71 protein-coding genes (1 of these 71 running past the window's edge) are annotated in these 57671 nt (G+C 27.4%); 19 read left to right on the top strand and 52 right to left on the bottom strand.

Features of this window, described 5'->3' with window-relative positions; translation table 11 throughout:
- The 4 genes from QOZ84_RS01770 to QOZ84_RS01785 form a co-directional block, all read right to left on the bottom strand.
- Positions 1 to 1876, bottom strand: partial view of a polysaccharide biosynthesis protein gene (locus tag QOZ84_RS01770; protein ID WP_284131241.1) — the 5' portion only. Its footprint begins 23 nt before the window's first position; only the first 1876 of its 1899 coding nucleotides appear in the window; its start codon is at positions 1874 to 1876; the stop codon falls past the left edge of the window.
- A gap of 35 nt (positions 1877 to 1911) precedes the next feature.
- On the bottom strand, positions 1912 to 2607 hold the full coding sequence (locus tag QOZ84_RS01775; RefSeq protein ID WP_284131242.1) for a CpsD/CapB family tyrosine-protein kinase: 696 nt from the start codon (positions 2605 to 2607) through the stop codon (positions 1912 to 1914).
- Positions 2576 to 3268 (bottom strand): YveK family protein, encoded by a 693-nt coding sequence (locus tag QOZ84_RS01780; RefSeq protein ID WP_284131243.1) that lies wholly within the window; start codon positions 3266 to 3268, stop codon positions 2576 to 2578. The genes QOZ84_RS01775 and QOZ84_RS01780 overlap by 32 nt, the downstream gene beginning before the upstream one ends.
- 283 nt (positions 3269 to 3551) lie before the next feature.
- Positions 3552 to 6950 (bottom strand): efflux RND transporter permease subunit, encoded by a 3399-nt coding sequence (locus QOZ84_RS01785; protein ID WP_284131244.1) that lies wholly within the window; start codon positions 6948 to 6950, stop codon positions 3552 to 3554.
- Positions 6951 to 7120: 170 nt separating this feature from the next.
- Here QOZ84_RS01785 and QOZ84_RS01790 point away from each other — a divergent pair, with 170 nt between their 5' ends.
- Entirely contained in the window at positions 7121 to 7741 is a 621-nt protein-coding gene (locus QOZ84_RS01790; protein ID WP_284131245.1) for a GyrI-like domain-containing protein, read from the top strand.
- Positions 7742 to 7752: 11 nt separating this feature from the next.
- Here QOZ84_RS01790 and QOZ84_RS01795 read toward each other — a convergent pair whose 3' ends face one another.
- From QOZ84_RS01795 to QOZ84_RS01850, 12 genes are all read right to left on the bottom strand, one after another.
- Positions 7753 to 8940 carry a hypothetical protein gene (locus QOZ84_RS01795; protein WP_284131246.1) on the bottom strand — a complete coding sequence of 396 codons (1188 nt, stop codon included), beginning with the start codon at positions 8938 to 8940 and terminating at the stop codon, positions 7753 to 7755.
- Between the two features lie 282 nt (positions 8941 to 9222).
- On the bottom strand, positions 9223 to 10362 hold the full coding sequence (locus QOZ84_RS01800) for an ABC transporter permease (protein WP_284131247.1): 1140 nt from the start codon (positions 10360 to 10362) through the stop codon (positions 9223 to 9225).
- Between the two features lie 2 nt (positions 10363 to 10364).
- Entirely contained in the window at positions 10365 to 11492 is a 1128-nt protein-coding gene (locus tag QOZ84_RS01805) for a SagG family ABC transporter permease subunit (protein WP_284131248.1), read from the bottom strand.
- 10 nt (positions 11493 to 11502) lie between these two features.
- Entirely contained in the window at positions 11503 to 12441 is a 939-nt protein-coding gene (locus QOZ84_RS01810; protein WP_284131249.1) for an ABC transporter ATP-binding protein, read from the bottom strand.
- 10 nt (positions 12442 to 12451) lie between these two features.
- Positions 12452 to 13177, bottom strand: a complete 726-nt coding sequence (locus tag QOZ84_RS01815; protein WP_284131250.1) for a SagF family protein — start codon at positions 13175 to 13177, stop codon at positions 12452 to 12454.
- Complete coding sequence (locus QOZ84_RS01820) at positions 13170 to 13820, bottom strand: CPBP family intramembrane glutamic endopeptidase (RefSeq protein ID WP_284131251.1); 651 nt, start codon at positions 13818 to 13820, stop codon at positions 13170 to 13172. Before QOZ84_RS01820 ends, QOZ84_RS01815 begins: the two co-directional genes overlap by 8 nt.
- On the bottom strand, positions 13795 to 15156 hold the full coding sequence (locus QOZ84_RS01825) for a YcaO-like family protein (protein ID WP_284131252.1): 1362 nt from the start codon (positions 15154 to 15156) through the stop codon (positions 13795 to 13797). Before QOZ84_RS01825 ends, QOZ84_RS01820 begins: the two co-directional genes overlap by 26 nt.
- A gap of 1 nt (position 15157) precedes the next feature.
- The gene (locus tag QOZ84_RS01830; protein WP_284131253.1) at positions 15158 to 16243 is read right to left on the bottom strand and encodes a streptolysin associated protein SagC; all 1086 of its coding nucleotides are present in this window, start codon (positions 16241 to 16243) and stop codon (positions 15158 to 15160) included.
- A complete protein-coding gene (locus tag QOZ84_RS01835) occupies positions 16244 to 17188 on the bottom strand; it encodes a SagB family peptide dehydrogenase (protein ID WP_284131254.1) in 945 nt (314 codons plus the stop codon).
- 94 nt (positions 17189 to 17282) lie between these two features.
- Positions 17283 to 17399 carry a streptolysin S family TOMM toxin gene (locus QOZ84_RS01840; RefSeq protein ID WP_284131255.1) on the bottom strand — a complete coding sequence of 39 codons (117 nt, stop codon included), beginning with the start codon at positions 17397 to 17399 and terminating at the stop codon, positions 17283 to 17285.
- 578 nt (positions 17400 to 17977) lie between these two features.
- Entirely contained in the window at positions 17978 to 19606 is a 1629-nt protein-coding gene (locus QOZ84_RS01845) for an ABC transporter ATP-binding protein (RefSeq protein ID WP_284131256.1), read from the bottom strand.
- Between the two features lie 152 nt (positions 19607 to 19758).
- Positions 19759 to 20013 carry a Mor transcription activator family protein gene (locus tag QOZ84_RS01850; protein WP_284131257.1) on the bottom strand — a complete coding sequence of 85 codons (255 nt, stop codon included), beginning with the start codon at positions 20011 to 20013 and terminating at the stop codon, positions 19759 to 19761.
- 197 nt (positions 20014 to 20210) lie between these two features.
- Here QOZ84_RS01850 and QOZ84_RS01855 point away from each other — a divergent pair, with 197 nt between their 5' ends.
- Genes QOZ84_RS01855 through QOZ84_RS01865 form a run of 3 tightly spaced genes read left to right on the top strand, consistent with a single transcriptional unit; the run spans position 20211 to position 20846 of the window.
- Complete coding sequence (locus QOZ84_RS01855) at positions 20211 to 20432, top strand: DUF1659 domain-containing protein (RefSeq protein ID WP_284131258.1); 222 nt, start codon at positions 20211 to 20213, stop codon at positions 20430 to 20432.
- Positions 20433 to 20465: 33 nt separating this feature from the next.
- Positions 20466 to 20693 carry a DUF2922 domain-containing protein gene (locus QOZ84_RS01860; protein ID WP_284131259.1) on the top strand — a complete coding sequence of 76 codons (228 nt, stop codon included), beginning with the start codon at positions 20466 to 20468 and terminating at the stop codon, positions 20691 to 20693.
- Positions 20694 to 20705: 12 nt separating this feature from the next.
- A complete protein-coding gene (locus QOZ84_RS01865; RefSeq protein ID WP_284131260.1) occupies positions 20706 to 20846 on the top strand; it encodes a YvrJ family protein in 141 nt (46 codons plus the stop codon).
- 21 nt (positions 20847 to 20867) lie between these two features.
- On the opposite strand, the gene QOZ84_RS01870 is transcribed toward QOZ84_RS01865, so the two are convergent.
- The 7 genes from QOZ84_RS01870 to QOZ84_RS01900 form a co-directional block, all read right to left on the bottom strand.
- A complete protein-coding gene (locus QOZ84_RS01870; RefSeq protein ID WP_284131261.1) occupies positions 20868 to 21134 on the bottom strand; it encodes a Mor transcription activator family protein in 267 nt (88 codons plus the stop codon).
- Between the two features lie 11 nt (positions 21135 to 21145).
- The gene (locus QOZ84_RS01875) at positions 21146 to 22447 is read right to left on the bottom strand and encodes a replicative DNA helicase (RefSeq protein WP_284131262.1); all 1302 of its coding nucleotides are present in this window, start codon (positions 22445 to 22447) and stop codon (positions 21146 to 21148) included.
- A 19-nt stretch (positions 22448 to 22466) separates the two neighbouring features.
- The gene (locus QOZ84_RS01880; protein ID WP_284131263.1) at positions 22467 to 23246 is read right to left on the bottom strand and encodes a conserved phage C-terminal domain-containing protein; all 780 of its coding nucleotides are present in this window, start codon (positions 23244 to 23246) and stop codon (positions 22467 to 22469) included.
- A gap of 240 nt (positions 23247 to 23486) precedes the next feature.
- Complete coding sequence (locus QOZ84_RS01885; RefSeq protein ID WP_284131264.1) at positions 23487 to 23795, bottom strand: hypothetical protein; 309 nt, start codon at positions 23793 to 23795, stop codon at positions 23487 to 23489.
- A 150-nt stretch (positions 23796 to 23945) separates the two neighbouring features.
- The gene (locus tag QOZ84_RS01890) at positions 23946 to 24455 is read right to left on the bottom strand and encodes a GNAT family N-acetyltransferase (protein ID WP_284131265.1); all 510 of its coding nucleotides are present in this window, start codon (positions 24453 to 24455) and stop codon (positions 23946 to 23948) included.
- On the bottom strand, positions 24456 to 24893 hold the full coding sequence (locus QOZ84_RS01895) for a MarR family winged helix-turn-helix transcriptional regulator (protein WP_334305570.1): 438 nt from the start codon (positions 24891 to 24893) through the stop codon (positions 24456 to 24458).
- A 182-nt stretch (positions 24894 to 25075) separates the two neighbouring features.
- Positions 25076 to 25537, bottom strand: coding sequence for a hypothetical protein (locus QOZ84_RS01900; protein WP_284131267.1), 462 nt, complete (start codon positions 25535 to 25537; stop codon positions 25076 to 25078).
- Positions 25538 to 25852: 315 nt separating this feature from the next.
- Between QOZ84_RS01900 and msrA the strand changes: the two genes are divergently transcribed.
- Positions 25853 to 26779 carry a peptide-methionine (S)-S-oxide reductase MsrA gene (gene msrA, locus QOZ84_RS01905; protein WP_284131268.1) on the top strand — a complete coding sequence of 309 codons (927 nt, stop codon included), beginning with the start codon at positions 25853 to 25855 and terminating at the stop codon, positions 26777 to 26779.
- 78 nt (positions 26780 to 26857) lie between these two features.
- Here the strand turns inward: msrA and QOZ84_RS01910 are convergent, their stop codons facing one another.
- The gene (locus QOZ84_RS01910; RefSeq protein ID WP_284131269.1) at positions 26858 to 28219 is read right to left on the bottom strand and encodes a short-chain fatty acid transporter; all 1362 of its coding nucleotides are present in this window, start codon (positions 28217 to 28219) and stop codon (positions 26858 to 26860) included.
- Positions 28220 to 28923: 704 nt separating this feature from the next.
- Here QOZ84_RS01910 and QOZ84_RS01915 point away from each other — a divergent pair.
- A complete protein-coding gene (locus tag QOZ84_RS01915; RefSeq protein WP_284131270.1) occupies positions 28924 to 29112 on the top strand; it encodes a hypothetical protein in 189 nt (62 codons plus the stop codon).
- 306 nt (positions 29113 to 29418) lie between these two features.
- Here the strand turns inward: QOZ84_RS01915 and QOZ84_RS01920 are convergent, their stop codons facing one another.
- Entirely contained in the window at positions 29419 to 29745 is a 327-nt protein-coding gene (locus tag QOZ84_RS01920) for a hypothetical protein (RefSeq protein WP_284131271.1), read from the bottom strand.
- Positions 29746 to 30038: 293 nt separating this feature from the next.
- Here QOZ84_RS01920 and QOZ84_RS01925 point away from each other — a divergent pair, with 293 nt between their 5' ends.
- The 6 genes from QOZ84_RS01925 to QOZ84_RS01950 all read left to right on the top strand — a co-directional run bounded on the left by QOZ84_RS01925 (position 30039) and on the right by QOZ84_RS01950 (position 32892).
- On the top strand, positions 30039 to 30242 hold the full coding sequence (locus QOZ84_RS01925) for a hypothetical protein (protein ID WP_284131272.1): 204 nt from the start codon (positions 30039 to 30041) through the stop codon (positions 30240 to 30242).
- A gap of 44 nt (positions 30243 to 30286) precedes the next feature.
- Positions 30287 to 30514 (top strand): hypothetical protein, encoded by a 228-nt coding sequence (locus tag QOZ84_RS01930; RefSeq protein ID WP_284131273.1) that lies wholly within the window; start codon positions 30287 to 30289, stop codon positions 30512 to 30514.
- A 725-nt stretch (positions 30515 to 31239) separates the two neighbouring features.
- Positions 31240 to 31554, top strand: coding sequence for a hypothetical protein (locus tag QOZ84_RS01935; RefSeq protein ID WP_284131274.1), 315 nt, complete (start codon positions 31240 to 31242; stop codon positions 31552 to 31554).
- Between the two features lie 84 nt (positions 31555 to 31638).
- A complete protein-coding gene (locus tag QOZ84_RS01940; RefSeq protein WP_284131275.1) occupies positions 31639 to 31929 on the top strand; it encodes a hypothetical protein in 291 nt (96 codons plus the stop codon).
- A 241-nt stretch (positions 31930 to 32170) separates the two neighbouring features.
- Complete coding sequence (locus tag QOZ84_RS01945) at positions 32171 to 32338, top strand: hypothetical protein (RefSeq protein ID WP_284131276.1); 168 nt, start codon at positions 32171 to 32173, stop codon at positions 32336 to 32338.
- A 275-nt stretch (positions 32339 to 32613) separates the two neighbouring features.
- Positions 32614 to 32892, top strand: a complete 279-nt coding sequence (locus QOZ84_RS01950) for a hypothetical protein (protein ID WP_284131277.1) — start codon at positions 32614 to 32616, stop codon at positions 32890 to 32892.
- 404 nt (positions 32893 to 33296) lie between these two features.
- Here the strand turns inward: QOZ84_RS01950 and QOZ84_RS01955 are convergent, their stop codons facing one another.
- From QOZ84_RS01955 to QOZ84_RS02015, 13 genes are all read right to left on the bottom strand, one after another.
- Positions 33297 to 33914 (bottom strand): hypothetical protein, encoded by a 618-nt coding sequence (locus QOZ84_RS01955; RefSeq protein ID WP_284131278.1) that lies wholly within the window; start codon positions 33912 to 33914, stop codon positions 33297 to 33299.
- Positions 33889 to 35106 carry an ABC transporter permease gene (locus tag QOZ84_RS01960; protein WP_284131279.1) on the bottom strand — a complete coding sequence of 406 codons (1218 nt, stop codon included), beginning with the start codon at positions 35104 to 35106 and terminating at the stop codon, positions 33889 to 33891. Before QOZ84_RS01960 ends, QOZ84_RS01955 begins: the two co-directional genes overlap by 26 nt.
- Positions 35106 to 35990, bottom strand: coding sequence for an ABC transporter ATP-binding protein (locus QOZ84_RS01965; RefSeq protein WP_284131280.1), 885 nt, complete (start codon positions 35988 to 35990; stop codon positions 35106 to 35108). Before QOZ84_RS01965 ends, QOZ84_RS01960 begins: the two co-directional genes overlap by 1 nt.
- Before the next feature lie 54 nt (positions 35991 to 36044).
- Positions 36045 to 37223, bottom strand: a complete 1179-nt coding sequence (locus QOZ84_RS01970; protein ID WP_284131281.1) for a HAMP domain-containing sensor histidine kinase — start codon at positions 37221 to 37223, stop codon at positions 36045 to 36047.
- Positions 37211 to 37885, bottom strand: a complete 675-nt coding sequence (locus QOZ84_RS01975; RefSeq protein ID WP_284131282.1) for a response regulator transcription factor — start codon at positions 37883 to 37885, stop codon at positions 37211 to 37213. The genes QOZ84_RS01970 and QOZ84_RS01975 overlap by 13 nt, the downstream gene beginning before the upstream one ends.
- A 194-nt stretch (positions 37886 to 38079) precedes the next feature.
- Positions 38080 to 38754, bottom strand: coding sequence for a copper homeostasis protein CutC (locus QOZ84_RS01980; protein WP_284131283.1), 675 nt, complete (start codon positions 38752 to 38754; stop codon positions 38080 to 38082).
- A 53-nt stretch (positions 38755 to 38807) separates the two neighbouring features.
- A complete protein-coding gene (locus QOZ84_RS01985; RefSeq protein ID WP_284131284.1) occupies positions 38808 to 39158 on the bottom strand; it encodes an SdpI family protein in 351 nt (116 codons plus the stop codon).
- 257 nt (positions 39159 to 39415) lie between these two features.
- Positions 39416 to 40171 carry a permease prefix domain 1-containing protein gene (locus tag QOZ84_RS01990; RefSeq protein ID WP_284131285.1) on the bottom strand — a complete coding sequence of 252 codons (756 nt, stop codon included), beginning with the start codon at positions 40169 to 40171 and terminating at the stop codon, positions 39416 to 39418.
- Positions 40172 to 40174: 3 nt separating this feature from the next.
- Positions 40175 to 40504 carry a PadR family transcriptional regulator gene (locus tag QOZ84_RS01995; protein ID WP_284131286.1) on the bottom strand — a complete coding sequence of 110 codons (330 nt, stop codon included), beginning with the start codon at positions 40502 to 40504 and terminating at the stop codon, positions 40175 to 40177.
- A gap of 269 nt (positions 40505 to 40773) precedes the next feature.
- Positions 40774 to 41697: an aminoglycoside phosphotransferase family protein gene (locus tag QOZ84_RS02000; RefSeq protein WP_284131287.1), complete on the bottom strand. Its 924-nt coding sequence runs from the start codon at positions 41695 to 41697 to the stop codon at positions 40774 to 40776.
- A 168-nt stretch (positions 41698 to 41865) separates the two neighbouring features.
- Entirely contained in the window at positions 41866 to 42501 is a 636-nt protein-coding gene (locus tag QOZ84_RS02005; protein WP_284131288.1) for a class I SAM-dependent methyltransferase, read from the bottom strand.
- An 819-nt stretch (positions 42502 to 43320) separates the two neighbouring features.
- Complete coding sequence (locus QOZ84_RS02010; protein WP_284131289.1) at positions 43321 to 44115, bottom strand: DUF3169 family protein; 795 nt, start codon at positions 44113 to 44115, stop codon at positions 43321 to 43323.
- Positions 44108 to 44323, bottom strand: coding sequence for a helix-turn-helix transcriptional regulator (locus QOZ84_RS02015; protein ID WP_026901476.1), 216 nt, complete (start codon positions 44321 to 44323; stop codon positions 44108 to 44110). The genes QOZ84_RS02010 and QOZ84_RS02015 overlap by 8 nt, the downstream gene beginning before the upstream one ends.
- A 240-nt stretch (positions 44324 to 44563) precedes the next feature.
- Here QOZ84_RS02015 and QOZ84_RS02020 point away from each other — a divergent pair, with 240 nt between their 5' ends.
- Entirely contained in the window at positions 44564 to 44890 is a 327-nt protein-coding gene (locus tag QOZ84_RS02020; RefSeq protein WP_284131290.1) for a hypothetical protein, read from the top strand.
- A gap of 349 nt (positions 44891 to 45239) precedes the next feature.
- Entirely contained in the window at positions 45240 to 46139 is a 900-nt protein-coding gene (locus QOZ84_RS02025; protein WP_284131291.1) for a hypothetical protein, read from the top strand.
- Between the two features lie 60 nt (positions 46140 to 46199).
- On the opposite strand, the gene QOZ84_RS02030 is transcribed toward QOZ84_RS02025, so the two are convergent.
- Positions 46200 to 46400: a hypothetical protein gene (locus QOZ84_RS02030; protein WP_284131292.1), complete on the bottom strand. Its 201-nt coding sequence runs from the start codon at positions 46398 to 46400 to the stop codon at positions 46200 to 46202.
- 132 nt (positions 46401 to 46532) lie between these two features.
- On the opposite strand from QOZ84_RS02030, the gene QOZ84_RS02035 reads away from it, so the two are divergent.
- Complete coding sequence (locus QOZ84_RS02035) at positions 46533 to 46946, top strand: hypothetical protein (RefSeq protein ID WP_284131293.1); 414 nt, start codon at positions 46533 to 46535, stop codon at positions 46944 to 46946.
- A 24-nt stretch (positions 46947 to 46970) separates the two neighbouring features.
- On the opposite strand, the gene QOZ84_RS02040 is transcribed toward QOZ84_RS02035, so the two are convergent.
- Positions 46971 to 47345 (bottom strand): hypothetical protein, encoded by a 375-nt coding sequence (locus QOZ84_RS02040; protein ID WP_284131294.1) that lies wholly within the window; start codon positions 47343 to 47345, stop codon positions 46971 to 46973.
- 627 nt (positions 47346 to 47972) lie between these two features.
- On the opposite strand from QOZ84_RS02040, the gene QOZ84_RS02045 reads away from it, so the two are divergent.
- The gene (locus QOZ84_RS02045; RefSeq protein WP_284131295.1) at positions 47973 to 48491 is read left to right on the top strand and encodes a hypothetical protein; all 519 of its coding nucleotides are present in this window, start codon (positions 47973 to 47975) and stop codon (positions 48489 to 48491) included.
- Positions 48492 to 48659: 168 nt separating this feature from the next.
- On the opposite strand, the gene QOZ84_RS02050 is transcribed toward QOZ84_RS02045, so the two are convergent.
- The 6 genes from QOZ84_RS02050 to QOZ84_RS02075 form a co-directional block, all read right to left on the bottom strand.
- The gene (locus tag QOZ84_RS02050) at positions 48660 to 49220 is read right to left on the bottom strand and encodes a hypothetical protein (RefSeq protein WP_284131296.1); all 561 of its coding nucleotides are present in this window, start codon (positions 49218 to 49220) and stop codon (positions 48660 to 48662) included.
- A gap of 88 nt (positions 49221 to 49308) precedes the next feature.
- Entirely contained in the window at positions 49309 to 49518 is a 210-nt protein-coding gene (locus tag QOZ84_RS02055) for a recombinase family protein (protein WP_284131297.1), read from the bottom strand.
- A 319-nt stretch (positions 49519 to 49837) separates the two neighbouring features.
- A complete protein-coding gene (locus QOZ84_RS02060) occupies positions 49838 to 50254 on the bottom strand; it encodes a hypothetical protein (RefSeq protein WP_284131298.1) in 417 nt (138 codons plus the stop codon).
- A 128-nt stretch (positions 50255 to 50382) separates the two neighbouring features.
- On the bottom strand, positions 50383 to 51324 hold the full coding sequence (locus QOZ84_RS02065) for a DUF4179 domain-containing protein (RefSeq protein ID WP_284131299.1): 942 nt from the start codon (positions 51322 to 51324) through the stop codon (positions 50383 to 50385).
- A gap of 31 nt (positions 51325 to 51355) precedes the next feature.
- Positions 51356 to 51910, bottom strand: coding sequence for an RNA polymerase sigma factor (locus tag QOZ84_RS02070; RefSeq protein WP_284131300.1), 555 nt, complete (start codon positions 51908 to 51910; stop codon positions 51356 to 51358).
- 53 nt (positions 51911 to 51963) lie between these two features.
- Positions 51964 to 52266 carry a hypothetical protein gene (locus QOZ84_RS02075; protein ID WP_284131301.1) on the bottom strand — a complete coding sequence of 101 codons (303 nt, stop codon included), beginning with the start codon at positions 52264 to 52266 and terminating at the stop codon, positions 51964 to 51966.
- A 334-nt stretch (positions 52267 to 52600) separates the two neighbouring features.
- On the opposite strand from QOZ84_RS02075, the gene QOZ84_RS02080 reads away from it, so the two are divergent.
- A complete protein-coding gene (locus QOZ84_RS02080) occupies positions 52601 to 52906 on the top strand; it encodes a hypothetical protein (protein WP_284131302.1) in 306 nt (101 codons plus the stop codon).
- A 174-nt stretch (positions 52907 to 53080) separates the two neighbouring features.
- On the top strand, positions 53081 to 53545 hold the full coding sequence (locus QOZ84_RS02085) for a hypothetical protein (RefSeq protein ID WP_284131303.1): 465 nt from the start codon (positions 53081 to 53083) through the stop codon (positions 53543 to 53545).
- A 260-nt stretch (positions 53546 to 53805) separates the two neighbouring features.
- On the opposite strand, the gene QOZ84_RS02090 is transcribed toward QOZ84_RS02085, so the two are convergent.
- The 3 genes from QOZ84_RS02090 to QOZ84_RS02100 form a co-directional block, all read right to left on the bottom strand.
- Positions 53806 to 54681: a PhzF family phenazine biosynthesis protein gene (locus tag QOZ84_RS02090; protein WP_284131304.1), complete on the bottom strand. Its 876-nt coding sequence runs from the start codon at positions 54679 to 54681 to the stop codon at positions 53806 to 53808.
- A gap of 141 nt (positions 54682 to 54822) precedes the next feature.
- Positions 54823 to 55032, bottom strand: coding sequence for a hypothetical protein (locus tag QOZ84_RS02095; protein ID WP_284131305.1), 210 nt, complete (start codon positions 55030 to 55032; stop codon positions 54823 to 54825).
- 19 nt (positions 55033 to 55051) lie between these two features.
- The gene (locus tag QOZ84_RS02100) at positions 55052 to 55204 is read right to left on the bottom strand and encodes a hypothetical protein (protein ID WP_284131306.1); all 153 of its coding nucleotides are present in this window, start codon (positions 55202 to 55204) and stop codon (positions 55052 to 55054) included.
- A 308-nt stretch (positions 55205 to 55512) separates the two neighbouring features.
- Here QOZ84_RS02100 and QOZ84_RS02105 point away from each other — a divergent pair, with 308 nt between their 5' ends.
- Complete coding sequence (locus QOZ84_RS02105) at positions 55513 to 55686, top strand: hypothetical protein (RefSeq protein WP_284131307.1); 174 nt, start codon at positions 55513 to 55515, stop codon at positions 55684 to 55686.
- Between the two features lie 257 nt (positions 55687 to 55943).
- Here QOZ84_RS02105 and QOZ84_RS02110 read toward each other — a convergent pair whose 3' ends face one another.
- The 3 genes from QOZ84_RS02110 to QOZ84_RS02120 all read right to left on the bottom strand — a co-directional run bounded on the left by QOZ84_RS02110 (position 55944) and on the right by QOZ84_RS02120 (position 57530).
- Entirely contained in the window at positions 55944 to 56408 is a 465-nt protein-coding gene (locus tag QOZ84_RS02110) for a DUF1648 domain-containing protein (protein WP_284131308.1), read from the bottom strand.
- A gap of 92 nt (positions 56409 to 56500) precedes the next feature.
- Complete coding sequence (locus QOZ84_RS02115) at positions 56501 to 57043, bottom strand: GNAT family N-acetyltransferase (protein ID WP_284131309.1); 543 nt, start codon at positions 57041 to 57043, stop codon at positions 56501 to 56503.
- Between the two features lie 193 nt (positions 57044 to 57236).
- Complete coding sequence (locus QOZ84_RS02120; protein ID WP_284131310.1) at positions 57237 to 57530, bottom strand: TIGR04104 family putative zinc finger protein; 294 nt, start codon at positions 57528 to 57530, stop codon at positions 57237 to 57239.
- Positions 57531 to 57671: the final 141 nt, after the last annotated feature.

Here is a 57671-nt window from a genome sequence, read left to right on the forward strand (position 1 = left end):
CTTCTTCAGGTCTAATATAAGTGGTAACCAATTCTCTCATAATACTATCAATTAACTCTACTTCTTCTTTATCTACAATAGCTCTTAAAACTTCTAGATGTTTCTTATACCTTTCTATATTAAAATCTACTGGTTTTCCAATAAATATCTTCTTATGTCCAGTATCAGTTAATCCTTCTTCACTCATAAGTAACTCCTCATATAATTTTTCTCCTGGTCTAAGCCCAGTAAATTTGATATCGATATCAACATTAGGTTCAAACCCACTAAGTCGAATTAAATTATCTGCTAAATCAACTATCTTAATTGGATCTCCCATATCAAGTACAAATATCTCTCCTTCTTTTGCCATAGACCCTGCTTGTATAACAAGTTGTACAGCTTCTGGAATTGTCATAAAATATCGTATAATCTCTGGATGAGTTATAGTTACTGGTCCGCCTTCTTCAATTTGCTTTTTAATTAATGGAATAAGACTCCCGTTGCTTCCAAGAACATTTCCAAATCTAACTGCTACAAACTCGGTTTCACTTTTTTCGTTTAAAGCTTGTATTATCATTTCTGCTACTCTTTTTGTAGCTCCCATTATACTAGTTGGATTAACAGCTTTATCCGTAGATATAAGTACAAACCTTTTAACTTTGTATTTGTCTGCCAAAGTTGCTATATTTTTAGTACCAAATATATTGTTTTTTATAGCTTCACTTGGATTTTTTTCCATAAGTGGAACATGTTTATGAGCTGCTGCATGAAACACTACATCTGGTTTATACTTATTAAATATCTTATTCATACGCTTTTCTTCTCTAATTGATGCTATTATTGTTCTTAAATTCAACTCATTTCCATATTTTCTTATTAATTCTTGTTGAATTGAATATGCATTATTTTCATAATTATCAAGTATTATAAGTTGTTTTGGATTGAAAGCTGCTATTTGTCTACATAATTCGCTTCCTATGCTTCCTCCACCACCTGTTACTAATACTACGTTATTTTTTAAATACTCACTTACTTCATTTAAATTTACTTTTATTGCCTCTCTACCTAGTAAATCTTCAATTTGAAAATCCCTAATTTTTTTTATATCTACTTTTCCATCTATAATTTCATATACACCTGGAATAATTCTTAATTTACATTTTGTTTCCTTGCATATTTTTATAATATTTTTTTTGTCTTTTTTACTTATATTAGCAATTGCTATTATAATTTCATCAATATCACATTTATCTACTAGGATGTCTACATCTTTTACCATACCTAAAATAGGTATGTTGTGTATTCTCCTACCTTTTTTATTTATGTCATCATCTATTATTCCTACAGGCTTTTTTAAAAGTTTAGGGTTGTTTTTAAGTTCTTGTATTACCATATCCCCTGCACTTCCTGCTCCCACAATAAGCACCTTAGATGACTTTTCTTTTAATCCACTTCTTATCAAAAATCGCCTTCCTGTTCTGTAAACAAGTCTTGTTCCACCTATTAACAAGGTTGTTAGTATTAAATTTAACATATAAAAAGTTATTGAAAATTTAATTCCAATCAGTAGATGTATTAAAGAAGTTATAATTATTGATAATGTACACGCAACTACTATTGCTATTAACTCTTCTTCGCCTGCATATCTCCATAAACTGCTATAACATCTACCTAAATATAAAGTTACTATGCTTATAGCAATATAAATTAAAATTGCACTTATATCTATATGTTGCAACTTATATTGTGAATATATTATCCAATTAGAAGTCATAAACGCTAATATTATGGATGCTATATCTGTTCCAATTAATATTAATTGTCTCATCTTGTACTTGCTTAATATATTTTCTAATACACTTGCTTTTTTTGGGGTAATATTTCTAAATCTCATTCAAACTAATCCCTCTTTTTTGCGTATTTTTGATTCTAATAATAACTGTAGTAACCATATGAATCTCTTTTTTCTACATACTTATTAAATACAGCACCAATTACATTAGCTTTCACTTTTTCTAATCTTTCTTTGGATAATTTAACTCTTTCTTTTTCCACTTCATTATATGCAATTACCAATATAGTTCCATCTGCATAGTTAGCTAAAACTCCTGCATCCATTATTATTCCTATAGGTGATGTATCTATAAATATATAATCGTAATCTTGCTTTAAATCATCTATAAGTTCTATAATCTTTTTAGATTCTAACATTTCGCCTGGATTATGAGGTATTGCTCCGGTAGTTAAGATTTGTAAATTTTCTAATTCAGTATTTTGAATATATTTTTTTAATTCTTTTTTATTTGTTAATACATCAGTTAATCCAAATGAATTAGTTTTATTAAACATTTTATGAATACTTGGATTTCTAAGATCTGCATCTATTATTAATACTTTTTTTTCTTCTAATGTTGCAAAACTTACAGCTAAATTAGATGCGACAGTAGTTTTTCCTTCATCTTGTTTAGAACTTGTTATTAGTATAGTTTTCATATCATTATCAATTTTTGAAAATTGTATATTGGTTCTAATAGTTCTATATGCTTCTGATATTGGAGACTTAGGATCATTAAATGTTGTTATATTTATCATCTTATTTACCACCTTTCTTCCCTTTATTCTCATTAGGTACTACTCCTAGTAGTGGTAATTCTAAGTGTTTTTCTATATCTTGAGGTAACTTTACTTTGTTATCTAAGTACTCAAGCAAGAATACAACAAATAATGATATCATTATTCCAAGCATTGCTGATATTGCCACATTCATTACTTTATTTGGTTTAATAGGTTGTGTTGGTAATATAGCTTTGTCTATTACTTGAACACTATTAGCCTTTGTTATTCTTTTAACTTCTTTCGTGAATACTTTTGGGATAGCGTTAGCTATCTTGGTTGCTCTTTGTGGATTTGTATCTTGAACTGATATTAAAATTATTTGAGTTTCTTTAACTGACAAGACATTTATCTTCTGTGCTACTTCTTTATATCCGCCTTTTAGTCCTAATGTGTTTGCTACTTCTTCTAGTACTGACTTTGATTTTATTATTTCTCCATAAGTTATGGCTAATTTTTCAGAAACGTTTATTTGGTCTGTTGTTATTATATCTATTCCAGGTGGTTTGTCACTGTTTACTAAAAGTGTTGTGTTTGTTTCATACACTGGACTTAGTACAAAAAAGCTTATAACTGTACTTGTAATTATTGCTATAGATGTTATTAAAAATATTATCCATAATCTTTTTTTAATAATCTGAAAGTACTCTTTTATATCGATATTCTCGTCCATTTTCCCCCTCCATTTTGTTTAGTATCCACTTAACTTATTGTTTCAAATAATACTATGACTGTTGTTAATGCTAATATTTTTTATTTTACATAACCTACTGCACTGTCTATCCTATTCTACTAATTCATTTTGTGTGACTAGTTTATAATGATAAAATGAATGCAATATATTGCCCAAGATGTATAGTAGAAGTTGGAAAATACAAGAATAATATGAAAACGGTGCGTCTTAAAATATATTAGTTTATATTTTAAGACGCACCGCTTTTATACATTATTTTACACTATTCATCCTCTATTATTGTATTTTTAATTTCCCTTCTATGAAACAAATCATATAATACAGGTATTAAAACTAAAGTAAGTATTGTCCCGTATATAAGACCTCCAATAGTTACAACTGCCAATCCTTGAGTCATCTCAGAGCCCATCCCTACCCCTAGCGCCATAGTAGACATTGCCAAAATTGTAGTAAGTGCTGTCATAAGTATAGGTCTTATACGAGTACGACCAGTTTCTATTATTGCGTCTCTTTTATTTTTTCCTTCTAATCTTAATTGATTTATATAATCAACAAACACTATACCATTGTTTACAATAACTCCACAAAGAACTAAAAATCCTAACATTGAAATTACACTTATCTCTCCATTTGTAATTATCAAAGCTAACAATCCTCCTGTAAATGCCAATGGAATTGTAAACATTACTATAAATGGTGATAGCAATGATTGAAATTGTGCAACCATAATAAGATAAACAAATATAATTGCCAAAATTCCCATAAATACTAAATCTTTTAAAGACTTGTTTATAGTTTCATTCTCGCCTTTTACTTCTATGCTATATCCAGGAGGAACTTTATAATCTTTTAGTGCATATTCTACATCACGGCTTACTAGTCCTACGTTGTGTTTAGAATCTACACTTGCCCTTGCTGTTATGTATCTAGATTGATTGTCACGAGTAATAGACGATAGACCTTGTACAAATTCTAGCTTTGCAATACTTTTAAGCTTAACTTCTATTTGTTCATTGTCTTTGTTAGCTTTTATAGTTTGTTCTAATAAATTATCCTTAGAAACTTCAGTTTCATTTTCAACTATAAGTGGGTATTCATTCTCATCTATCCTAACACTACTTAATGTTTTATCTCTTTGAATAGATTCTAAAACACTTTGATATACTTGAGCTACTGTTAATCCGTACTCCATAGCTTTGTTTTTATCTACTATAATACGTGTTTCACCTTGTGAATCTTTAATCCCATCTGATACGTCCGTAGTACCTTCAATTTTTTTTAATATCTGTGCTATTTCTTTAGATATTTCTTGTAATTTATCAAATTCATTTCCTTTTATTACTACTTCTATTCCAGACCCTCCAATAGCATTCATATCCATAGTTGATGCGCTAACCTTAATCTCACAGTTCATTCCTTTTGTTTTTTTGTAAATCAAATCCTCTACTTGATTGTTTGTAAGCTCCTTATCTTCTTTTAATATTATATAAAATGACGTACCATCTTTTTCACCCATCATATTTCCTTGTATCGCACCTACTGTTTCTACTTCTTTTATTGTTAGAACTTTATCTACAAACTCATCACTAGTAGCTGTAATTTGTGATTTTTCAGAGTTTTTAGGCATTTTCATACTAGCTGTCATTTGTGTAGAATCCATACTTGGCATAAATTTAGTTCCCATGCCTAATGCTTTGTATCCAGTAAATAAAAGTAAAACTATTGAAAATGTAATAACAATGTATTTGTAATCTAAACTTTTTCTAAGAATAAACTCATAGCTATCTACAAATTTATCAAATAATCTATGTGGCTTATCATAAACTGATGTAAGCAAACTAGATGACATAGCAGGTACTACTGTAAGTGCTACTACCAAACTTGCAATAAGTGAATACGCTATAGTAAGTCCCATATCTACAAATAGTTGCTTTGTAACACCTTTAGTAAACACTATAGGTAAAAATACACATATAGTGGTTAGTGTTGATGCAAATATAGCACCTGATACTTGTCTTGCTCCATAAACTGCAGCCTTTTTAATACTCATTCCTTGGTTTCTAAGCCTATAAATATTTTCTATAACAACTATACTGTTATCAACTAGCATACCTACTCCAAGTGCTAATCCAGAAAGTGAAATAATATTTAATGTAATGTTACTAAAATACATAAGTACTACTGCAAACAACACGCTTATCGGTATACTAAATGCTACAACAAGTGTAGTTTTAAAGCTTCTTAAAAAAACTAATAATACAATAATAGCTAAGATACCACCGTATATTAAGTTATCCAAAACACTAGCTATAATCATATCTATATATACGCCTTGGTCCATAAGAGTCGTGATATGTATGTTTTTATTTTCACCCGATAGAGATTTTATTGTTTTATTAATGGACTTTGTTACATTTGATGTTGAGAAGTTACTTGATTTTTGAAATGTAAGCATAACTCCTTCATTTCCATTTATATTGGTGTAAGTTTTATCGGAGTTATCCGTAAATTCTACCTTAGCAACATCCTTTAATTTTATACTTCCAATAGTTTTATCATCTTTAAATAAAAGCAAATCTTCTAATTCTTTAGCGCTTTTGAATTTATCTCCTACTTTAACTGTATACTGTGTTTCTCCTTCTTTTACATATCCTGCTGGCATAGAAAAGTTTTCAGCTACAAGTATTTTACCTATCATATCTGCATTTATTTTATCTTTAATGTCTGCACTTTTGTATGCTTTAGCTTTTGCATCGTCCATCTTTACTTGAGCTTTGTTTAATTCTTCTTCTCCTTGTTTTAACTTAGCCGATGCATTTGATAGTTCTTTTTCTTTATTTTTTAGAGTTTCAAGTCCATCAATAGCTTCTAATCCTTTTTTTGCTAAACTAGTTCCTTCGCTTCTTGACATACCTATTTTGTCTACAGCGCTTTGTAGTTGTTCTTTGCCTTTTTGTAATTCTTTACTTCCTTTTTCTATGGCAGATTTTGAATTTTTTATATCATCCCTAGATTTATCTAAGACCTTTTGTTGTTTGTTAAATTCAGATTCTACACTTGATAATACTCTTTGATTAATTTTATCTATCTTTTCTTTATCTAAAGTAACTTTAAGTTGATCCTCAACTAATCCCATTGCAGTTACTGATGCTACCCCTTCAATACGCTCAAATTGAGGTAATATTTTTTCATTTACATACTTAGTAACTTCTTTTATATTCATATTCTCTATATCAATACTTAGCATCATTATAGGCATCATATCTGGATTCATCTTCATAATTATAGGGGATGCAACGCTGTCTTCAAATTGACCTTTTACCATGTCAATCTTTCCACTCATATCAATCATTGCTGAATCCATATTTATATTTTTATTAAATTTAAGCATTACAGTACTTGAGTTTTCACTTGATGTGGAACTTATATTTTCTAGACCACTAGTGGTTGCTAGTGCTTGTTCTAATGGTTTTGTAACTGAATACTCTACCTTCTCAGGATTTGCTCCTGGGTATACTGTGGTGACCATTGCATAAGGTAAGTCTACACTTGGTAGTAAATCTGTATTCATGTTTTTAAATGATACAAACCCTAATATTAGTACCAATATAACTCCCACTGCTACTGTAAATGGTCTTTTTACACTAAATTTTGGAATCACAATATTTTCCCCTCTCTATTTTTCAAAGCTAGGTTAAGCCTTTTATGTATTTATTTTATCCAAAAATTAACTTTTTATATAATTTATATAATGCATTTTTATAAATTTAGCATTTACATTTTTATAAGTTAATATTAAAATGCTACTATACACACTTTAAGGAGAATCAAATGAAAAAATACGAATGGAGAAAAGAAGATAAAGCTTTATATCTTCCAAAAAACCAACCAACTAAAATAGATATTCAAAAGATAAAATACTTTACAGTAATAGGACATGGACATCCAGAGAATGAAAACTTTGCTAAGGCTGTAGAATCTCTATACTCGACGTCTTATTTTATAAGAATGATGCATAAAAAAGGAATAGCTCCAGATGGTTATTATGAATATACAGTGTTTCCACTTGAAGGAATTTGGGATTTAGATGAAGAGGGTAGAAAGCTTGATTATTTAGATAAAAATCATTTTGTTTATAAGCTTATGATAAGACAACCAGATTTTGTTACTAAAGAACTCTTTGAAAAAGCTGTACAAAGTGTAAAAGAAAAGAAAGATAATAGCTTCTTAGACAAAGTAGAATTTGAGGAGATAGAAGAAGGTATGTGTGTTCAGATGATGCATCTTGGAAGTTATGATGATGAGCCAAAGTCGTTTGAATTGATGGAGAATTATTGCGCGGAAAATAATTTAACTAGGATAGAGAAAACACATAAAGAGATTTATATCTCAGATCCTAGAAAAACTACTGAACAAAATAGAAAAACTGTTTTAAGATTTAAAGTTAAATAATATATTTAACTTTAAATCTTATTGTTTTCTAAATCAACTATTGCTTGTCCCTTTTGTAATAATGCATTGTAGTTATTTTGTTCTTTTATTTGCTTTATATTGTCTTCTATAATATCCTCATTTGAGATATTAAAGTATTTCTTTAAAATTTCATATTGTGTCTCTCCTCTTTCGCTCTTACTATCTTCTATGTCTTTTTTCCATTTAATATTTACATTATCCATTATTAATCCTAGAGCTGAGCCTGTCTCATACTTCATAGTTCTTTTTAAATATGATGTTTCAGGTCCTTTTCCACTTGCAATACAATCAAAAGCATATGTAAAAGTTACATGATATGGTTTATCCTTTGTTGCAAGGACAGTTAAATTTTCGCCCATTAATTTGCTATATTTATATTCAATGTATCTAGCTGTACCTTCTATTGCTTCTGTTTTCGTTTCTGCTATTAGTTGTGGCCATTTTTCATATCTATAGGCACGTATCATAGTCCATTGTTTTAAATATCTTTTAATTTCTGATTTGTTATTTTCTTGCATACACTTATCTAAAAGTTCAAATTCCACACCCATTAATGCATAATTTTCTTTGTTCGTTGGATAATTTTCTATATACTCTCCATTTCCTAACTTATCATACATCCAATTTTCTTGATTGTATACATGAAACGATTCATGCAATAAAAATGAAGAAAAATCAAAATACAAATCTGGATTTCCTATCATTTTAGGATGATATTTGAAATAAAAAGCTTGTTTTCCTTCAATGTTTATAGTCCCAAAATTTGATGGAAACCAAGTTGAAATCATATTTGTATCAAACTTACTTAACCTATAAACTTTGGGTAAATTTAAACCTTTAGGCATAGTCATTTTTTTCGCAAAAATGCTTTTATCAATGTCTCCTACATTAATTGCATAGGCATATTTTCTAACAATCCCTTTATCTTTATTAGTTCTTATTAAAATCATTGGCATTTCATTTAATTTGTAATTTTCACTCCATAATTCATCACTATTTTCATTAAATTCACCATATATATTCGATAATTTTTCAAACATTTCTTTATCTGTTGAGTTGAATTTTTCATACTTTGTGTGTAAAGTCTTATTTAATATAATATCTACGACTAAGCATATTACCATGATAATAAAAATGGTAGTAATTATTAAAATTGTTTTGTTGTATTTTTTTTTCATTATGTTTTTACTTCTCCTTCATAATTGTTTATATCTTAACTTCAATCATTTTATCATTAAAATAAAATAGTGAATAGATAAAATGAATGCTACAAAATCCCAAGTTCTTTTGAACCGAGGCATATTGTCTCCATTCACTTGTACCATCTTTTCATTAGGTACAAATAATCTATCTTTTTTTGATATATGTATTTTATAATTAATATAACCCCCTCATGATACTCACATAAGCTAAATGAGAGTGTCACAAGGGGGTCTTGTCTAAAAATATAAAATTTTATTTTATACGTAATTCTTTGTTTTCTCGCCTCTTTTAATATTAACTATTGAAAGTCCTAATAACAAGATAGCAAAGCAAATAACTATCAATATATTACCAGAAACACTCAAAATGCTATTTCCAGATTGTAGAGTATCTATACTTTTTATTACCCATGTTTGTGGCAATAATAAAGCTATGTCTCGCATTATCTTTGGCATATATTCAATCGGCCAAAAACATCCTGATAACATACAAGTTGGAACTATTATAGCATTTGATAAATATCCTACCTGTGCACTTGAATTACTAACTGATGCTAAAAACATTCCAAGTCCTACAGATACAAGTGAGAACGATGATAATAATATAAACACATATCCCATTGGCATATGGTAATTTAAATTTAATAATTTAGCAAATATCAAAATCGTTACTACTTGAACTGTATTTAATAAAAAGTTTGCTATAAAGTTTCCTAGTATATAGCTAGATATCTTAATAGGTGACGATAACAATCTATTAAATATCTTATTTGATTTATCTTTAGCTATAGTCTGACTAGATACAGTTGCACCTGATAACATAAATACTAATAATAATGATATACTTTGCTTAGAAACTCCAATACTATTAGTTTCATCTTTTATCTTCTCTTTTGTTATGTTATTTTCTTTAGTTTTAAAATCATCATATACTTTAAAGAAAGTTTCTTTATCTTGAGATGAACTCTTGCTTATATCTAGTAAATTTCCTATGTAATAATTCAAATAGTTTTCCTGCCAAATTGTCACATCAGCACCCTTTACAGTTATCATATCTAAATTTTTAAATTTAGAATCTATTATATCATTTTCAAATCCCTTATCTAAAACTATGACAGTATCTAGAGATTTGTTTAATATTTTTTTATCTATCTTATCTTTTGTTACGGGAACTACTTTAGTATTATCCTTACCTATCAAATAATCAGTTAAGTCCTTAGAAAGTTTACTTTTATCTTCATCACATATACCCACCTTTACACTTGGCTGTGTAGTAGGGTTTAAGTATTGACTTATAAATATACTCATTATAGGAAGAAGCATAAAAACTAATATACTAGTCTTTTTTCTAAAAGTTACTTTTAAAACATTTTTAGCTATAGTCATTATATCTCTCATTTTTACACTTCTCCTTTCTTAGAAAATATGCTTGGAACAATCATTAAAATTGCTGCTAAAGATAGGTTTATCACTACGGCAGTCATCACTAATGAATAATCATTTCCATATATTATGTTAAATATTGATTCATTTGTCCATTTTATAGGAGATATCTTAGCTATAACAGTTAAGATATTATTTTTACCAAACATATCTAGTGGCACATACCCTCCACCTAAGAAGTTCATTAGCACTATAAGCATATGAATAATAGTACTCATTACATTTGGATTTTTAAACATCCTAGCAAATCCCATACCTAGTGAAACTGTAAATATTATTAAACTAACTAATACAAGCATTATCGAAGTTATATCAGATCCCCAATTTGCATCAAACATATACTTTGTAAATAAGAATAATAAACTTACTTGTATACCTACAACAATACAACAAGCTATCATTTTACCTGTGTATACACTAAATTTGCTAACAGGTGAACAAGATATTCTGTTCATTGTACCTCTAACTCTCTCTCCAGTAACTGCCATTGCACCTGTAAGAGTTGAATATAGAATTGTCATTGTAAGCATAGTTACTGAATAATAATCAAGTGAAGTTGGTTGTTTTGCGCTTTCTAGTGATTTAGTTTTTACAAATTTCACACTAGAATCTGCATCTACAAATCTAAGTCCAATAGGATTTTTATCCTTTATACTTTCAATAGCATTAGTCTTTTCAACGTATGTCTCTATTAAATTAGTAATTAAAGATGCGTTGAAATTTTTTATATCATTACTGTATACTGCTATGTCTTTATCACTTTTTATTTCTAAGTAACAATCGTACTTACCTAGTTTTATATCAGATAATATTTTATCTTTATCATCATTTTTTACAAATTCCATATTTAAACTTTCTTTAGAATCAATAAAAAACTTTTCAAGATTCTTAGTTTCTTTAGTATCTTCTTTGATATTATAAACTACCTTAGTTTTAGGAACTGATAAATCTTCTTGTCCAAAGAATGCTGACAATGAATTTCCTAATATAAATATCATTATTATTGGGAACACTATCATCCAAAACATAGCTTGCTTGTCCCTAAAATTTTGTAACAGCTCTTTTTTCATTATTCTAAAAATCATATTATCACCCCTAGTCCCTTAATTTTTTACCTGTTAAATTAAGGAATACTGTTTCTAAATCGATATTTTTTTGATTTATAGATTGTATTGATATATTATTTTTTATTAATACACTTAAAATCTGTTCTAATTTATCAGATTTTTTAATTGTTATTAAAAGTTTGTCATCATTTAATAATACATTTTCTACATTTTCTATATTTTTAATTAATTTTAAAATATCATCTTTATTATTAGGAGTACTTATAGATAGCTCTAATTGGCTAAGTTCGCTACACATATGTTTAAGCTCATCTTTACTACCTTGTGCTATTATAGTTCCTTTGTCCATTATAGCAATTTTAGTACATATCTCTTCTACTTCTTCCATGTAGTGACTTGTATATATTATAGTAGCACCTTGTTTATTTAAAGTTTTTATAGACTCTAATATGTAATTTCTAGATTGAGGATCTATACCTACAGTTGGCTCATCCATTATTATAAGTTTTGGCTCATAAACTAGTGCACAAGCTATGTTTAATCTTCTTTTCATACCACCTGAAAACTTTGAAGGTAGTGTTTTAGCTTTATCTAAAAGCTCAACAAATTCAAGTGCTTTGTTTGCTTTTGCTTTAAGATCTTTTTTACTAATACCGTATATACTACCAAAGAACATAACATTTTCAATAGCAGTTAAATCTTCATATATAGCTATATCTTGTGGAACTATACCTATATCTTTTTTTATGTTTTTTAAATTTTGTTTAGTATTTTTATCAAATACTAATATGTCACCTTTAGTTTGAGATAATAATCCGCATATCATGTTTATAGTAGTACTTTTCCCCGCCCCATTAGGTCCAAGCAAACCATATATTTCACCAGAATTTACAGAAAAACTTATATCATCCACTACCGTAGAATTTCCAAACTTTTTAGACACACTTTTTATATCTAATATCTTCATAATAATCCTCCTACCTTTTAAACACCCAAAAGCTTATGTTAAATATATATAATAAACTTGTATATATTATATTTTCGGTAACTCCATAAAGCAAACTACCTGTCATTGCTATAAAAAACCCAAACATCAACATCACTAATTTATGAGTGTTATCTTTCATCATCAAAGCCTTACAAATCCCATAAACCAAAGCTGTTATAATAATCGAACTAAAAAAATCTACATTTAATACATCAATGCTTAGTTTTATTAAAATACAACTGTACATTATAGATTCTACAATTCCAATTAATATAGGTCTTATAATTTTAGTATAAATACTATATTCATCATCACATTGTATCCATTTTATATCGCTTATAATTTTATTCAAATTTTTATTTAATAAAATAGATATAATTAATATATTGCTTAAAAAGAAAATATTAATATTTATCATTAATGAAGCAATTAGTTCTATAAAACATTTGAATATATTTTCATTTGTAGAAAATTTTAAAATTGATATATCAATGTCTGAAATATTTCCTATTAACACAACTGCTATATACATTAAAATTGAATATAGTGCTATTTTTAAACTATATAAATAAACATTTTTGCTTAAACTTACTTTGCTATTTATATATAAATATGTTCTTTTCATTGTAGTACTATATAGATTTATCCTATTAGCTAAGCTTGTTGATAATAAAATCAATATTAATATGCTATACAATAATATTTCACTATTCATCACTTGCACCTACTTTCATAACTACATAATTTTGAATACAATGAGTTATTATAGGTATAATTATAGAGCCACTCAATAAATATAGTGTTGCATATAAAACACCAGTCACAAATTTTTGTACTATCACATTAAATCCCATACTTATATGATTTATAGCATAAGCAAGTGATGAAATTAGTATCACTATATAAATATTAATTTCAAAATATCCATGCAATATATTAATCCAAATTTGTCTAAATAATAATTCTTCTATAAAAGCAATTACAACTGTATTTATAATGATAGATTTATCTAGTTTATTACTTTTAAAGAAACTAATTTTCGAGATTTTATTTCCTTTTAATTTTACAACTATGCATCCTATGATTATCTCTATAAGTATAGCTATCGGTATAAATATCAGTGCTATAATATAGAACATGTTGTCTTTTGGAAAATGTATTTCAAACAATTTATTATTCATAATAAATATACAAATCACTTGAAATATCAATAAATACATAAAAGCTTTAAAAAAATTATTTTTATTATTTTTAAATCGCTCCATTCCCGGGAAATTAAATATAGTTCCAACTAAACTTGCAGGAATTAGTGTAAATAGTATCACAAGTATATTAAGGCATAGGATGTGGATATTCATTTACTACGCCTCCGTATTTTTTCATTCTAGGGTGGTCTTTAAATGGAAACTCTGGAATACACATTTCAAGTATCTCTGGTATAAGAACTCTAACTGTATACCATCCTTTTTCTCTAGCTTCTACTGGAGTTATATCCTTATATATTGCATATTCACTTATTTGTTTAACTTGTTTAATTAAGTTTTTAATTTGCGAATCTACATCTAAGTTATCTATAGTTTTTATATCACTTAAATTCACTTCTTCTCCAATGAACGATTCTATAAGGTCATTTTTTTCTTTTATTTTGTTAGGTATACTGTAATATAAAACGTTTGAGTCTAAGTCTAAAAATTCTATATCATCATTTTTAGCTATCATATCTACCATCTGTCTATTATAGATAGTATTGAAATATCCACTGTGAGATATTGATATACCTTCCATTATCGAGCGATATACTCCATTTTTTATATCAAAGTCACCTTGAAGTCCAAATAAAATATAAGGTAATTTTTCATCTTTTCTTCTTATAAATGTTCCAAATGTAGGAACATTATTATCAGGTAGAGTCATTTCAAGTGGTATTATCTCGTATATAGAGTCTTCTCCAAGACCCATCTTTTCTAATTCCTCTTTTATAACTTCATCATCTATATTTATTTTTCTACATTTTCGGTTTGTATGCCAACTTATTATAAATGAGTCTATCTGCAAATACTCGACTATAGCATTTATAAGTGCTTTTTTAAAGTCTATGTGAGACGCTGTACCCGTACTAAATCCTTGTATGTATTGCTTTTCATTTTTCTCTATGTTCACTTCATATCCAACAAACATCATAGAGGCTGGTACCCATATCTCCTCATCTTTATTTAAAAGAGAAGGACACTTCATCCAACCTAGCACATCATCTTCAGTTATTTTCTCACTTGCAAAATCCTTTAGATAAGTAGATATTTTTCCTAGTTGTTCTTTAGTGAAAACATCTATATATTTAAGTGGCATTACTTTTCCAATTTTTAACATTTCTTTGTATGTAGCATAAACTACTTCATCATCTACAAGTTTAGGAGCTACTATACTAGAATATCTTTCTATACTTTCACCACAGTACTTTATAAGTGACTCTTCATAAAATTTTCCATATCCTATTATGTGATATTGAACATCTGAAGTTAGTCTTTCTAAAACACTTTTGTGGTATTTTGGCATGTTTCCTGTTATACTTTTTAAGTTTATGCTCTTATCTTGATTTATAAGAGGTGTAGCAGTTGCTTTTATTATTCCAGTTTGGTTTCCAGCTATTTGGTTGAATTTATTTAAAACATTATTAAAACTTGGATAAAATTGCATATTATAATTCCTCTTCATTTAAACTATCTAGTATATTATCTACTACAGTTCTAGATGATACATTCAACTCTCTAAACTTAGCTTTAGACACATTACCACATGCTGGACAATAAGGTACTCTTAATAAATCTTGAACTTGAATTTCTAATGTTGGAACGTATATGTTTAATACTCTATTTTCAAATTTAGTTGTTTTGTAATTAGATAACAAGAATGCCTCTGATATTACTAGGTTTGTAAGTATATTTATTATAGGTATTATTCCTTTATTTTCTTCTTTTGTTGAGTTTTCAAATTTGAATTTTGAGAAAACATCATACGATACATGATCCTCTAATCTAGATAATGTTCTTTGTTCAAAACATTCCAAACATCCAGTTTTAGGGCTATTTGTACTAAGCATAGTTATGAATGGTCCATCTATAAATGATACTATAATTGGCATTTCTTTTTCTATAGATAGTCTGTTTATATTTCTTAAAGTTTGTATTTCAGGTTTTTTAAAACAAGCTACGATTCCCTTGTACTCCTTAGTTATTTCATTTAATTTGTACATATCGCTTGCTGTTTTTAGAGCATCTATATTAGTAGTTAAATCAACATCTCTAAATGTTTCAAATGTATCTTTAGTAGCTATATCCATATTAATATTCATTTCATCTATTAATATTTTTGCCATTTTTTCACAATAACTACTGTCAGTTACAAATAACAACTTTTCATTTAAAACTTGGCTGTTTTTTAATAATGGCTTGTATTCCCCAAGCAATGACATCGTTATCTCATTTGATAAATTTTTATTTTCTTTTATAACTAACATACTGTTTTGAGTTAATCCATCTAATATATTTAATATTTTATCTTTATTTTCTTTAGATATTTCCATATTTTCTACATCTTCTATATCTACACCTGTATTAATTTTTAGCTTATTTAATATAGGTTTAATGTTCTCTTTAAATTCTTCATCTTCATTATTAAGGTTTAATATAGCTTCATTATAATTCCAAATACCAATTTTAAATCTTATTTCACTGTCGTTATAAAAAATTCTAAGGCTGTCATTTGCAAAATAAATCTTTTTCATCTAAGATCCTTCTTTCCCTACTATAGTCATATGAACTACATGATTAGTTATTCCATCTATCTTCAATAATTTTTCTAAGTATTGCTTTTCATATCCACCTATATCACAACTTCCATATCCTATCGCTGTAGCTGTCAATTGAACATTTTGAGCTATTTCTCCAGCTTCTATAAGTGCATAATTCATTCCTGCATCCCCATATTTTCTACTGTTCATGTGTAGATTGTATACATAAATAAAAAATACATTTATATTTTCAGTAGCTATATTTACAAGTTCAGCAAAATTGTGTTGATTTAGATCAGATACATTCAAGTTTATAGGTTTTATAGAGTGAGAGTAAGGATAATATAGATAAAATCCGTCTTCTATTTCTTCTACATTACTTAGATACATATATAGGTTTATTGGATATAATCCTCCTGCCGATGGATTATTTTTAAGTTTTATATTGTCGTTTCCATATCCATTATTGTCTAAATTCATTTGGGCTGATACTCCCTGTGCATAATATAAAATATTAGACAGCTCTTGCATTGATAATTTATTATTAACATAATTTCTTACACTTCGTCTTAACTTTATAGTTGCACCTAATGATGCTTTTATATTTTTAGGTTTTACAAGTTCAATTGCATCGTCCAGTTCTTCTTCTAGTTCTTTGTTAGCACAAGTAAGTGTTGAACTTTGTCTATAGAAATTTGACAACCCCATCCTAAATCCTAAAGACTCGTTATTAGTCTTGTAATTTAGTAGATATTGTTCAGATAAAAATCTATTTTCTTTAGAATATAAATTTGCTTTTAAAACACTGTCTGGAGTTTTTAATACAGTGCTGTCTGCATAAATAGACATATTAGAATATTGAGTGTTAAATGATATTATATCCATCTCATATGGATGCATATTGCCACTATTTTTTTTCTTAGTTTTGTTTTTAAACATAAAATACACCTCTTTTTATATCACTTTTTGTATCATAAGAAGAGGAGAATTCCTCCTCTTATCTCATTAGATATGTACTATTCCCCTTTTGTAATTAAACTGATATTGATACGCAACAACAGCAACTACAACAGCAGCATGCACCTGGCGCTGCTTGTACTACTTCATCATTGTTACAAGTGTTTTGGATATCTTTTTTGAATTCTAACATAACTTAATTCCCCCTTTTGTAAAATATGTTTTTTAAGTAAATTTTTAACAATTCACTTATGCTAATAATTATAGTATCAATAATCCCCTTTGTAAACAAGAATTTCGACATGCGTCGACATATTGTTCTTTATCTAATTATTTTATATTCAAATATTTCTAAAAATTTCATTTATTTTAAATTTAATAATTATTCCATATTTGTAATAATTTAACAATGAATATATTGCTATAACTTATTTGTGAAATTAGTCTAATTTTGTAAAACAAGTTATGGAAAATTTATTTTTTCATAACTTAGTAACATATCTAACTAAATATTTTCAAAAAAAAATTTTATATTTTTTTTAAAAAAATAATGCTGTAACTGATTTATCAATAAAATATACGCGCACAATAAAAAATGACCTATAAAATAAGTCACTCTAAAACTTAAAAACTGTACATAAATTTTTTTTTAATTTCATGTACAGTTTTAATTCTATTATCAATACTTTTATCAAAGATGTTTCCGATTTTCATACATACATTTGAATCCCATGGATTATATAAAACTATATATCATATTGTTAGTAATATCTAAGAACTACCTATTTGTGGTTTACTTAAATTTTCTAAATCATATATATCATCAAATAATTCTATGAGATTTTCATTTATATTATGGCTTACTACAACAAGAGTAATATCTGGATTTTTAAGTAATTTTTCCTCAATAATATAAGAATTTTTTTTATCTAATGCCGAAGTTCCTTCATCCATTAAAATCACTGATTTTTTATTTAATAGTGCTCTAGCTATGGATATTCTCTGTCTTTGACCTCCAGATAAATTCTTTCCAGCCTCACCAACATTATATTCTAATTTCTCACTATCTATAAAATCATCTAGTGCACTTCCCATTAATGCTTTTTCTAAATCTACCCTAGAATAATCATCTTTATATACAGATATATTGTCTATAACACTTGAATTAAATAAATATACATTTTGGTCTATATATGCAAAATTATTATAAATAGATTTCAAATCATAGTCTCTAATAGCATGATCTCCAATAAACACATTACCGCTAAAATCATTAATATGACCTATTAATATTTTAAGTAATGTAGATTTTCCACATCCACTAGGGCCTACAAGTGCATATTTTTTTCCTTTCTCAAATACCATATTTAAATTATTAAGTACCTGCTTATCTCCATAGTTATAGCTAAGGTTTTCAATAGTTATGTCTTTTTCAAATGAGTCTAATGTTAATAAATCTAATGGTTTTTCTTGTGAATATTTTTTTAGTGAGTCTAATTTTTCAAATACCTTTTTCCCACCACTAAAAGTTACTAAGTCACTAGTCATTGATTTGATAGAGTTAAAACAATTTCCACTCAAGTTACTTACAGCAAGTATTGAACCAATCTCTATTTTTCCTATAGTCACTAAATATATTGCTATAAAATAACATGAAAGTTGGCATATAACATTTAATACCCCTATTATGAAACTAACATTATTTTTTAGATATATAAGTCTAACTCGGCAACTCTCAAGTGAAAAGCTCAATTTGTTTGCTTTTGAATTGAATATATCTAATGAGTTATAAACCTTTAATGTAGAAAAACCAGATAATATATCTTTTATATCTTTTGTAAATACCTCTTGATTTAGAGACTGTTCAAATGATAAGTTAGATATTTTCTTTGTAAACAACTTAGGTGCTGTTATAAGAATAGCCGCTGCTACAATCATAGTTATTGTTATCAAATAGTGAATATTTGTTACCGCTGTTACTACGAATACTAAATTAACTACCTTAAATATTATAGAATATACTGGTTTAAATGCAGTATTTTCAATTTCATTAATATCATTTGTATACCACGATACATAATTACCTGTATCTTTTTTATTGAAGTCTTCATAACTCATACAACCGATAGATTGAGTTACTTGATTTCTTAGATCAGTATTCATTTTTGAAATACATTTAGCCTGTAGATTTCCATAGATTATCTCAAAGGCAGCATATAGCATCCACATAATAAAAACTAAAATAAAAGACTTAAATAATAAATTTAAATTTTTAGATAAAGCCGTATTTAATAGACTACTTAGTGATAAAGCTGCAAGAACTTGGGCTAAACTTGTAAGACATATAAAAATAAGTATAAATAGATTTAACCATTTATACTTTAAAAACATTTTTCTCATATTTTTCCTCCTAAACATGATAAAACCAAGATACGTATAAAAACCGGTCGCATCTTTCATAAAAGTATTGAAATTATCGTATTATACTATATCTAAAATAGTATAATAGTTATTGTCCAATTTCAATAACAATACTAAGAAATAAGTTTTATCTATTTAGAATCTGAAATTATTCTATTTAATTGATTAACACACATTCCGTATTCCTTAGACAAATACATAGCATTCACACCGTTGTATTTACTAACAATTTCTCTATTTCTGCTATTTCTAATAACGCTAGCATAAGTTGGCACATATAAATTTGCCCCTCCATACATTCTTGCTATCTCTAAAAACTTTTCCTCACCTACAATTTCAAATAAAAGTTCTAGCTTATCTCCTATATCTTCTCTTTTTAATTTCATAATATCCCCTCCATAAAATCATCTTTTAAGATAATTTTATAGATAACTAAACAAAGTTTCTAACAAAAAACTTTACCTAATTATTTCCCTAAAAATGTTGTACACTTTTGTTTTAACTACATATACATATCCCCTAGTACTATATAAGTATAAGCAATGCAAAGTTGCTTTTAAAAATTAAAAGGGGGAATTTACAAATGGCAGTAATAACTACTAAAAATCCATCAAGTTTAAAAATGAGGTTCGATTGCGGAAAAAATGACAACGGAAAAGTTATAGTAAAAAGTAAGAGTTTTTCAAATGTACGACCTGATGCTACACACGACAAGGTATACGAAGTTGCAGAAATAATTGCATCACTTCAAGAACATAATTTAATAGAATCACTTAAGATAGACAACTGCACAATATCTAAATAATAAAAAAAATAAAAATAAAAGGAGATAAAAACTATGGAAACTAAAAAAAGATTATTAATGACTTTTAAAACTAACAATGATAAAAAGGTGTCTATATCAATAGATAACCCAAGAACTGACTTAGGTGAAGATGAAATAAAAACTGCTATGGATGTTATCCTAGCTAGCGATATATTTGTACCTGATGGTTCAGCTTTAGTTGAATTGGTTGGAGCAAAAATTGTTCAAACTGATACTAACAACTATGATTTAGTTATATAGTAGGATTTGTATATGGACTTACAAACTCTAATAGCTAATGTGGGATTTCCTATTGCTATATCAATGTATTTGTTGGTAAGAATAGAAGGAAAACTATCAAGTCTAACAGATAGTATAAATGAATTATCCAAAAACATCCTACATATTAAGTAATATAAAGAGGAACTGAATTTTTCAGTTCCTCTTTGCATTCTTTAATATATTTTTAACTTGAGTTACGCTAATTCCAAACTCTCTAGCTAAGTACTTGTGATTGTATCCATTGTATAATTTTTCAATTTGTCTATTCCTACTCGGTCTTAATATACTATTTTTGCACGGAAAGTATAATCTCTCTCCTCCAAATTTTTCACAAAACTCTATAAATAAATTCATCCCCATAAAATCTATTATCGCTATTAAGTCCTCATCAACGTCTTCTAATCTAAAATCTAAATCCAAATTAACTCCTCCTAGTATTTAATTTCTTGAAAATGAAGTCTTGGTCCATTGTACCAATAGTGTCTATAAGTAGTTTCCCCATCTCTACATTTTGCAATTATCAAATCAAGCAGTTTAATTCCTTCATTTTTCATTTGCATTACTCTAAATTTATCAAGTTTGGTTTTATCTATTGCTTTTTCAAAGTCATTTCCTAAAGGCTGATGAATATATACAACATTATTGCTATCGTGAAATATTGCTTTACTATCTCTCATTGGTCTTTCTCCAAATGGTCTTAGATCTTTCATTTCATCATTTAATTGGCTAAGTTGGATTACTGGAATTTCAAAATCTAATGTTATGTTTTTTAGTTCCCTAGACAAAGTGGCTACTTCTCTTTCTCTATTGTTTAGCTTTTCTTCTATAGTTAATAACTGTACATAATCTACTATCACTAAGTCTGGTTTTATTTCTCTAATTCTTTTTTTAATTCCACCAACTGTACTTATTTTATCATTTATATAAATCAAATTTTTGTTGGTAACCTCATTTATATAATCTATAATTGGTTTCCAATCGTTCTCTTCTAAGTTTTTGTATTTCATTTTATTGCTGCTTATCCCTGTTTTTTTAGTTATATTTCTCATAAACACTTGTACGTTACTCATCTCTCTACTTATAAATAATACCCTTTTGTTTTGTGATACAGCATTTAACATTATTTGAAGTGCTAGAGCTGTTTTTCCAACTCCACTTCTAGCTGCAATGGTTGTAAGTTCCCCTTTGTACAATCCACCAATAATATCATCTAAAATTTCTATTCCAAATTTAAACCCTATTTCTGTATCATTTTCTAAATAATCTAGTGTTTTGCTTGCTATTTCTAATATAGAATCGTCATATTCTATTTTTTCTTTGAGTAATTTATCTATACAACTTTCAAATTGATGAAGAACTGATGATATGTTTTTTCCTTCGTTTAAGTTACAAGAAAAGTCTATGGAAAGTTTAGTTAATGTATTTCGTATATATGTATCTTTTAAAATTTCAATGTGGCTATCAATAGCGTAACCTTGACTTATAGAGCATATTTGTGTTAAATATCTTAAATAACTATTTTGCTCTTCTTTTTTTATTTTGCTAAGTATTGAAGGTATATCAACACTTTTGTTTTGTTTGTTTAAATTTTTCATAATGTTAAGTATTTCTATGTGTTGTTTTGTAGTAAAGATTTTTTCATTTACGTCCTCAAGCTTGCATGAAAGCTTTGGCTCTACAATTATACTTCCTAAGATAGATTGTTCTACATGAGTGGCACTAAGATTTTCCATAAATATTATCCCCTTGTTTCTAATAATTAAAGTTTATTTCGTAAGGCTCTATTTCCTCTAATTTTTCATCATTAACTACACTTTTCTCGTTTAAGTATCCCTCAAATTTACTGCTAAATAATGTTTCTGGTCTTATAAATTTTTCCATTTCACTGTTTAACCATTGACTGCACTTTATATCTATTACTTTGTAAAAATCCTCCTCTACAAATCCTTCGTCAAGGCGTGCATTTATAACGGTTTTAGTTTTTTTGGTGTTGCTTTTAAATCTTTTATTTGATTTGTTGTTTAAATAATCTATCACTCTAGTGTAGATATTATTTAATTCTTTTTTTGTATTCTCTCTTTTAGATGTCCCATGTTTTGAATCTTTTAATGTCTTTTCTTTTGGATAGTTTATACTACTTAAATCCTTGAAATCACTTATTTTAAATGTCCCATCTACTGTCTTATATATTGGCTCATTTAATGGCGTGTTAGTTTGCATAATTTTACCTTCTCTTTCTGTTATATATTTGTATATAGACGAACCCCTTCCAAGAGTTGATTTTTTTACTATATCTATTACCCCTATGTTTACAAATTCATCCATCATTCTGCTAATAGTACTCTTTGATAAATTCAAGTCTTTTGCTGCACTTCTTGAAGTTATTTCAAAATATCCCTTTGGTAGGCTTCCATTCATTTTGTTGAAGTTTACTTTTTTCATTATGTAGTGATTTAAAATTATTTTGTTGCCTTCATTTTTACAGTCAAAGCTTAAAATGTCTTTATTCATTTTATGAAAACTATAAGCCATGATTTTAATCCCCCTAGTTTGTTTTTATTCGAACAATATTTCGAACTATGTTCTCTTTATAGTTTAAGTTTAATATGTTTAAGTTGATTTAGCAACATATTTTTGATATTTTATTTTATTTTTTACAACCATATGTTCTGTTTTTGTTTTGTTAATGAGATAATTTTAATCTTATAAATACTTTCTTATAATAAAAAAATGGAGAGCATTGCCCTCCATCTACAGTTTATTGATAATTACTTAAAAATATCCATTTTTAATACCTTCTTTGTACTTATTATCTCTATCTACTCTATTATAAGCAGTATCTTTAAACTCATTAAGTTTATTAATATCAAAGAAATTCTCCTTAATACCATTCCCACCACTAATAGATATAATATCACAATATTTCACTTCATCGGAATCTGATAGCTCTACATAATAATACTTAAGCTCATCCTTAATATTTCTCATGTACTCTCTTACTCTTGGAATATAGTACTTAAAATTATGTTTATCTAAAAATTCTACAGCTTCATCTCTGCTCTCAAAAGTATATGTCTTCATAAGTATCTCCTTTTCAAATTATGTATATATTTTGCTAAATTCTATAAGTTTATATACTCATTATCTCTTCTTTTAAATAATGATTAAACATATAAAAAACACTCATACCTTTAAATATGAGTGTTTTTAGAAATATAATAAAATTATGAATTATATTTTACTGTCAGATAATACTTTCTCATAACAATAAAAAGGCGCTTCTTTACCTAAAAAACTCATTTCTCCAACAAGTACATAATTAAACTTTTTGAATAATGAATTCATTTTTATATTTATAGAATAAGTATCTGTTTTTAAGTAATTAACTCCATTTTTTATTGCTAACTCTTCAGCAAAATTCATTAGTTTTACTCCTACTCCTCTATTCCTAAACTTACTATTAACTGCCATTCTATGAACTACTATACATTTATCATTAGATGACCATTCCAAACCATCATATTCCTTTGGTTGTATATAATTGACACATATAAGACCTAATAGATCATCTCCTTCACTCTCAACATATAAGTCACCTAGTTCAATATCTTCTACAAAATCTTTAGTTTGTGGATAGTTTTCGTCCCATTGAGTATTGTTATAAGATTTCATTTCTTCAACTGTTGTATTTATTATTTCCATTATCTGTTCTATATCATATAAATTAGCTTTACGTATCATCTATCTATCTCCTTTATTCTTTGTATTTATCCAATCTAACTCTATATTTTTACGCATTTTTCTCATCAGTTCTAATGCTAAATCTTTATCTTCTTCACTAAATCCATCAAAACAAACATCTATACTTCTATTTTCTTCTTCGATTATATGGACATATATCTCCAAACCCTTTGCAGTTGGCATTAGGTTATAGGCTCTTTTATCTAATTTATCACATTCTTTGTATACATAACCTAAGTCAATCAACTTACTTACAGCTTTAGTTGTAGTTGTTTTATCTACCTTAAGCATATTAGATAACTCTATAAAGTTAATTCTAGGATTTTCACATATACGAGTTAAAAAAACAAATTGTCCTTTTTGTAAATTAAACTCTTTATACTTTACATCACTTATGTGGTGTATTGCTCTTGATAAAATGCCTAATTCTCTCAACACATCACTTTTTAATTTATCGATATTTATTCCTCCTTTTCCAACATATTAGTTGAACATTCAACTATATTTTTATATTACAATATTTTAGTTGAAAGTTCAACTACTTTTATAGTTTTATGTATGCATATTAAAAGCACTCATACCTTTAAATATGAGTGTTTTTAGAAATATAATTTTCAATTTTAATCTGAAAATAATTTTTGATTAATAGTTTTATCTAATATTTTTCTAAAGATTCTAACACCAATTACTAATATAATAGAAGCTACTATTAGATTTGTTTGGTTATTTGTTAAGTTGTTATTAATTAATTCAATAACTAAAAAATAATAGCATAGCGATGTAAACACAAAATAATTGCAGTTTATCAATATATTTACAAGCTTTTGAATATGTCCATGGTCATATCTATTTTTAGATATAACTAAAGATTTACTTAAGTCCTTTATAGATATCATAAAATCTGTCAATCCGTATTTTACTAATATACACACTGTTAGGCTTATTATGTATGGTATGCTGTACATAAAAGTTAATACTAAAGATATAACTAATATAGATAAAAAAACCATAGTATTGGTTATAGTTTTAATAATTTTTTTACCAAATAAAGCTACTAATCCAATGCCTAGTATTAATTCCATAATAAAATTCCTTTCCTGCTAATACTTATAATAATTCCTTCAATACTTTTATTCTAACATAAATTGTTAGCTTAATTGAAATTATCTCCTTAATACAAAAAATTATGCTTAACTAAACTCTTTATCAATATTGCTTACACTAATTTATTTGCTTACAAGCAGTGATTTATGCATATAGACTTTATAAGAATAATACTTTTAATTGCAAGTTCATATTTACTTAAAAATCATAAAAATAAAAATTGAATATATTGGTTAGTAAAACTTTTATTAGGGAATATATAATAATATAAATTTCCCTAAGGAGTTGATATTATGAGAAAGCTTGCAACTTTTGCAGGTGGATGCTTTTGGTGTATGGTAAAGCCTTTTGATAAATATGATGGTGTAGAAAATGTTGTATCAGGATATACAGGAGGTGAAACTCCAAATCCGACTTATGAAGAAGTTTGTACAGATAAAACAGGCCATATAGAATCAATACAAATAACTTATGACAATGAAGTAATAAGCTATAAACAACTTTTAGATATATTTTGGAGTCAAATTGACCCAACTGATGAAGAAGGACAGTTTAATGATAGAGGTCATAAATATAAAAGTGCAATATTTTATCATGATGAAGAACAAAAGAATATGGCTATAAATTCAAAAGAGGAATTACAAAAAAGTGGAATTTATATAAAGCCAATAGCTACAATGATAATACCTGCCACAACATTTTATGAAGCTGAGGAATATCATCAAGGATATTACAAAAAGAATAAAGAACACTATGATAGATATTATAAGGGAAGCGGTAGATTTGAATTTGTAAAACGAAATTGGGCTAAGAAAAATTTAACTGATTTACAATTTCAAGTAACTCAAAATAATATGACAGAAAAACCTTTTGAAAATGAGTATAATAATAATAAAGAAGAAGGAATATATGTTGATATTATAAGTGGAGAAGTGCTATTTTCATCAAAAGATAAGTTTGATTCAGGATGTGGATGGCCAAGTTTTACTAAAGCAATAGATAGTGAAAATGTAATAGGTAGATATGATTACTCTCATGGAATGAAAAGGGTAGAAGTTAGAAGTAAAGAAGGAGACAATCATCTAGGTCATGTATTTGAAGATGGACCTATTAAGCTAGGTGGTATAAGATTTTGTATAAACTCATCATCATTAAGATTTATACAAAGAGATAAAATGAAAGAAAATGGTTATGGTGAATATGAGTATTTATTTAAATAATTAGCATAGAGTTTTTTAATAAAAGCATGTATATAAACTAATGAAAAAGTTTATCTACATGCTTTTTATTTAATATATCTACATACCTATAAACATTAGTCCCAAGGATATAATTACCCCTGAATACAATAAGTCTACTATGCAAAATCCCATAATATCCTTTGCTCCAAGCCCTGCTATTCCTAATGCTGGTAAAGCCCAAAATGGTTGTATCATATTAGTCCATGCATCACCCCAAGCTATTGACATTGCAGTCTTTGCAGGGTCAACACCTAGTGCCGCTCCAGCTGGCATCATTATAGGAGCTTGAACTGCCCATTGTCCACCACCTGATGGTATGAAAAAGTTTACTATTCCAGCACTTAAAAATGAGAACATTGGGAATGTAAATTCATTTGCTATTGCTACAAAGAAATTTGATATTAATATTGCTAATGATACTCCTTGTGCATTTACACCTGTCATCATTCCTATTATACCTGCATAAAACGGAAACTGTAACATTATAGGTCCAGCACCCTTAGCAGCACCACTTAGTGCATGTAAAAATCTCTTTGGAGTTTTATGAAGTAAAATTGATAAAAATAAGAATATAAAGTTTACTATATCAAGGTTTAAGTCAAATCCATTGTTTATAAAAAAGTATATTATATAAGAAAATCCCATTAAAGATATTATTGCAGTAATAATTTTACTATTTTCTAGCTTGTCTGCTGGAGTCATTTGTTCTCTTGGCATCTCTACAAACATGTTATCATCTATTAATAATTTCTTATCTATTACAACTACTTTGTCACTTGCAGGGTGCATTGCTTTGTTTAATAATGGTAGTGTCAATACTAATACTGAAACTATTACAATATTTGATAATGAAAATATTGTGTCACTTGTTGGAACTCCTTGTGCTCCTATTACACCTGCCGTAGCACTTACGACTACATCTCCACCACTTGCTATTGTAAGTGGTATAGAACCCGATAATCCTGCATGCCACAATAAAAATCCTGAATAAGCTGAAGCTATCAATAACCTATAATCAACACCTTCAACTTCTTTTGCTAGTTCTTTTGCAAATATAGCACCAATAACTAATCCAAATCCCCAGTTTATTAGACAAGCTAATGAAGATATAAAAGTTACCATTAATATCGCTTTAGTTGGTGTTTTGGGTATTTTTGCTAATCTAGTTAGTACTTTTTTAAAAGATGGAGCACTTGCTAGAGTATGACCTAATACTAATACTAATGCCATTTGCATAGCAAATGCTAGCAAACTCCAAAATCCTCCACTCCAATGAACTACCATATCCATTGGTCCTTGTCCTGTAAATATGATTCCTGATATGAATATTACTATTGTTATTATTATGCAAAATAAAAAAGGATCTGGTAAATAGTTTTGAACTAAATTAACACACCCATTAGTGAATTTTTTAAACATAACATCCCCTCCTACATAGTTTTTAACTGTAAAAAAATATATCTTTTTCTATATATCTATGAGAATTTTATAAATATATTACTTAGAATAATATAGGTTCTAATATAGGTTTGTTAATTAGTTATCAAAGCGTTATATAGTTATATCTACATTTTCACTATTTAATCATTGCTAACTTTTTCAACTTTGATTTTGCAATAATGTAGCAACTAACTCCTATATTAATTCTTTCTCCCCAAAGTGTTAGAAAAACATATTCCGTCGTAACAAACATAGAAAATCCCCATTGTATTACTGCTATTGTGGTTTCTTTTCTTAGTTTTTTTATCTGTACATAATAAGTATCATTATCATCAAATTCTGTTATATCAACCCAACGTTTTCTCAATTTAATAAAAATATAATACGTATTAAATTGCTGAATAAAAAATAAAACTAAGGATGGGTTGTATTTTTGATTTTCGATTAAATCTATAGTTTTATATTATTCATAATTTTACCTTTTTAAAAGTCATATATATGTGACTTTAATAGTAATTTTACTATTAGAAAGTATGTATGTCAACTATATGTGACATAAAATATAAAGAATAGATTTATCAGACTAATTTAAAATTGTAAAATTATAGAATAATGTATATAATATAAGCAAAGTTTTTAATTGTTGTAATTTGGTAATTAAAGTATTATTGGAGGTGATACAAATGAAGTTAATTTCATATGTAAGTTTATGTTTTGGTATATTATTGATTGGAATTGAATCTATTTTTAAATATAATGATATGTTAGGATATACAGTGACAACAATAGGACTATCATCAATTTTAGTGGCAATATTTCTAAACAAAAATATAAGAAAATTTTTTGGAAATTTATTTGAAATTTTCTTTTAGTGAATATTCCTAAGTATTATTGTATACATACTTGTTTATATATTTTTGGTTCCGATAATAGCACTTCTACATGAGTTATCTCATGCTTTTGTAGCATTATGTTTTTCAACAGATTATATTAAATGCTTTACTAAATTATTCATTGTGTACATTTTTATCAACTATTATTCCTATGAACTATCCTTTTGCACAATATGCAAATATACATAGTGACGGATATAATGTTATCCTAGAATTAAAAAAGCTTAAATATAATAAGTAATGGCTATGTTTTGATACTGTCTTGCAAATTGGAAGTATATATTCTTATTTCTTTCTATATTTTCCTTCAATTTTTATTGTATAGACAGCCATTACTATAATAAGTTCGAAAATAACGCCTACCAATGTAATTATTATAAGGGGAGAGTTTTGTTCTCCTAATAATGGTATTCCTAATAATATCAAGAAAAAACCAAATGCACACCATAGCTTACCTAAGGCTTTGTTGTAGGCTTTTATATTTTTATCTTCTATTAGAGGTTTTTTTCCATTTGTCCAAAAACCACAAGCGACTTCTTTTTTAGATTTAATACAGTAAATTCCTTCCCCAATAAATAACATTCCACATAGTGCCCATATTATAAACCCCATTGTTTCGCCCCCCTTTATCTCGTATTATATATCAATTGTGTACTTATTTTTATTATAGCATTCTCTTAGCTCGTTTATTACCATTTGCATAAACTGTAGTGTTCTTAATTTGGTTTACTATTCAAAATCCCATAATATCTTTTAAAGTCTTTCTATTCCTAATGCTAGTAGAGTACCTAGTGCATATAAAAGTCTATTTGTAGTTTTTTGAATATACCACTGACAATAATATTTGTGTTAAAAAATGGTATAATAAGATTGAAAATTTTTATATTTTATTTAGAGGAGGATTTATGAACAAGAATAGTAATAAAAAAATGTTGATAATTAGTGCATTGATAATAATACCATTGTCAATATATAACATTGTAAGGATATTTTCTAATGCTTCTGTTGGTGTATTTGGATACATAAGTTATGTTGCTAATGCATTAGCAATCATTTGTTTCTTATTTAATTTGAAAAAACATATTAAAATCAAACAAGAAACTACATAAAAAATACCAAAAAGTAAGCATAACTATCATAAAAGGGGGATACCATGAAAAAAAACTTTTTACCTAACTTAGCATTAGTAATTTCACTAATTTCAATGATATTAGTTGCTCTAAAGTTATTAGGTCTAATTCAAATACCAATAGTAGTTATAAATTTATTATTCATAACTCTTTTAAGTATTATGACATGGATAAATTATAAGAATAATAGAAAACTACAAATGTTTATAGGTATTTTAATGATATTAGTATTTGTTGGATTAATTTTTTAAATTTAAATATACCGCCAGCAGATGTCTCATCTACTGACGGTATATAAGTTTATTTTTTAATTCTATAAAAAATCCCAACTATTATCATTAATGCTCCTGCAATTAATAAATACTTCTTATATAAAATATCGCCTTTCATCATGGAAAATAAATAAAACTTTCCTAAGTATTGTTTCCCTGATCCGTAACATAAAATATAATATAATATAGGAACCATATATCCTACCGCTATATTATCAACTATAACATCACCTCCCACATAGTTTTTAACCGTAAAAACCTAAAGTCATTATAATTTTAGGTCTCTACAGCTATAAAAAAAATATATCTTTTTCTATCTGCCTACGAGCATTTTGTGAATATATTACCAATAATAATATATATTCTAATATGTAATTGTTGATTGGTTGGTTGTCAAATCATTATATAGCTATATCTTCATTTTCACTATTTAATCATTGCTAACCTTTTTAAATTTTGATTTTGCAATAAGATAACAACTAGCTCCGAATAAAGTAGTTGCACAAATCAATACAAAAATTTGAAATAATTCTATCTCCCCAAAGTGTCGGAAAAATATATCCCATCATAACAAACATAATTTATATCAACTATATATTACATATTTTTCCAAATTATTGTTAATTATGTTACAATAAATGTTATAAATAACTGTAATTTAATTGGAAATGATAAAATTTTATAAAGAAAGGAATGGATATTTTATGATAAGAATATCAAGGCAAGAAAGATATTTTGATTCTTTAAGAAGTTATAAAATTTATATTGATGATATATATTGTGGTGATATAAGAAATGGTGAAATTAAAGAATTTGATATTGAGAATGGAGAACACTTAATTTATCTTAAAATTGATTGGTGTAGAAGTAAAAAATCAAACTTCGTTGTTAACAATAATGAGTTATTAGAATTTAATTGTGGTAATTCAATGAATGGATTAAAATGTTTATTTAGTCTTATTTACGTCACCTTCTTAAAAAACTCTTACTTATTTATACAACCAAATAATAATATATAAAAATATGAATATATTAAAATCAAACAAGAAACTACATAAAAAATACCAAAAAATAAGAATAACTATCATAAAAGGAGTACTACAGTGAAAAAAAAGATATCTGATGAATACTCATTAGAAGAAATCGAAAAAATACTGAAACCAAAGCTTAGTTTGTATGTTTGTTGGGGACTTATATATATAGCACCTTACCTTCATTTATTTAGAATAATAATTGATAAAAGCTATGATGAGTTGCTTAAAGTAGTTATTTTTACTGGGATAAGTTTGCCTCTATTCACGTTAAACTGTGTTTGGTATATTAATAAATTAAAACAATATAAAATTCTTTCAAAAAAACTTTATGATGAAATGTCAAACTTATCTAAACTTTGATTGTTTCTATAAAAAATATAGTAAAATCAATGGGTTTAACTTATAGAGTTTTAATTTTTTAGTTCATAAATTGTTGTATATGTTTTTGAACCATATATTAATTGCTTGATTGATTTAGTAAAAAAACTAAAATCGCTAAACACATTGGAAATGCTTGATAAAATCGCCTTAACGGGTAAAATCCGCATTTTTAGGACGCTACCCCTATGATGAACTTGAATAATTATCAATAATAGGAGGAATGGATGCGAATGCTATTACAAATGCGAACTCAAATGTAGTCGTTGCATCTATAGCTTATACTACATATGAACTTACACAATTAACTGTTGCACTATCAGCAGTGTCTGTAGCTGCTAGTAAACTATACAGCTGTACTAAAAATAAGGTAACTTGTAAGAGAAGATAATATTTAAATTTAGTCGTAATATTAAAAAGTGAATTATATAAACTATTATTATAGCATATGTAAATTTATTATATTATTTACTTTTTGATATTATAAAAAGTATATATGAAAATATATTATCAAAAGGCAGAAAAGACTATACTTTTGATTTAATCATAGTTACTCCAAGTGCTGTTGCATTAATAGTATTTTACGTAGGTGTAATTATTATGCAACTTTAAAATCATTAGTTAAGAATGTTGAAAATTTATAGTAATAAGGAAGGAAGAATTAAAGTGAGTATTAAAATTAAAAGATGCATTTTTTCAATAATGCTAATTTGTGCAATTTTTGTGAGCTTTATGTTAAAATCAGAAAAAGGATTTGAAATTTCTATTATGATAGTACTTACGCCATTAGCTTTAGCTTTTGTACTTGATTTAATGCAAACAGCTTCTAAAAGTGAAGTATCAAATGCATATGGCGACTTAACACCTAGTGAAAAGTTAGGATCGATTATAAATATATTTCTAATTTGTATTTGGGTAATCGGTCAATTATATTGCTTGATTTAAAAATATAGAAATAAAAATAAGATTGGATGATAACGTAATGAATGAATTATTAAAAATAAATAATTTATCTAAAAGTTATGGAAATTAAATAATTTTAGATAATATAAATATAACCATTGAAAAAGGTGATATATATGGATTAGATCCTATTGGAATACGAGAGATTTGAAAATTGTTATTAGAGTTACAGTAAAACGGAGTTACAGTGTTTTTATCAAGCCATATTTTAGATGAAATGGCGAAGGTTGCTACTAAATTTGCGTTTATAGATAATGGCAGAATTATAAAGGAATTGTGTCAAGAAGAAATCGATAATCTACGTAAAAAATATGTTAAGATTAAGGTGAAGAATTATGATATTACAATAAAAGCCAGCAAATACTTTGCTGGCTTTTATTGTATAATTATTTTTTACTTCTATAAAAAATTCCAACTATTATCATTAATGCTCCTGCAATTAATAAATATTTCTTATCTGAAATATCGCCTTTCATCATTGAAAACAAATAAAACTTTCCTAAATATTTTTTCCCTGATCCGTAGCATAAAATATAATATAACATAGGAACCATATATCCTACCGCTATATTATCAACTATAGAATATGACAAGATACCTAATCCTCCAAGAAAAATACACGTTGACATAGTTCCATAAAAATATGGTAAAAAATCAAATATGCAGTTCCCACTCTTAAGATAAGCTAAAAATCCTAACACTATAATTACTAAAAACATTATTGCTTGTGCAATTCTTATTAAATAATTTATAGCTATAGATTCTTTTTTAGATTTTATCAAATATTTTATATCCTCATCTTCTTCTGGCATAAATATTGGAACTAATACTATTATCCCTAATAAGGATATATACACATCTAATATCTTAGCAGTATTTACACTATCTAAATTTTTCACACCCATAATTAATGGTGTTACTAAACACAAACAAATTCCAACTATCATATGAGGAAATAAATTAAACTTTAAATTTACTTTAGCTATTTTTAAATATCGTTCCATTTAAATTTAATTTCCCCTTTCTTTTTCTATCATACACAAATATAGTTATAACTATTAATACTACTGCAAATATAGTATATAAAGCTCTATTTATGACAAGTTCATTAAAAACTTCTTTATATATACCATAATCCCCGAAAGAATTAAATCTAGGAATTAATTTCATACCTACATTCCCAACTAAATTAACACCACTACTTAACATAGTTAAAAACCACCATATTGCTTGAACTAAAATTGCAATTGGTCCACTTGTCAGTTCTGTTAAGAAAAATCCCATTGAAACTGTAACTAATACAGTCGGCATAAGCCATCCAAATATAGCTTTTATAAAAGCAAAATAGTCTGCACTTATTCCGTTACTACTTGCACAGTAAATTGATTGTAGAGTTGGCGTAATACTAATTAAAATTAAAGGAATTATTATCATAGCTATAATTGCTAAATATCTTGATAATATAATTGTAGCTGATGAACACTGCTTAGAAAAAATCACTTGCTGTGCCTTTGCTCTCTTATCTTTTGATACTCTAGTTACTGCTAAAAATACTGGAAGTATAGCTAATACAATTCCCATATAATCACTAAATATTCTTGCACAAGCTCTTGATATCTTATCATTATTTATAATACTTTCATAATCTTTAAGCGCCTCATCATAAGTCATCTCAACGCTTGCATTTAGATATAAATGTTTAGGATTAAAATAAAAACTTGATCCACCTAAAATATTATCTATTTCACCTATGTATTTTGAAAATTCTTCAAACGTAATATTATCTTTAACCTTTATAAACTCAACTTCTGGAACATACTTAGTATTAGTATGGTAACTTTTAAATTTCTTTATTAGTTGAGCTTCTTTTATACCTGTTATATCTTCTAAAATTTTATAAACTTTAGATATTTCATCATCATTAAGTTTTACTTCTTTATAAAATGTTAAAGGATATGTTATGTATGAATTTGAACTAAATTCATATGCTAGTCTATCAACAGTAGACTGCATTATTATATTTTTATCATCACTATATTTAGACCCATAACTTTCCTGATTAGGCATAGGTTTTGGTATCCCTCCAAAGCTTCCCATTTGAGTAACAAAGAACATAATTATACAAGCTAAGAATATATAATAAGTGATACTTTTTAGTGTTTCCTTACACTCTTTCAAAAATAAAGTCTTAAACATTATCTCATCCCCCCACTTGTATTCATAAGATACATATATGCATCTTCAACATTTGGAAGTGTTTCTTCTGCTCCCTCAAACAAATCAGATTTATTCTTAGCAATAAATCTTACATTAGCATCTGTAGACATCATAAGCACATTAGTCACTATATATTTTTTCTTGACATCTTCAATTTCAGCTCTTGAAATTTTCGCTTCATATATATTGCCATTAGCTTTATCTAAAAGATCTATAACACTACCTTTAAATATTATTTTACCCTCATCCATTACTGCAATATTTTCACAAGTAGATTCTATATCTCCAACTATATGAGTTGATAATATAACTATTCTATCTTCTGCTATTTCAGAAAGTAGATTACGAAAACGAACTCTTTCTTCTGGGTCTAATCCAGCTGTAGGCTCATCTACTATTAGTACCTTAGGATTATGAAGTATAGCTTGTGCAATCCCAAGTCTTCTTCTCATCCCCCCTGACATGGCTTTTACCTTAGTTTTCATATTGTTATTTAAATTAACTTTAGACAACATCTGTGGTATTCTTTCTTTTCTAGATTTTTTATCTAAGCCTGATAGCACCCCTAAATAGTCCATAGCTTCATAAGCTGACATATTGCTATACATTGAAAAGTCTTGCGGTAAGTATCCTATCATTTCCCTTATCTTGCTACCTTCATTTACGCTTATTCCACATACAGTAATGTTGCCTGAGCTTAAAGAAAGTAGCGTTGCTATTGATTTCATTAATGTAGTTTTTCCTGCCCCATTTCTTCCGAGTAAACCAAACATTCCTTTTTCTATCTCTAAATTGATATTATTTAATGCTTGTTTTTTACCGTAAAATTTACTTACATCTTTTAAAATAATTTTTGTCTCCATAACTTTCTCCCATCCTTTATTTTCTAATACAAGTAAATTTTAACTAATAATTATCTATTTTTTATCTACAAAAAAACTTGCACATATAATAGCCCCACCATTTGTGCTATTATTTAAGGATAGTTTTCCTCCATGTTTTTCACATAATGACTTACATATTGTAAGCCCTATACCAAAGTGACCATCTATACCAGCCCTACTGCTATAATAAGGATTTGATGCAAAATATAATTCCTTCTTTGAAAAACCTTTCCCGTTATCTCTTATATAAATATATAAAACATCATTTTCCCATTCTGAAATAATATCAATCTTATCTTTTGTAAATGATAAAGCATTAGACAATAAATTATCTACAACTTGCAAAATAATACTTTCATCAAAATATCCTTTGTCCTTTTTTAATTTGTTGTATATATTAATTTCAATATCCTTACTTTGGGTAATTCCATCTATATTTTCTTTTATATTTTTTTCTAATAAATTAAATTCTGTAAGCTTTTGATTTACTTCTATCTCTCCTATATCTTGAATATCTTTCATAGTTTCTGAAAAGTTTTTTAATCTTGTTAATTGAGACTGTATTAATGTAAGATTTTCTAATAATTTTTCTTCTGTTATTTTGCCTTGTGGATAATACTTAAGTAAGATCTCTGTATATCCCTGGATAACAGTAAGAGGCGTTCTAATATCATGGGCAAAAGCTGAATTTAATTGTCTTTGTCCCTCCATGATGCTCCACATATTTTCATTATTAACAATAAGCTGTATTCTCATTTTATCAAAAGCTTCACATATTTCACCTAGCTCATCTCCACTATTGTAAGCACATGAGAAACTCAAATCATTACGGCTTATCTTCTTAGCCTCTTCTTTTAAAATATCTATAGGAACTTTAATTTTGTTTTTATAAAACATATTAGAAGTAATTATTATCGCAATTATAGAATAAATAACTATCGAATACTCTTTAATAATGCTTGATCCATATAAAATAACTTTATCTATTAGTTCTAACTTAACAAGTGACTCAATGTTTGTGTAACTTTTTATATCAAGTGAATATTTTGCATATACGAGTTCTTTCCACCCATCGCAAAAAACTGTGGTTGATATATATAAAACTATTACAGCTATAATAGCTATACATATGTATAAGCTCATGGTTTTTCTTAATGACTGTGCCTTTATTTTCTCTTTTAATTTTAATAACTGCTCATCTATCCAATCCATTTATATCCGACTCCCCAAACTGTTTCTATAATTTTATCATCAGCATGCTTAGTAATCTTCGTGCGTATCCTTCTTATATGTTCAGTAATAATACTGCTATCTCCATCTTTATCAAAGCCCCAAAGTTTTTCATAAATATTTTCCTTAGAAAAAATTTGTCCACTATTCATACTCAAAATTTCTAAAATATCAAATTCTGTCTTAGTAAAGTTTATTTCATTATCTCTACAGAAAGCTTTTCTATCAGAATAATTAATAACTATTTCTTTTGTAAATTTCACTTTTTCTTTTGTAAATCTACGTTCTTCACGCCTTAAATGAGCTTTAACTCTAGCATTTAATTCATCTATACTAAATGGTTTTAGAATATAATCATCTCCACCTACCATAAACCCTTTTACTCTATCACTTTCTTCAACTTTTGCTGTTAAAAATAAAATTGGGCAACTAACAAAATTTCTTATTTTAGTGCATAATTCTATCCCATCCATTTCGGGCATATTCACATCTAGTAATATAATATCTGGATTTACATCTACCTTCTTTAAAGCGTCTTTCCCATCATAAGCTGTATAAACTAAAAAATCTTCAAGTTCAAAAAAATCCTTCAAAAGTGATACAATACTAACTTCATCATCTATAACAAGTATTTTATATTTCATTTACTATACCCCTAATCAATATTATTTTTATATAATAATTAAAAATCAAAATTTTAACATATATAGTAAATTTTAACATATATTTCTCTATAATTTCACTATTGCTCTACATATCATAAATATGTTCTTAATAAGCGCATAAAAATAACTCTACCTTAGTTGTTGTACTATATACACTAAGATAGAGCTATAATTTATTTATTTATTATTTTTACTAATTCTTTAAGTTTATCTTCATCAACTTCCCCAAAAGGATTGTTATCAACTCTTATCGCTGTTCCAAAATGGAAATCTGTAGCATTAGTTGTATCTTTAACTTCTTCTATATTATTAAATCCAAGGCCTCCACCTAAAAGAATGTTTATATGCTCAGATTTATTAATCATCTCTTTAATAATTTTCGAATTATCTTTTATCTTTCCTTTTCCACCTGCTGTTAATATGTTTGTTATACTTTTGTATTTGTTAAGTATATTTAAACTATCTAAAACATTAGTTTCATCTATTGCTTTATGAAAAGTTACATCTAGCCCCATGCATTTATCTAAAAGTCTTTTCAAACTTTTTTCATCTATGTTGTTGTTAATATCAAGGCTTCCAAATACAACACCATTAGCTCCAAGGCTTTTAACTATTTCTATATCTTTTTCCATTATAGCTATATCTTCTTCACTATAAACAAAGCTTTTTGCATGATGTCTTATCATAACGTTTACAGGTATGTTAACACTTTTAACCACGCTCTCTATAAGTCCAAAACTTGGTGTAAGTCCACCTTCAGTTAATGCACTTACAAGTTCTATTCTATCTGCCCCACATCTTTGTATAGCTTTTGCATCTTCTACGCTCATTCCTATTATCTCTATCATGTCTGCTCCTTAGTTTTATGTATATTTATTGTTAGCATATGTATTTTGACTAATTAATATTGTTGATTATTTACACCTCTACATTTATTAAACTTATGTAGATGAATTTCAGTTAAAACTATAGGTCCACATAAAATCAGTATTCTTGCTATGGTATAAACTAAATTTGGAAGTTTAAAATCTATTAAATTCGTTAATACAATGAAACTTATAGAAAATATTAAAGACATTTTACAAGCCTTATAAATATAGAGATTTGCTTCTTCCCAAGTTTCTTTATCTTTCATTGCACAACCAATTTTATAACCTGCGTGTATATTTGGATATTGTTTATAATCATCATGTAAATACTTACAAATTGAACCCACAAAATACATAAATACCCCTAAAAAAATCGTTAACATTTACAATTTGCCCCCCTATAATTAGATTGATAATATATAAAATTTCAAACTAATTTATAACAATTGCATACTTTTGAATATATTATATATCTGATTGGATTATATTGCAAATACTAAACAGAAACACAAAAATACTCAACTAATTTGTAGGTATTAATCTTTAGCCAATAAAAAATGACCTATAAATAGGTCTCTTCTAAAATCAAAACTGTATATAAAAAATTTATTTTAATTTCATATACAGTTTTGATTGTATACTAAGCTTGTTTGTATATTAAATGTTTTTTAAATTTAATTTTAAATCTTACTAATAAAACTATATAAACTACCAAAGAAATTATTCCTACATATGAAATACCATTAAAAACACTACTAACTCTTAATACAGGGCTATAATCTAATTTAACTTCATAACGTCCCCATTTACCATCTTTATTTGGAACCCCTATGTTATCCCCTCTCATAGCTAAAGATTCAGTTTTATTTGAATTATCACTATAAGTATAAACAGGTTTTTTATCAGGATCTGGAATAATCTCAAAATATCTTACATACTTAAATTCTTTATCTTTTAATACTTTTTCAATTTGATTTTTATATGTTTCTGGCTTATTTATGTTTTTGTCATGTTCAATCATAGCAACTTCTGAACCTAGCCTAACTGGTATATACTCTATTTTTTTAATTAATCTATGACCATAAACCATAGTTGCAAGACCTAATATTAGTGATACAACAAAAATATTTCTAAAAATATTTATAAATCTTCTATTTAATTTTTCATTGTCCTTTTTACTTTCATTAAGAGCCTTATGTAAATCCTTTAACATATCAGTTCCATCATCAAACTGATTTATAGCTTCAATTTGAGCTTCTTCCTCTGAATACCCATTAGCAATAAATTCATGAACTGATGTTTCTAAATGCCCCCTTAGTTCTTCTTTTAATTCTTTAACTTCCTTACTTTTATCATTTGTATATAACGAATTTAAATATTCATCAATTTTTTTCATAGTTTATCGTCTCCCCTCTAAAAATTGGTTCATTATGTTTTGTACAAAGTCCCATTCTTTAATCTTTATACCTAAATCTGTTTTTCCTTCATCTGTTATATTGTAGTACTTTCGTCTACTGCCTGCGCCTTGCTCGTCACCCCAATAAGATTTTATTGACCCCTTAGATTCAAGTCTTTTAAGCGATACATACATTGTTCCATCTTTTAAATTAAATGTTGTTTTATCCCTAACTATTTTTGCTATTTCATATCCATATGAATCTTTTTCATCTAAAATAGATAAAATCAAAGTATCTATATGCCCTTTTAAAACTTCTTTGTTTAATTCCATAGTATCACCTCCCTTTTTCGATATACCTCATTATGCGAGGTAGTTATGTTTATATATTAATCTATAATACCTCGTAATGCAAGTGTAGTTTTTAAATATTAGATTTAAAAACAAAATTAGTGGCATAATTAATATATTGCACCCATCAAGTTTACTTAGTTGTAATTCCCTTGTAATTAAAAAAGTAGGAGCTGTGCTCCTACCCTTGTAATTTGCAATATATTAACATTGTTTAGTTAATCTTATTTAGAAATTGCTTTTAACTATTATTATATATATTTGTTGCTATTTAATTTATACCATTTAGGTATGACAGTATTGAAGTTATCATAATCATCAAAAGCATTAAGACAACGTCTCTTCATTCCATCTACATCATTTTGTCCGAATTCTTCAGCCCATACTATTGAATTTAGTGAGGTATATGCTACATATATAGCAAGAATGTTCCAAAACTCTATCGATGGATTACCATTAAAATAACCATGAATTTTGCCTATTGAAAATGGAATACTAACTTCAATATCAAAGCTTTGTATTCTCTGAAACTCCTCATATCTATCTCCATATCCACATCTATTAAAATCAATTACACCTATCTTATTTAAAGGGGTTAAAACTAAGTTGCCTACATGATAATCACCATGTTTATATACTGGAGATAATAAATTAATTTTTTCAATATTATTCTTAACGAAATCTATAGCTAACTGGTCTTCTTCTACACGATTTATACTATTTTCATATCTCTCAAGATTCGTTAACATTTTACTTTTTTTATTTTCAACTATAAAATCATGTGGATTTTCTAATTTTATCGAATGGATTTCATCAAGTATTTTTCCAGACTGTAAGCCAAGTGCATATTGTTCTTGAACTGTAAAATTTCTAAGTACGTCATTAAGAGAAGAACCTTCTACCCATGTCAAAAGCATATAAATATTATTTTCATTATTGCAAATACCAATTTCTATCGCTTGTGACATTGAAAAGTTTAATTTATTATATTTTTTTATAAACTCAAATTCTTTCTTTTTATTATAAAACTCAGCAACATCACTAATACGTAGTAGTAACTTGTTTCCATAATAATCTTCTATGTAAAATTTTGAATCTGCTGACCATCCCTTATTTATTTTTTCTATTACTCTCCAATTTATAAAATTAGGAATATCATATAATTCTTTGTACATATACATCGCCCCTTCATACAGATAATTGATTGTTTTAATAGTTGCTATTTATCTACATGATAACAAAAACAATATTATTTCACATTGTCTAACAATTGCAACCTTTCCTATATTACAACATTAAATCAATACTTGATAGGAGCAAAATTCTCCTACTTTTTAATCAAATTATTTTCTACCAACATACTCAAATCCATCATGATAATGGTCACCAATCTTGTCATTTTCATCTAAAAACATAGCAGATTTAAAGGCAATCGTTGTTAAGTCTTCAAAATAGTTTAACACTTCTTCTTTAGTGAAATAATGTCTATATTGAGATTCACTAAAGCATAATGAATATTGTTCTTCACAAGCTTTGTCTAAATTTTTAATATAAAAATCATCAAGTATAGAGAATGCTCCAAAATAAACAATGCCTTTTGGTTTTAGCCCTTTTTTTATTTTTTCAATAATCATATCTATCTCACTTTTTTTGAAGAAGTTTAATACCCATGAAACTATTATTAGTGAATATTCATTTTCTTTTATTTCAAAATCCCTAATATCTGCTACAGTTCCATCTACATCCAACTGTAATCCTTTTGATTTTTCAGGATAGTTCTTAATATTTTCATCAACTATATCTACACCTTCCACATCATATCCAATTGATGAGAGAAATAATGAATTTCTTCCTGTCCCTACTCCTAAATCTAACACTTTACCTTTGTCAATTAAATCAATATATTCAATAAGCAAATGCTCTGGTTCATCTCCATAACTGCCTTTTAAATATTCATATAAATCAATCCAATTATTCATAATATTCCACCCCATATTGTATTTTATATTAAATTCTGTTTTTAATTTAATACTCCTTTATAAATATAAAAATATTATACTATCCCTGTGACTAAAATATACTTGTATATATTAATAAAATATTACATACTATATTATGTCATTTTTAGAGTTATAGTTATGCATCATAGAAACTCAGTGAAGATGAGTGACAACCTGCTGAGAGCTGATGGTACCGGGGTGAATTTATAAGGATACTTTGAAAATTCTATGCCTTTTGTGATTTGTGAAAATCATAATGAATGGTAAAAGCCAAAAGAATAAGTCAGTTTGCCAAGCTTTAGTGCATATAAAAGTAATAGCCTTGTGGTGGCTGCAATAGACGACTCAGTGAGGAATAATCCAACGGGGTATAAGCGTGGTACCTTATATGACATTGAAAATACCAAACAAAGCCATTTGTCTTGAAACAGAGAAATCTGCGTATAACACAAGAACTATGTTAAAGTAGCCTTATGACAAAACAGATGATTTCTACTTCTGAAAGTTAGGTTAAATTTGTGAGTAATCATTCTCATGTAGGACATGGTACTTTGTACTGGGGTAAGAAGCTTAGGGTCGCTCCCAACAGCTCAGACTTATCTCCCTAGTGACTGAATATATATGAAACTATTGCGAGGTACAGTGAAAACTGTCTATGATGTATAATTATAATTCTAAAATAATATCTAAATAAAAAAGAGTAAGTTGTGACTATTTATATGAATAATCCCAGCTTACTCTTTTTATTTTGATTACATAAACTATCCTCTAAAAATACATTTTAAACACTAATATGTATTACTTTACTTTTGAGTATTTAATTGACTCAATATAATAAGAAATTGTTTGAACTAGCCATATAATTATTACTATTACCATAGGCATAATACCAAAATCCCATAAATCATGTCCTACAACACAGAATAGGAAAAGTATCAGACATGTTGTAGATACAGATTTATATGCTTTATAAGAACTTTTATATATACCTAATTTTATGGATTCATCACAGCTATCTAGCCATTTTTTAGAAAAATTCATATCATATACACTGCCTTTTAGTAAAGGATTAATTTCTTTTTGTAAATTAATTACTTTCTTTTGAATTAATATATAAGAAGTAATAAATAGTATAGTTCCTATTGAGAAGCAAAGATATTTTATAATGCTAGGATTACCATTTACATCATCAAAAGGTAGTAACATACTTGCTATTCCTAAGAAGAAAAATCCAAAAATTATATTTACAGAAATAAGGAAAATTAAATAAGATAATTTTTCTTCTATTTTGTCTATTGTATCGTCATCTTCATTTGTTTGTTTCCATAAATCATATTCTTTTTTTGAATTAGTATAAACTATTTTACTTACTATTGTTACTAGTATAGAAAGTACAAGACTTGCAAATGGAGTAATTACCTCTAGTGTATTTATTAACAAACTAGGTACACTCTCTCCAAAGGCTTGTTTTAAATTTCCAAACATAGCAAATAAAATTTTTTCAGCAATTAAAGCTATTACTAGCATAATAACAAAACCTTTAAAAGCTTTCTTATCTTCTTTTTTGATTTCATCTACACGACTTTTATTCATTAACATCATCCTCCTCATAACTAAAAATATCTTCCACACTTACATTGAAAATCTTTGCTATTTTTAATGCTAACGTTACTGAAGGAGAATAGTCCCCACGTTCAATTTGGCTTATTGTTTGCCTAGACACTCCAGCCAAACTACCCATTTCCGTCTGATTTACATTAATCTTAGCTCGATATTCTTTTAAACGATTATTTAGTGGCATATAACCCCTCCTGACTATTTACATTGTCATTATGACAATTATATTTGTCATAATTAACTATAATCTATGACAGCTATAGTTGTCAATAAATATCACTATTATTTTTTTATACTATGTATTGTATCTTTAACTTTTAATGGTCTTTTGTAATCTCTTTTGAAAGCTTAAAATAGATACATACTAGCAAATAAGTTATAATATAGATGTAAAAATTTAGTTAATATCAAAGGGGAAATTTACTTGAAGAAAATAGTAAAAGTTTTAAGTTTAGTAATATGTTGTGTGGTTATAATACTTGCTTATATTTCAGGTTCATCTAAAATACTTAATCCATTTGTAGGACTTAAAGGTATTGTTCTATTAACTATAGGTGATGAGAAAGTCGAAAAAATTTCAGATAAACCTTTAAGATATATAAGTAGATCTTATGAAGATTTTACAGATTATATGGAGTCTGAAGGTTATGTAGTAGAACAACTAGGGAGAGGTTTTGATTTAAAAAAGGGAAATTATAGAAACCTTGTAGTGGCAGAAGGCATGGGATCATATAATATCTTTAGCGAATAAAAAATCCCCCTCTATTTTCAGTAAATTGACACTAAAGATAAGGAGTCTCTTTGTTAAAAAGATTGAAGAGAAAGCGCGGTGGCGATAGCCAAACTCCCAAAGTATCAATATTAGATATACCAACTATAATAGCTATATCATCATCAAATTAAATTCATTTTAAAAAAATTCTTAAAACTAAAAGTATCTCGCATCTTAAATATATGTTTAATTTTAAAATTTATAAACAACCAATACACCAGGTTTTTAGGAACTAGTTTTTAATATATTTTTTTATAAGTCGGATTACAAAAGTGATATAATAATTGTAAAGTTACATATTACAATCATAAAATGGTGGAGGCTTTAAATGAGAGATAAAGCATTACGTTCAAAAGCAAAGGAAATAATAAAAAACAATAAAAATATAGTAAATAAAACATTTTTTATAACTATAATTTTTATGGCTATATTATTTGTTATATTGAATCCAATAATAAAAAATATTGTGGACATTATAATGAAATGTATGGAATTAAATAATGGAGCATATGCAGGATACAAGCAAGTATTAGATATAATGAGTATAGGAATAAGTCTAATGCTTGTTACTGTGTTTTCTGATTTTATATTGTGCTCTTTATCACTAGACTTGATAAGAAATGAGCCTTTTAATAAAGAATCTATAAAATCTAGACTTAATTCAATAGATAAGTATGTGGTTTCAAAATTAATAAGCCTTGCAATTCAATCTTTATGGTACATAGTTTTAAATTTAATGAGAATTTTAATCTCTGCAATACTTATAATTGGAATATTTGGCTTATTTGCTCAAATATCAAACCAAAGTAGTAGTCCTTTTTCTAAAGTACAATTTTACTTTTTGATAATATCTATTATTTTTCTTGTGTTTCTCATGTTTAGCATAAATGTTATAATCTTCTCAGAAACATTTATACTTCCATTTATTGCATTAGATACTCAAAATAATTTTAAGAAAAAAGATATATTTAAAGTTTATATGTCTGTAATGAAAAAAAATAGAATTAAATCATTTAAGCTAATACTTGGATTTATTCCACAAGGATTACTATTACTATTTGGAGTTACTATTTTTTACTATGCATTTAATGCAGTAAGTTATACTATGATATTAATATTATTAAGTATTATGACACCAATAATTCTGGCATTATATCCTAAAATAATGATAACTTTATCACTAGCTTATGAAAGAATGTATAATTACTCAGAGTCATTTAATAGGTAGTAAACTTTATAAAAGGTAGAGATTTTATCTATACGAGTTGCATCTATCTTCAGTTGCGGCTTAAATCCCCCATTTAAGCACTGGATCATATGTTGGGCAAAGTAATATCTTACCGTCACCTAATACTGATCCTATATCATTTCTAATAATATTAATATTTGCTACATCTTCTAATGTTTCACCTGATAATACAGATGCCCCTTTATCTGTACCAGTGTAAACAAGGTTGTCTATAGCAATTGCACCTTCCCCCACTTTCAATGGTAAATTCTTTTATTTGATACTTGTGTACATAGATTTCTAGTCCCTTAAACCCCTACCTTATGACCTCTAGGATTAGATATCTAAAACTATTTTTAATGTACAAAATTTAATTTAGTAAGGAGTAAATTGATGAAAAATGTTAAGTTTAATATATTTATATTTCCTATCATTATATTTTTATGTATGTTCTCATTTCTATTTATACCTGGTTTATTTGTATCATCTGAAATAGGTATAGGTATAGTAGTACTTTTACTTCCTTTATATTTTGCTATTCCTTTTTTAATTATAGCTCAGTTAGTATGGTCGTTTTTAAATAAACATAATTTATTTTACGCATTATGTTTATGCTTAATCGGTTTTTTCATACCTAATATATTATTTTTGTCTAATGATTATTATTTTAATCTATTTGATTGTCTATTTTATGATAATAAATATATAACTATATATATACTCATATGTACAATAGTCTATGTAGTTAAAAGGCTTTATGAATGGTTAAAGGACTTTATAATAAATAAAAAAAGAAGAACTAAATAATTAGTTCTTCTAAATATTAGAACTCTATTCTTTTGATGCTTGTTCTATTATATATTCTGAAAATGCTCTCGCCACGTCATTGGCTTCCTCAGCTGTAAATTCTGGAACCTTAAACATTTTTTTCAACATTTCCACTAAAATTGTAGCTACTTCATTCAGCGGCTCTTTATTTGTTAAAAAGTCAGATGCTTCTGTGTAAATATATTCTTCTTGTCCAAATCTATTTTTTATAAAGTTAGTAAATCTTTTTTTGCATCCACCATTTTCAAAATATGATTGCATTATTTCTGCCAAAGTCTTTTCATTGTTAGAACTATCAACTAGACTTCTTAAATTTATAGCATCTACATCTGCTAATGTATCTGCTAAACTAAAAGAACTTCCTGTCTTTTTTCCCACTAATTCTTTAGCTGCATGGTATACTTATGGGTACATTATAGAATTTTCTTTATGGCCAACCTGCGTTTTTTTCCGGAATTATTCCCCTTATTGTCTTCAACTTAAGTAATCCTAAAGGATGTATCATATTAAATATAGATTTTTTTATATCGTCAAAAACCATAAAATGTCAATAAAGTCGTAATTTTTCACTCTAATTAAATACAAAATATAAAAATATAGTATAATAATTAATAAACGATTGCTGTAAATTATGAGCTATATAAATAGGAGTTTGTATGTGCTATTATTTTAATTTAATTTAATAATGTATTGATATATTAAGAAGTAAATTTTATGTATTCAAGAAAATATCTGTTTTAGTGGACACTTTTACTAAATATCTAGAAAATAGTATAACATTATAGCGTAGATTGCGTGTATTTACTAACTTTAAATTTTAATATATTATAATTAAACAAATCGGCGAGGGATTCTTATTATAAATTGTATTGAATGTAATCATAAGTTTACATTTTATGAAAGATTAAAAGCTGCTCTTAGTTTGAGAAGCGGTTTGAAATGTCCACAGTGTAGTTCAATTTATAAACCTGAAGAAAAAAATATATAGAGAGGAGGTTTTTGTTTATGGAGTATAAGTTTAAATTAACACTTAATGAATATTCAACAGCGTTAAAACTTTTAGGTGATATTGATACAGGAAGAATTTTTATGATTAAACTCGTAAAAAGATGCGTTGTTTGGTTTTGTTTATTTTTGAATATAATATATACCTTAATGTACGGGTTAAAAGCACTTTTACTTCTCGGTTCAATCTGTGGAGTAATGTTGTTCCTTTTCTTTTATTTCCTAAGACCTGAACATTCGAATAAAAAAAGGCTTAAATTGGTAACAAAGAAAGTAGCAAAAAATCCTGAAATATTAGACTGGCAAAGTGTAGCTTTTGAGGAGGATAGTATTATATATAACTTTAATAAAAAGTCTTTAAAAACAAAACTCGCAAACGTGGAGAGAGTTATTGAAGAGGATGATGTTATACTTATAGTTGATTGCGATAATGATCTATGCGCGATTATTCCCTGTTCATATTTCACAGATATATCAGATAAAAAAGAATTTTTAAACAAAGTAAAAGGTGCATCATAAATAAAAGGGGCTGTCGCACTAAAAAACTCATCATTAAAATCCATGAATAAGGTTGGATTGAAAAAGGATATATCAGTCCATGGGATTACTATATTTAAATTCTATAATAATCCCCTCCCCTTAAGATTAAAACATTCTAATTAATTATATCATATACCTACAGACTATTTACTTAAGTAATTTTCTAAGAGTATCATCTAGAATTTCTATATCGTTAGCTCTAAGATTTTTTAAAATTAAATACCTTTGTATTGAATTTTTGCATTTTTTAAATGATTGAATATATAAAATTCCTGTATCATCTCTAAAAACTTGTATATCCAGATTCTCACCTTTATTAACTGCATCAATTCTTTCAATAAGCTTTTTTGACTCATTATAATAAAAACTCAGATCCAAATCGCTACTATTTATCGTATAATTAATTTTAGTGTCAATTAGTTCTAAACGATCCTTATCAACATTTTTATAACCACTTGTATCTATTATCTTATTAACTTCTTCAGAGCTAATTTTAGTATTTTTTTCTATCAGTTGACCTATCTCAAGGTATAAATCATTAAATTCATTTGATTCTGTTATTAACTTATATGCATGTACTTGGTCTTTTACAGTATCTGATTTTATTGCAAAGTATGATGGTTGTGAAAGTTTATAAAATGCCATGATTAAAATAACTAAAATCATGATAAGTAAAACTAAAACCATTTTAAATCTTTTATTTTCCATATTCTAGTACTCCTCCTATATAATATAACTTCATTATATAGGAAAATAGAGACTTATTTAAGTCCCTATTTAATATGTATTTGATTTTTTATACTTGAATCTTAGCTGTTTTTATTCGAATTCTTTCATCTTCTGCCATATAACTTAAAAGTTGATAATCTGGCCTTTTAAAATCCTTACCACTAGCAACTTCAAGAAATATATATTCTTCTTCAATCTCTAAGTTTTTTGCTTTTACTATTTGTCTATCTAATACTTGATCTTTAGTGCTTATTCTTGCATAAAAGAATTTTCTCATAATGTCTCTCCTTACTAATGTCTTTCTATTTCAATAAGTATACAAAATATGGTATATTGGTGTTATATAAAGAAGGAGGGATACTAACATGCGATTAAAATCGAAAGTATTGATTTTGGGATTAATAATTGTAATTGGTGGATTTACAATTTTACAAATAAATAAGGGTATACAAAAAGGAGGATTCTATGCATAATATAACTTTATTACATAATTTAGCTTTATTATTAATATTAATATCATTCATTTGCTTTTTACTATTATTAACATTAATAATAATATCTATTTACAATAGGGTAACTAAAAAATTTACACATAATCACTTTCTAATAAAAAATAAAATTTCTATAGCTATATTCTTAGTAGCATCTATATCCGCCATTCCAGTCGCTAAATCTCCTACCCATCCAGTCCAGAAATTAGGAACAAAGACAAATGTTTGCTTAGTATATCCAATAGTTGTTGCCGCAAGATGACCTAAATCCATAGGAATATTATTTACTACAGCATCTACACTTCCATCTATGTATTTTAATATCCTATTGTGATACGGTTGAGTCTTTGCATAATCTACGAATTCACTTAATTTCCCCATTATAAGAGTCCATTTTATACTGCTATACTTTGGATGTCTTAAATAATCAAGTATACATTTATTTAATTCATCATACTCAGTCTTACCATTGTCTTCACACCACTGTTCTGCTGATTTTGCAACCTGAGTAATTAATTCCATTGGTGTTTGTGGAGCTTGACCTACTCATATAGTAGATGACGAAATGGAAGATGCAATGATTGATACCTTTCAGTATTGCTACTATATCCTATAGTATCTTCATTTAAATCGTGAGATGAATCATTAACTTACCTTAAATTAATGACTATTTCATCACCAACTCTATTAAAATTCTCATTACTATCGAGTTCTCTCGAATAAGGATATAATTTAAGCTCTGTTGCATCGCTGCTCAATTTAATATTTTCGGTATCTAGCGCAAATGTAACGCTACCATTAAAATTCTCATCTAGATACAACTTACTTACAATGAATTCATAACTATTCCCTAAGTTATCTGTACCTATTAATTTAACGTCTAAACTAGCTATATCACCAGTAACTGAAGTTTTAATTGCAGTGTTAAAGGTATTACTCTTGTACTCTCTAAACTCTATTTTAATTCCAGAATTCAATGTTATAACCTTATCTAGTTTAATAACGGTAGAATCGTTTTTTAAGGCATCTGAATTAACATCAAAAGCAAAATCCCAAGAACCTTCTACTCCTCTAACTTCAGAATTTTCACTTACACGGAAAGATTCATATTGAATTTCTACTTTTAAATTTCCTATTAACTCATCTTTAAGTCTGTATGTACTGATACTGTTAATTGTTGTATCATCTTCGTACTCTAACATTTCATCTGAATCATATGAAAGCTCTTTACCATTAACTACTATGGTAGGACAAAGATTTATTTCACTAGAAATAGGTCCATTATCAGATTTTATAGTAGATGACACGACTAATTCATTTTCATTCACTAAAGCCTCGTTTACAGTTACAGTATACCCATTATCACTAACAGATGAACCGATTGATGCTTTATACTCATTTAGATCATCAGAAACACCAAAATAACTAGCTATACTAATAAAGAGATTTTTTACACCACCAAAAGAAGTAGTGTTAAAAAAAATCAGATTACTAAAAATAAATACTGAAATAGACAGAGATATTATTTTTACCCTTCTTCTCCTTTTCTTAAGTACAGCAACCTGTATACCTGACTCTATAACGTTATCCAATTCTGCAGGTATATCTATGTTGTCAAAAAAATTATCTTTCATACAAATAACCCTCCTTTAGAATATCTCTCATAGAAATTTTAGCTCTCCTTAAGTAAGTCTTAACTGTATTGGATGAAACATCCATTATTTTAGCTATTTCATCTATAGTTAAATTATCAAAGTATTTTAATATAATCACTGTTTTATATTCATACCTTAATAAATGGATAGTATTACTTATATCGATTTTTTCGTCGATGTCAGACGCGAAATCATTTCCAGATCCAAGTAATTCTATACATTCAAGACTAGGCAATTCTTTATTTTTACAATGATTATACGCGCAATTAACAAGTATTTTAGCTATCCAGCTTTTGAATGATGAATACTTTTTTAATTTTTTAATGCTTAACCATGCTTTGCACACGCACTCTTGAATTATATCTAAGGAGTCTGACTCATTACCGGTATAACTGTAAGAGATCTTATATAAGTAGTTCTTATATTTATTTATGAGTGCTTCATAACATTTAACATCTCCCTTTATGCTCCTTTTGATTAATTCATTTTCAGGTAAAAAACCTAAATTTTCATCCCCTTTCACAAAACCAACCCCTTCTTAATAAATTTTGTAATAACACTAGAGAGTGTATCAATTTATATGAAACAAATATATCCCCTAAACCTTACACTATATAGACTCAAAATGTATATAAAAAGTTTCAAAAAATTAATTAAATTCAAAAAAACACTATTAAGTGGTTGACCAGCTGTATATTTTACAGTTATAGTACTTGCTCTACCCTCAGAATCAACTAATTCTAACTCTTCTTCTGTGAATTCAACTCCATCTTCTTCTACAATTCTTCTACTTAAAACTTTTGGCTCTTCACAATGAATTACATTTTCATTCTCAAAATCATCTTCTAACATTACTTCTTTTTTCATTTCTTTTTCCATAACATTATCCCCCTTGTTTAAGTGCTAACTTCAATACGGCTAGCAATTTTATATAGTTATCACTCAAGTGGGGACCCAAAGATAAGAGAAATACAAATGAATCTTAATAGAGATTATCACAACTGGATAGGATTGAAAAAACTTAAGATGCATGAGGCTAAAGCAATATTTGAAAATGGATTAAGATTATCCCTCCTATTTTGTTGTTCAATAAAACATATATTTTCCTAAAGATATTTAATTGAGTTAAAAAGTATAGATAATATAATTCAAACTGTTCATAAAACTAAAGAAATAAAATTAAACGGATTATAAATATAGATGGAGCGGTTATATGGAGTATAGGTTTAAACTTACAGCTAAGGAATATGAAACAGCATTTAAAGTTATAGAAGAAGACAACATTATAATGGCACTAGGTCCAAATACTGAGCAATATGCAATAATTCCTTGTTCTCTTTTTATTTATTTGTTCATTTCTTGTTTGTCTATTTCTTTAGCTTTAGGGCTAGCAGCTATTGGAATGAGTAATCCATATAGTAATTTTAATCCCTCTGCAATACCTGCTGATAGTAAATATCCAGTAACCATTGGAAACACTTACTTAATTTTGATTAAAGTTGTAAATTCGCATTTTTAGGACGCTACCTCTTGATTTTACTACGTTTGATTATGAATTGATATTTCTAACTATATTCAAGTACATAATTATTCCACATTTTTTGATTTTCTATTTTTTGTTTATGTAAAGTAATAGATTTACTCTATTTATAAAATACTGTATAATTTTGACATATATTTAATATTTATATAGTTGAAGGAGTTAGTTTATATGAAAAAAAATATTATTATTGGTTTAATCGTTATTCTTGGTTTATTTTCAGCAGGTTGCAAAGATGATTCAATAGGGACTGAGATTACCGATTCTGGAGCAGAGCAAAATATAAGCACTAATAAAGTCAATCTAGAAGATAGTATGATTGAAATTAAAGACAAGTTGTATAAAGCATGTTTCTTTGATAAAAAAAATAACCCAGTTAAAACTATGGAGGAATCTCTAGAATATGTAAAAGTTGTACTTCCTGAAGGGGTTGAAGAAATCGAGAATGTTAGTTTAGATGAAAAGGGTATTAGTAAACTAAAGTACAAAATCGAAGATATAGTATTTTACGTTGTAATACTTCATCCTTACAACGGAAACGGTAATTATGATTTTAAATCCGCTTCTGGTATATCATTCCCTAGAGTTGAGATTGATACTAAATGGCACAGTGAATAAAAAAACCGCTAAGTATTAAAATACTTAGCGGTTTTTTTTAGGCCCATCCACCTTTTATGATTCCAAATTTCTCAGCCAAAGTCCGCTGTGACGGCAAAATACTACCAATCGTCCAATCACCACTTGATATCTTTGTACTAATATAGTCTATAGTCAATGATCTGCCTATACATAAGTGCTTTAGAATTTTTATCCGGAACCCAATCAAGAACAACAACTCTGTTCCTTTTAAATCGCCTGCCATTTTTTTCTCCTATTTTTTATATATTAATATTTCCACATGCAAGTATTACAGCATTTCCTCCTATTTGTATCTTTTCATCAGACATGAGCTTACTGATGATTTTCGAAGGTCGGCCCATGGTTTCTCCTTGTATAAACTGGTTAACACTATCCTTATCAATAATATTGTTTAAATAAAGGTAATAAGTTAACGCACCATTGGATGTACCTGTTGCTGCTTCTTCATCAATGTCATAGAGAGGTGCAAAATTTCTGCAATGGATATTCCCGTCCGCTGCATTTACTGTAAATGCATGTACCCCTACAACTTTATAGCGCTCTGAAAGTTCTGAAAGAGCCTTGAAGTCGGGAGAAATGGAATTTAGCTGATTTTCATCCCTAACCGGAAGCATAATATCTGGTAACCCCGTCGAAATTGCTTGTGCAAACAGTTCTATATCATTGAATAAGCCTTGATTTTCATCGGATATCCCCATAATTCCATATAATTCCACTATATCCTCTTTTGCATCAATTTTAAATAACTCTTTGGGTTCTCCCATATCCATAAAAATAGCTTCTTCACCTATTTCAATATTCAATGTACCCGCTAAAGTATGATTGATGTAAATTTCTCCTGGCTTTACAATACCTTCACTTAGTAAGACTGAGAAGGATCCAATGGTTGCATGCCCGCAAAGATCGACCTCAGCTGCTGGTGTAAAATATCTCGTGCGAAATTCTTTCTCTGCGATTTTTTTTACAAATGCCGTTTCTGAATAACGAAGTTCGGCAGCAGTCTTTCGCATAATTTCTTCACTTGGAAAATCATTCTTCTCACCAATCAGAACAATCCCGGCAGGATTTCCTCCAAATATTTGATTAGAAAAAGCATCTACAATATAAAATTTCACTTTACTCACCCCTTTTAATTAAATGAATTCAAAATATTCTCCTAATCCTTTTTTCTTTGCCATTTCATAAACCATTACCGCTGTGACATTATCCTGAATTCCCATTTCAGTAGTATCAAAAATTGTGATTTCATCATCACTTTATCTTGATGGGTTTTCTCCTGCTAAAAGCTGACCTATTTCTTCATAAATATCAGTTTCTTTGATTACCCCAGAAACAATTGCATTTCTAATTTCACCTCTGCTAATACATTGTGCAATACTGTCGTTTACAATCTTTGCTCCTTTAAATACTTCAGGATTCCATTCATTTTTGCCAACCATATCCGCACCTACTGCTACTATATGCATACCTGGTTTTACCAAAGATTTATAATAATAATATTTTGCCGATCATAGTGGGAAGATCGTTGTCTTTTCCGTTATTATAAAATCCAGAACCAATCTTAACTGATATACTCTCATTTAACACATTATAACATGATTTAATATCAGCTTCCCCATTATTTTTCGGCATTTCCATGGATACAATATCTCATATGATCTCCCTCATTAAGCATGACATTCATATATCCGAAAACAGCCTCTTGAGCCCCGTAAAAGACTATCACATCATCTGCAGTCACATCATTGTATAATGTAGCAATTATTTTAATAATACCATACCTATCACCCCTATTTAATATCCTATTTGCAATAAATTATAGCTCAATATACAAATTGTAGTCTATAAACTAAAATATATTCTTAAATCGTTTGTAGCAGAGGCATTAGTGATATGATATAATTAATAAAATATTAATGTTATATATAGAAAGGGTGAAGTTGATTATGAGCGAAAATGATAGAATTATCAAGAATATAAATGCAACTATGTCAATGGAAAATATGGCATTGTTGAAAAAGGATAAAGAGCGCTTAAGAGAATGTTTAGAGGGCAAAGTTTCATATCAAGATGCAATAGATAAGCTTATAAAACAGTATACACATAAACAGGTGAATTAATGGAAGAACACAGAGGATGTTTATAGAGTGTCTTGCATTACATAATGGATTTTTATTAGATTTTGCAAAAATTAGTGATGATGAGATGCTATAAGCTAGTGTTCAAACATTTAATCTAGAGTATGCGTTTATGAGTAAACTTTTATTAAGAGCACTTAGTATAAAGGAATAATAAAATTTTTAAAACGCCATTAGAATTATTGAATTAAACTTTAATGGCATTTATATTAATAAATATCATAGATATAAATTGGAATTTATTTTGCTCTAACCAATTTTATGGTGAAAAATATAATTGAATCAAAAATTAAAATTAAAAATACAGGGAGAAACCATATAGGTAAATTCTTAGCTAACGCGGAAATTATTGTTAAATACACAAAATTCATTACCACTAATAGCTTAACTGTAACAAGCATGTTTTTTAGAATTAGATATACACGTTCTTTATTTTCTGCTGTAACTGTAACTCCTGTATTCCAAATCTGTGGAAACTGCTCTAGGGCTGTCATTCCTAGATACATTATCCATCCAATTATAGGAAGAATCAGCAATTCTCCTTTATTTCCCCATCTATCTACTACACCCATAGAATTGTAGTGCCCTGGTATCTTATCCGGGATGTTATTCCAATTTACCCCTAGGTATATTATTATTGCCAATAATAATATTAAACAAATAAGATTTGCTACAATATGATATTTACTTCTTTTTATTTGCATAAATATCATCGCCTTTCAACTTACAATTTTTAAAGCTTTTATAAATTCCTATTTATCTAAGGTATAATCAACTCAATACCTCCTATATATTACTACTTATTTATATATTCAGATTTTAAAATATTATAATAAAGTGTCCTAACTTCTTTGTTGTCTAACAATCTTAATTTTTCATCTTTTGTAAATCTATATTTAAATCCACATTTTTCAATTACCCTTTTAGAATTATTGTTAAAATCAAAATGTCCACACCATATTAAATCTAAATTCAGTTCATTAAATCCATAATTCAATAAACAATTTGTAGCCTCTGGAACATATCCATTTCCCCAATAAACTGGATTTAATACATATCCGATTTCTCTTTGCTCTAAATCACAAAGTTCTTCATCTGGTTTTCTATTATGTAATCCTATACTACCTATAACTTTATTTTCAGACTTTATAACTATTGCATAAGTATCATCATTGCTAATGAACATTTTAATTATATCTTTGCTTTCATCCTCATTTTTATGAGGTTTCCATCCAGCATTTGGTCCAACTAAACCACTTTTAGCGTATTCATATAAATCAGAACTGTCACTTTCTCTCCACTCTCTTAAAATCAATCTTTCACTACTTAACATCTCCATAAAACATTCTCCACCCCTCTTTAATATGCTATTTGTAATAAATTATTTAATTAATTATAACTCAATATACGAATCGTAGTCTATCAGCTAAAATATATATTTTTTTAACACAAAATAGGTGTAGAAAACACCCATCTCTTATATCTCTATATTACTAGCCTTACTCTCATATAAACTTATTCTAAATACATAACTAGTTAATTTTTTTATACCTATGTAACCTATGAGGTACAATACTAAATAAAATTAAAGCAGGCACAGTAACTATCATATAAGCAACCATATCTAAAATTGAGTTTTGAAACTCCATTTCATCTTCTAGCATCATTACTATGAACAAAACTAAGAAATAATATATAAATGAATAAATACTAGGTTTTTCTCTATATTCAGATTTACAATCTTTACATTTTAACCTTCCTCTTAGAGTACTTTTTAATCTATCTTTAAACGTAAATTTGTAATTACATTCAATACAATTTTTCATATATTCCCCTCCAATTACTTTTTAACCATTGATAAGTATAGCCTATAAACAACCACACCTTAGTACTTTTAACATTTCGAGTTCTAAGATGCGGTTGTTTATTTAATTTGCTGTAAATTGTACGTAATATAATTAATATTG

The organism is Romboutsia sedimentorum, from assembly GCF_030131845.1.
In the GTDB taxonomy this organism is placed as follows: Bacteria; Bacillota; Clostridia; order Peptostreptococcales; family Peptostreptococcaceae; genus Romboutsia_D; species Romboutsia_D sedimentorum.

Bases quoted from the DNA above. Each gene is read 5' to 3' on its own strand.
- QOZ84_RS01775 (WP_284131242.1), bottom strand. From the start codon at position 2,607: ATGAGAATAAAGGGAAGAAAGGTGGTAAATAAGATGATAAATATAACA.
- QOZ84_RS01780 (WP_284131243.1), bottom strand. From the start codon at position 3,268: ATGGACGAGAATATCGATATAAAAGAGTACTTTCAGATTATTAAAAAA.
- QOZ84_RS01790 (WP_284131245.1), top strand. From the start codon at position 7,121: ATGAAAAAATACGAATGGAGAAAAGAAGATAAAGCTTTATATCTTCCA.
- QOZ84_RS01795 (WP_284131246.1), bottom strand. From the start codon at position 8,940: ATGAAAAAAAAATACAACAAAACAATTTTAATAATTACTACCATTTTT.
- QOZ84_RS01800 (WP_284131247.1), bottom strand. From the start codon at position 10,362: ATGAGAGATATAATGACTATAGCTAAAAATGTTTTAAAAGTAACTTTT.
- QOZ84_RS01805 (WP_284131248.1), bottom strand. From the start codon at position 11,492: ATGATTTTTAGAATAATGAAAAAAGAGCTGTTACAAAATTTTAGGGAC.
- QOZ84_RS01810 (WP_284131249.1), bottom strand. From the start codon at position 12,441: ATGAAGATATTAGATATAAAAAGTGTGTCTAAAAAGTTTGGAAATTCT.
- QOZ84_RS01815 (WP_284131250.1), bottom strand. From the start codon at position 13,177: ATGAATAGTGAAATATTATTGTATAGCATATTAATATTGATTTTATTA.
- QOZ84_RS01820 (WP_284131251.1), bottom strand. From the start codon at position 13,820: ATGAATATCCACATCCTATGCCTTAATATACTTGTGATACTATTTACA.
- QOZ84_RS01825 (WP_284131252.1), bottom strand. From the start codon at position 15,156: ATGCAATTTTATCCAAGTTTTAATAATGTTTTAAATAAATTCAACCAA.
- QOZ84_RS01830 (WP_284131253.1), bottom strand. From the start codon at position 16,243: ATGAAAAAGATTTATTTTGCAAATGACAGCCTTAGAATTTTTTATAAC.
- QOZ84_RS01835 (WP_284131254.1), bottom strand. From the start codon at position 17,188: ATGTTTAAAAACAAAACTAAGAAAAAAAATAGTGGCAATATGCATCCA.
- QOZ84_RS01840 (WP_284131255.1), bottom strand. From the start codon at position 17,399: ATGTTAGAATTCAAAAAAGATATCCAAAACACTTGTAACAATGATGAA.
- QOZ84_RS01845 (WP_284131256.1), bottom strand. From the start codon at position 19,606: ATGAGAAAAATGTTTTTAAAGTATAAATGGTTAAATCTATTTATACTT.
- QOZ84_RS01850 (WP_284131257.1), bottom strand. From the start codon at position 20,013: ATGAAATTAAAAAGAGAAGATATAGGAGATAAGCTAGAACTTTTATTT.
- QOZ84_RS01855 (WP_284131258.1), top strand. From the start codon at position 20,211: ATGGCAGTAATAACTACTAAAAATCCATCAAGTTTAAAAATGAGGTTC.
- QOZ84_RS01860 (WP_284131259.1), top strand. From the start codon at position 20,466: ATGGAAACTAAAAAAAGATTATTAATGACTTTTAAAACTAACAATGAT.
- QOZ84_RS01865 (WP_284131260.1), top strand. From the start codon at position 20,706: ATGGACTTACAAACTCTAATAGCTAATGTGGGATTTCCTATTGCTATA.
- QOZ84_RS01875 (WP_284131262.1), bottom strand. From the start codon at position 22,447: ATGGAAAATCTTAGTGCCACTCATGTAGAACAATCTATCTTAGGAAGT.
- QOZ84_RS01880 (WP_284131263.1), bottom strand. From the start codon at position 23,246: ATGGCTTATAGTTTTCATAAAATGAATAAAGACATTTTAAGCTTTGAC.
- QOZ84_RS01885 (WP_284131264.1), bottom strand. From the start codon at position 23,795: ATGAAGACATATACTTTTGAGAGCAGAGATGAAGCTGTAGAATTTTTA.
- QOZ84_RS01890 (WP_284131265.1), bottom strand. From the start codon at position 24,455: ATGATACGTAAAGCTAATTTATATGATATAGAACAGATAATGGAAATA.
- QOZ84_RS01900 (WP_284131267.1), bottom strand. From the start codon at position 25,537: ATGGAATTAATACTAGGCATTGGATTAGTAGCTTTATTTGGTAAAAAA.
- msrA (WP_284131268.1), top strand. From the start codon at position 25,853: ATGAGAAAGCTTGCAACTTTTGCAGGTGGATGCTTTTGGTGTATGGTA.
- QOZ84_RS01910 (WP_284131269.1), bottom strand. From the start codon at position 28,219: ATGTTTAAAAAATTCACTAATGGGTGTGTTAATTTAGTTCAAAACTAT.
- QOZ84_RS01915 (WP_284131270.1), top strand. From the start codon at position 28,924: ATGAAGTTAATTTCATATGTAAGTTTATGTTTTGGTATATTATTGATT.
- QOZ84_RS01920 (WP_284131271.1), bottom strand. From the start codon at position 29,745: ATGGGGTTTATAATATGGGCACTATGTGGAATGTTATTTATTGGGGAA.
- QOZ84_RS01925 (WP_284131272.1), top strand. From the start codon at position 30,039: ATGAACAAGAATAGTAATAAAAAAATGTTGATAATTAGTGCATTGATA.
- QOZ84_RS01930 (WP_284131273.1), top strand. From the start codon at position 30,287: ATGAAAAAAAACTTTTTACCTAACTTAGCATTAGTAATTTCACTAATT.
- QOZ84_RS01935 (WP_284131274.1), top strand. From the start codon at position 31,240: ATGATAAGAATATCAAGGCAAGAAAGATATTTTGATTCTTTAAGAAGT.
- QOZ84_RS01945 (WP_284131276.1), top strand. From the start codon at position 32,171: ATGGATGCGAATGCTATTACAAATGCGAACTCAAATGTAGTCGTTGCA.
- QOZ84_RS01955 (WP_284131278.1), bottom strand. From the start codon at position 33,914: ATGGAACGATATTTAAAAATAGCTAAAGTAAATTTAAAGTTTAATTTA.
- QOZ84_RS01960 (WP_284131279.1), bottom strand. From the start codon at position 35,106: ATGTTTAAGACTTTATTTTTGAAAGAGTGTAAGGAAACACTAAAAAGT.
- QOZ84_RS01965 (WP_284131280.1), bottom strand. From the start codon at position 35,990: ATGGAGACAAAAATTATTTTAAAAGATGTAAGTAAATTTTACGGTAAA.
- QOZ84_RS01970 (WP_284131281.1), bottom strand. From the start codon at position 37,223: ATGGATTGGATAGATGAGCAGTTATTAAAATTAAAAGAGAAAATAAAG.
- QOZ84_RS01975 (WP_284131282.1), bottom strand. From the start codon at position 37,885: ATGAAATATAAAATACTTGTTATAGATGATGAAGTTAGTATTGTATCA.
- QOZ84_RS01980 (WP_284131283.1), bottom strand. From the start codon at position 38,754: ATGATAGAGATAATAGGAATGAGCGTAGAAGATGCAAAAGCTATACAA.
- QOZ84_RS01985 (WP_284131284.1), bottom strand. From the start codon at position 39,158: ATGTTAACGATTTTTTTAGGGGTATTTATGTATTTTGTGGGTTCAATT.
- QOZ84_RS01990 (WP_284131285.1), bottom strand. From the start codon at position 40,171: ATGAAAAAAATTGATGAATATTTAAATTCGTTATATACAAATGATAAA.
- QOZ84_RS01995 (WP_284131286.1), bottom strand. From the start codon at position 40,504: ATGGAATTAAACAAAGAAGTTTTAAAAGGGCATATAGATACTTTGATT.
- QOZ84_RS02000 (WP_284131287.1), bottom strand. From the start codon at position 41,697: ATGTACAAAGAATTATATGATATTCCTAATTTTATAAATTGGAGAGTA.
- QOZ84_RS02005 (WP_284131288.1), bottom strand. From the start codon at position 42,501: ATGAATAATTGGATTGATTTATATGAATATTTAAAAGGCAGTTATGGA.
- QOZ84_RS02010 (WP_284131289.1), bottom strand. From the start codon at position 44,115: ATGAATAAAAGTCGTGTAGATGAAATCAAAAAAGAAGATAAGAAAGCT.
- QOZ84_RS02015 (WP_026901476.1), bottom strand. From the start codon at position 44,323: ATGCCACTAAATAATCGTTTAAAAGAATATCGAGCTAAGATTAATGTA.
- QOZ84_RS02025 (WP_284131291.1), top strand. From the start codon at position 45,240: ATGAGAGATAAAGCATTACGTTCAAAAGCAAAGGAAATAATAAAAAAC.
- QOZ84_RS02035 (WP_284131293.1), top strand. From the start codon at position 46,533: ATGAAAAATGTTAAGTTTAATATATTTATATTTCCTATCATTATATTT.
- QOZ84_RS02045 (WP_284131295.1), top strand. From the start codon at position 47,973: ATGGAGTATAAGTTTAAATTAACACTTAATGAATATTCAACAGCGTTA.
- QOZ84_RS02050 (WP_284131296.1), bottom strand. From the start codon at position 49,220: ATGGAAAATAAAAGATTTAAAATGGTTTTAGTTTTACTTATCATGATT.
- QOZ84_RS02055 (WP_284131297.1), bottom strand. From the start codon at position 49,518: ATGAGAAAATTCTTTTATGCAAGAATAAGCACTAAAGATCAAGTATTA.
- QOZ84_RS02060 (WP_284131298.1), bottom strand. From the start codon at position 50,254: ATGGAATTAATTACTCAGGTTGCAAAATCAGCAGAACAGTGGTGTGAA.
- QOZ84_RS02075 (WP_284131301.1), bottom strand. From the start codon at position 52,266: ATGGAAAAAGAAATGAAAAAAGAAGTAATGTTAGAAGATGATTTTGAG.
- QOZ84_RS02080 (WP_284131302.1), top strand. From the start codon at position 52,601: ATGGAGTATAGGTTTAAACTTACAGCTAAGGAATATGAAACAGCATTT.
- QOZ84_RS02095 (WP_284131305.1), bottom strand. From the start codon at position 55,032: ATGCATATAGTAGCAGTAGGTGCGGATATGGTTGGCAAAAATGAATGG.
- QOZ84_RS02100 (WP_284131306.1), bottom strand. From the start codon at position 55,204: ATGGAAATGCCGAAAAATAATGGGGAAGCTGATATTAAATCATGTTAT.
- QOZ84_RS02105 (WP_284131307.1), top strand. From the start codon at position 55,513: ATGAGCGAAAATGATAGAATTATCAAGAATATAAATGCAACTATGTCA.
- QOZ84_RS02110 (WP_284131308.1), bottom strand. From the start codon at position 56,408: ATGCAAATAAAAAGAAGTAAATATCATATTGTAGCAAATCTTATTTGT.
- QOZ84_RS02115 (WP_284131309.1), bottom strand. From the start codon at position 57,043: ATGGAGATGTTAAGTAGTGAAAGATTGATTTTAAGAGAGTGGAGAGAA.
- QOZ84_RS02120 (WP_284131310.1), bottom strand. From the start codon at position 57,530: ATGAAAAATTGTATTGAATGTAATTACAAATTTACGTTTAAAGATAGA.